Source organism: Phocaeicola sp. HCN-6420, assembly GCF_037890145.1.
Taxonomy (GTDB): domain Bacteria; phylum Bacteroidota; class Bacteroidia; order Bacteroidales; family Bacteroidaceae; genus Phocaeicola.
Genome location: NZ_JBBKBJ010000029.1, coordinates 1 through 45,413 on the forward strand (window position 1 = coordinate 1; position 45,413 = coordinate 45,413).

Genomic DNA, 45,413 nt, shown 5'->3' on the forward strand with positions numbered 1-45,413 from the left:
TTGTATGCAAATGTACTAATAAAAAGTGATAAAATGGAAATCTGTGACAAAGTTATTGGTTTTATGCAAATTTGTTGATTGGGTATTGCCGGGTGAGCCGGATGAATATGCGGGGGGATTTTATGGGCACTATATATAATCTATGCTTTTTATATGTGATATGTGATATAAAAACTTTCGAAAAGATATATTAATAATGATCATTATATGAGTTGCCGTAAAAAATGATTTGCTAATCCTATATGTGTGGTGAGTTTGTTAAATGTTTGTGAATATTAGCTAAAATGAGGGAAAAATATATCTCTTATTGTGAATATTATTCTTTTTGTATAGATATTTTTTACAAAAAATACATAAAAACAATAAATCATAAAAAAAATTATTATCTTTGTTCACTGCTAAAGTAAAAAGTATATAAAATTTGCATTATTATTAAATAATAGTATCCGATTTAGGAAATCTTTAACTTAAAATATTGGATTATGTTAAAACGAATCAAGTCAGTCAGTATGTTGTTAGCTCTGGCAGGAGTGTCTTCTACAGGAGCAGCATATGCAGTAGCTGTGCCTGAGGTTGATGCAACTCAAAGTACACAACAACAAACATCTACCTGTACGGGTATCGTAAAGGATGCAACTGGCGAAACAGTTATCGGTGCGTCAGTAATAGTAAAAGGTTCTACCAATGGTACAATCACCGGTTTGGATGGTGACTTTTCTCTATCAGGGGTAAAGGTTGGTGATATCATTCAGATTTCATTTGTGGGCTATCAGACGTTGGAAGTTCCATTCAAGGGACAGCCTATTAATGTGACATTGCAGGATGATACACAGAAGCTGGAGGAAGTTGTTGTAACTGCATTGGGTATTAAAAAGGATGCTAAAAAGTTAGGTTATGCGGTAAGTACTGTATCGTCTGAGGATTTAACCAGAACAGGTGGTACGACTTTGGCAAGTGGACTTTATGGTAAAGCTACCGGTGTACGTATTCAGTCAGCTCCAGGTGGCGGTACTTCTTCTGTTTCAATTTCTGTACGTGGTCTTTCATCTATTACAGGTAATACTCAGCCGTTGATTATTATGGATGGTGTACCTATTCATAATGGTAATGCCAATAATAGCGATTATTGGGGAAGTCAGCGTATTGAATCTAACGGTATCGTCGATATTAACCCGGAAGATATTGAGAATATTTCTATTTTGAAAGGTGCGGCCGCTTCTGCATTGTATGGCTCTGAAGCTGCCAATGGTGTTGTGATGATTACTACCAAGAAAGGGAAAAAAGGTACCGGAACTCAGGTTGATTTCAGCGCAAATGTAAGTTTTGATAAAGTGGCTTATATGCCTGAAATTCAAAAAGAATATGGCCCTGGTTATGATAACTGGGCAATCGGAAGCAACTCTGATCCGCAGGCATTGACTGGTTTCCGTACGACACGTGTTGATTGGAATGGTAACCCTATTACAACTCCGAACCGTGAATCTTATTATTCTTGGGGCGCAAAATATGACCCTAACCAGATGGTGACCTATTTTGATGGTTCACAACGGGCTTATACTCCGATTGACCATAATCAGTGGGCTGATATTTTCCGTACCGGTGTGAATCAGACATATAACCTTTCTTTGACTAATAGCTCTGAGCGTAATAATGTACGTTTCTCGTATACATTTAATAATGCTGAGGCTATGCAGTATAATTCAAATAACCACAAGCACAATTTTAACTTGAATGGTACATTTGATGTGACAAAAAACATCAAATTGAACTATACGGCTACTTATACCAATCAGTATATCAAGAACCGTGCTTACCGTATCAGCCGTTTGACAAATAACTATAGTGGTATGTTCGGTGGATTTACAGATGTTGCTTATATTCGTGATCATACAATGACAAGCTTTGGTTATCGTAATAGTATTGCTGCTATCAATGGTGGTACTGCCAATACAATGACTCCTGAAGAACAGTTCTTGTATACTCCGATGGGATCAACATCTTTGATGGAAGAATATTTCTGGAATATTTTTGGTAAAGTTCAGGAAGAAAATCATCAGCGTTTTATTGGATCTGTTAACCCGACTTGGACTATTATTCCTGGATTGACTTTGAGCGGACGTTTGGCTACCGACTTGACAATTGATAAGATTGAAAATAAGGATAGTGCAGATAATGCTCATATCTTCTCGACTAATGGTCAGTATTCAGATGCCTATAGTCTAACTAATAGTCAGTATTCAATTGTATATGGTGATATTATGTTGATGTTTGATAAGACTTTTGGTGAAAAACATAATGTAACTGCTAACTTAGGTTGGAATGCTCGTCAGGAAAGCTATTATGAATCTAAAGTTGGTACTACTTTGGGTTTGACACAGGAAAATTGGTTTGATTTGGCTGCATCTGTGGGAACTAAGAGTGCTGAGATGGATAAATCAAGCTTGCTGAAGACTGGTGCTTTCTTGACTGCTAGTTACGGCTATGATGGATGGGGGTTTGTTGAAGGTTCTATTCGTCAGGAAAAAACGTCTACTTTGAAACATGGCAATAACTCTTTCTGGTATCCGTCTGCAAGTTTGAGTGTACTTTATACGGAATTGTTGAAGGAAAAGAATCCAAGCTGGTGGAACTATGGTAAGATTCGTTTCTCTTATGGTATTGTAGGTAACGCTCCTGAAATTTATGTTGCTAATATGGCATACCAGCAAGGTTCTTTGACGAGATCTACGGTTTATACTTACAATTATGTTCCTACAGAAATTGGTAACGAAAATATCAAACCGGAAACTAAACATGAATTTGAAGTTGGTATTGAGAATAAATTCTTGAATAATCGTTTGGGTATGGAATTTAACTTCTATTACAACGATATTAAAGATCAGATCCTTTCTACTACCAGTGCTGCTTCTATGGGGGCACAAAGCATGTTGATGAATGTGGGTGAACTTTCTAATAAGGGTATTGAATTAAATGTATATGGAACTCCTATTGAAACAAAAGATTGGAGATGGGATTTACGTGGTAACATTGCATGGAATAAAAATACTGTAAAGAAACTGGCTGACGGTCTGGATGTATTGAATCATGTTACATTGGACAACGGTGCTGCAGTACTCGAATCACATGTGGGAGAGTCTATGGGTGACTGGTATGCTTATACTTGGAAAACTGATGAAAACGGTAACTATATTGTTGGTAGTAACGGACTTTATATCGCAGATAAAACAGAGCGTCATAAAGTTGGTAACGCAATGCCTAAGTTTACCGGTGGTTTTGGTACCAGTTTGAGTTATAAGAACTTCACACTTGATATGTCATTTGATTTCCGTATTGGTGGTGATGTCTTGAACTTGCCGTGGCAGTACATGATGGATGCCGGTAACATTACCGATGCTATTGGTGTACGTGATTATTCTACAGGTGGTTTATTCTATTACAGTGACACAGAGAAAGTTTCAGATAAAGCTTCTATCCATGTACTGAGTGCTGCTGAAGCTGCACAGATTGCTGCTACTTACAAACGTGGTGACATGTACAACGGTCATTATTTGTGGGATAACGGTTTGATTCTTCCGGGTGTAAAAGAAGATGGAACTCCGAATGATATCGTGGTTACTCAGTTCGAGGCTAATGATAACCTTTATGGTTGGGGTACAGGAGCAAGCCAGTCTTATGCGGATGCTATTCAGAAAAACAGTTATATAAAATGTCGTGAAATCAGTTTGGCTTATACTTTACCGGTTAGTTTAACCAAGAAGTTTGCTTGCAACAGATTGACACTTTCTGCATTTGTACGTAACCCGTTCTATATTTATCGTACATTGAAGTTGTTCGATTCAGAAACATCCGATGCTACAAACTGGATTTACCAGGCTCAGGTAGGTGGCTCTACGGCTAGTGCTCGTACATTCGGTTTTTCTCTTCGTGCTAGTTTCTAATTATATTATTGTAGTTATTTAAAAAGAAAAATTTATGAAAAAGATATTTTCATTGCTTTTGGCTGGAATGGCTTTCTTGTCAGTGACATCATGCTCTGATGCTGACTATGACGAAAAGTATGCTGATCCTTCCACAACTGCAACAGTGGGTGTGCCGCAAGTATTCACTGCTGTAATGTATAAAGGTAGCTCTTGGATGGATTTGAAGTACTATCGTTATTATACTCAGTCCACAACATCAGGTACATTCTCTGGCATTATCGGAGATAGTAATAATAGAGGACGTTTTATGGGAGCTACCGAAGGTTATTTTAATACCCGTTGGCAAAACTTCTATGATATGGTAACCCAATATCGTTTATTGGAATATACTTATAATAATCTTACAGAAGAAGAAAAACCGGCAAATTTAATATTTGTTTATCTGGCGCGTACTTTGGTTGAAGCACAGCTTCATGAAATACTTTCCTTGTTTGGAGATGTACCTTTCAATGGTGCTGGTACACTTTGGATAGATGGTCAGTATGATGCAGCTAAAGAAAAATGTGTGTACGACGATGATGTAGAACTTTACAAACAGATCTTAGCTGATTTGAAAGAAGTTGGTGACTATTTGGCAGCTGGAGTTGATGCAACAAGTCTTTCTTCTTTGGCTCGTCAGGATTATTCTGTAGCTGCAGGTGATCCGGTTAAATGGCAGAAATATGTGAACTCTCTTCGTTTGCGTATCGCTCTTCATTTGGCAACTACCGGTGATTGTACTACTGTAGCACATGATGCTATCGCTGAAATTTTGAATAACCCTGATAAATATCCTTTGATTGATAATAACTCAGAGAATATGGGGGTTACTGCTGATACACAGACTGATGACTTTAACTTTGGAAAGAGTTTATCGCAGGCACTTCATACAGGTGATTACGCTGCTGGTTCTCAGACAGTGCTGAATGTGATGAATGTTCCGGCTAATGGTATACCTGATGAAAATACAGACCCACGTCTTCAGGTAATGTATGACTGTAATCCGGATGGTGAATATATTGCTTTTGATGTGAATATGACAAATGCTGAGATTACCAATCTGAGCGATTTGAAATTACAGGAATATATTAAAAGAGGTATTTTAACAGCTAATTATTACTGTAAGATTGACTCTCAGGCTGTAGCTGGTTGGGATGAATATCAAGGCAATGAAAACATCATGAGTCTTTGGATTGGTGCCGCTGAAGTAAGTTTAAGTAAAGCTGAAGCCTATTTGATGGGGTATGGTGTTACGCAGAATGAGGCTACTGCTAAGGAAAACTTTGTGAAAGGAGTTGAGCAATCTGTTGAATATTATTGGAATTTGAAAGAAACAAGTACTCTTTATAAAGAAGGTAATGATAGTTATGCTGCTTATCGTCCACTGGTGAAACCAACAGATGCAGAGATTCAGGCGTATATTGAGAAAATTTGGCAGCCAACACAAGAAGCTATTTGCTCTCAATTGTGGTTGAACTTTAGCTTTATGAATGAATTGGAAGCGTGGAATGTGGTACGTCGTACAGGTTATCCTGTTGTATCATTTGCAACCGATGATCAGGTGTCTAACTATCCGACTCCGCCGAATCGTTTGCCTTATCCAAGTGATGAATTGAGTTATAATACGGCGAATTGCCAGGCCGCAATTTCAAAGAATTATGAAGAATCAACAGGTTATTATACAAACCTTTTCTGGGCTAAGAAAACTTATTATAAATTAATAAAATAATACTGAATTTTAATTAGTCATAGAGAATGTAAAAACGGCTCCGGTTACTTTCATTAGTAGTCGGAGTTGTTTTTTTTAGGGTTTTTACTGAAATAGTTATTTATAGCTGTATTTTTGGTCAGACTTTTAAATCTTTTTGCATAAATAGTTATATTTGTATAATGAAATTAAAAACGGGTTAGGTTATGAAAAAGTTAGAGAAGATTATTTCGCTGATGATAGGAGCGGCGGCTCTGCATCCATTTTTTTCCTCTGCCCAATCTTTGATTGAAACAGTAGAGATTCCGGCGGGTACTTTTTATATGGGTAGCATAGGGGAGGGAGAAAATTTTGATGAAGCTCCTATTCATCGGGTGACGATATCACATGCTTTTCGGATGGGAAAAACAGAAGTGACTAATGCACAATATGAATTGTTTCGTCCAGAGCATCGGGCTTTACGTGGAAAAAATGGGGTGTCTGTAGAGGATGATGAGGCCGTAGTAAATGTGACCTATCAAGATGCTGTCGATTTTTGTAAATGGTTGAGTCAGAGAGAGGGAAAGACTTATCGCTTACCTACTGAAGCTGAATGGGAATATGCGTGTAGAGCAGGTACTTATACGGAATATTATACGGGTGATTATTTGTCGGAGTCAATGTGTAGAAATCAAGTTATTGCCCGGGATTATCAGAATGTGTCTTTAAAGGTAAGGGAAACTATTCCCAATACATTTGGGCTGTATGATATGCATGGTAATGTAGAAGAATGGTGCTTAGATTGGTATGGCCCTTATAACCCTGGCAACCAGACAGATCCGACAGGACCTGAAACAGGCTATTACCGAGTAACTCGCGGAGGTAGTCATCATACACCGGTACAATATTTAAGAAGTGCAAATCGTATGGCGATGCTCCCTGAAGATTGCCATTCATTGACGGGATTCCGGGTTGTAGAGTCGGATTTTTCTTTTCCTGCAAAAGCTCGGAAAGGCTTTTTTCGGGAGCCAGTCCCTTTTGTTATCGCTCCAATAGATCCGGATGTTCCTTTTTATAGCCACAATCATCAACCCTCTATTACCTGGTGCGATAATGGCGACTTGTTAGCTGTCTGGTTTTCTGCTAATCAGGAAAATGGCAGAGGAATGGTCGTTTTACAATCTCGTTTGAAGGCGGGGGCATTAAATTGGGAACCAGCTTCATTGTTTTTTAAGATTCCGGATCGGAATATGACCGGTAGTTCTATTTTTAATGATGGGAAAGGTACCTTGTATCATTTTAATGGAGTAGAGGCTGCTGGTGATTGGCAAAATCTGATGGTTGTGATGCGCACCAGTCGGGATAATGGATATACGTGGACTGTGCCTCGGATCATTGCTCCGGAACATACCAAACGTCATCAAGTTATATCAGGAACTATTCAAACCTCAAAAGGATGGCTTGTACAAGCATGTGATGCTGGTCCGGAAGGAAATGACGGAGCAGCTGTCCTGATAAGTAAAGATTATGGAGAAACGTGGAATGATCCATGGGATGGAACGCCAAAACCGCAGTTTGCAGCAGGTACTTCGGGAAGTACTATTGCAGGTATTCATGCTGGAATTGTGGAGTTAAAGAACGGTCAGTGGATGGCTTTGGGACGTGGAAATACAATTGTATCGGAAGATGGAAGCCGACACATGCCGATGAGTATTTCTTCGGATGGAGGCAAAACCTGGACCTATTCTGCTTCACCTTTTCCTCCAATTGATGGAGGGCAACGGCTCGTTTTGATGCGTTTGAAAGAAGGCCCTATCTTGTTGGTTTCGTTTACAGATCATCCACAACGGACTCCTGCAAATGAAAGAGGAATGTTGTTTCAGCGTGCAGATGGGACTTTTTTTCGTGGATATGGCCTTTATGCAGCTGTTTCATACGATGAAGGGAAGACTTGGCCAGTTAGAAAATTGTTGACGGATGGAGAACAACGTTTCTTGAATGGTGGTGCGTGGACAGGTAATTTTGAAATGGATGCAACACACGCAGAGCCGAGGGGATATATGGCAGGTATCCAGTCGCCTGATTCTACTATACATATTATAAGCAGTCGGTTGCACTATCAGTTTGATTTGACCTGGTTGGAACAGAAACCAGAATAAGTAATACCATAAAAAACAAAATTAAAAATATGAGAAAAATTAGAGGAATTGCAGCTTGCCTGATTGGGCTGGCTCTGTCGATGGGGGCTTATGCCCAAGACGATGCGAATAGCTTCGTACATAAGCAGTCTGATGGTTATGAATGGCCAACAGACCAGGCGGTCTTGAATAAACTGGATCAATGGCAGGACTTAAAATTTGGAGTACTGTTTCACTGGGGATTATATTCTGTTCCGGGAATATGCGAATCATGGCCTTTGTGTTCAGAAGATTGGATAACCCGTCCAATGGATTCATATTATGATTATAAGCGTTGGTATTGGGGATTTAGTGAAAAATTCAATCCGACAGCTTTTAATCCAGATCAATGGGCTGATATTATGGAGGCTGCTGGTATGAAATATATGATTTTCACAACGAAGCACCACGATGGTTTTTGTATGTTTGATTCCCAGTACACAGATTTTTCGATTGCTAAGGGACCTTTTGCCAATAATCCGAAAAAAGATGTTGCCCGTTATGTATTTGATGCTTTTCGGAAAAAGAATTTCATGATCGGGTGTTATTTCTCTAAACCGGATTGGCATTGTAAATGGTTCTGGAATCCATATTACGATACTGCTAGTCGTATGCAAAACTATAAGCGTGAACGCCATCCTGACTGGTGGAAGAATTATCAGGATTTTACATACAATCAGCTAATGGAACTTACATCAAATTACGGGAAGTTTGATATCTTATGGTTAGATGGTGGATGGGTGACTGGTGACGAGGTTAGACTAGACGAGGTTTTAACACACGCACGTAGTCATGGTCATGAAGGACTGATTTCTGTCGACCGTACCATCAAAGGTAAGAATGAGAACTATCAGACTCCGGAACGTAGTATTCCTGAGAAACAGTTAAATCATCCATGGGAAAGTTGTATTACGTTATCTCACAGTTGGGGATGGGTTCCTGATGCGAAATTCAAGTCACCTAATGAGGTTGTAGGGTTGTTGGCTGAGATTACGGCGAAAGGTGGATGCTTATTGTTGGGAGTAGGGCCTACTCCGGAAGGATTGATTCAGCCAGAGGTTGAGACCTGTTTGCGTCAAGTAGGAAAATGGTTGAAAACCAATGGGCAGGCTATTTATAATACGCGTATTACTTCAGTTTATAATGATGGAAAAACATGGTTTACTGCAAATAAAGATGGTAAAACGCTGTATGCTATTTATACTTTAGCAGATAATGAAAAATTGCCTGCTACAATTGAATGGGAAGGAAATATTCCAACTGGTACGATGAAATTATTGAATAAGAATATATCTGTACATTATCAATGTGTAGGGAATAAAGTGAAGGTTACTCTTCCAAAAGGTTTGGTTCAGGAGCCGTTAGCATTTCGTTTTACAGTAAAGAAATAATTTAATAACCAACTATATTATGAAAGGTATCAAACAAGTTATTTTATCTTGTCTGTTGGGAGTAGGGATTGCGGCTCCTATACAAGCTCAACAAATACAGGGATTTGTTCATGAACAGTCGAAAGCTTCAGATTATGTATGGCCTACAGATCCGCAGGTCTTAAATAAATTGGATAAGTGGCAAGATCAAAAGTTTGGTGTATTGTTTCACTGGGGACTTTATTCTGTTCCGGGGATTGTGGAATCTTGGTCTATTTGTTCGGAAGATGAAGATTGGATTCCAAGAGATACAACTATGTCATACGAAGAGTATAAAAAATGGTATTTCGGATTGATTGATAAGTTTAATCCTGTAAACTTCAATCCAGAACAATGGGCCGATGTTATGCAGGATGCCGGTATGAAATATATGGTATTTACGACAAAGCATCATGATGGTTTTTGTATGTTTGATTCTAAATATACCGATTTTTCTATTGCTCATGGAGCATTCAAGAATAATCCGAAGAGAAACATCGCATATTATGTCTTTGATGCTTTTCGCAAGAAAGGTTTTATGATGGGATGCTATTTCTCGAAACCAGATTGGCATTGTGAGTGGTTCTGGAACCCTTATTATGCAACTCCAAATCGTCGACAAAACTATAAGATCGATCAACATCCTGACTGGTGGAAAAACTATCAGCAGTTTACCGAGAATCAGTTAAATGAACTGATGGCTGATTATGGTAGTTTTGATATTTTGTGGTTAGATGGTGGATGGGTAACTGGTGATGACATCAATTTGGATCGTGTGCTGGAGAAAGCTCGTCAGAAACATCCTGGTTTAATAGCTGTAGACCGTAGTATTCGTGGAAAAAATGAAAATTATCAAACTCCGGAACGTGGTATCCCCGAAACTCAGTTGAATTATCCATGGGAAAGTTGTATTACGTTAAGCAACGATTGGGGATGGGTACCCAATGCCCCGTATAAATCTCCTGAAAAAGTCATTGCCATGTTGGCTGAAATCGTAGCAAAGGGAGGGTGTTTTCTCTTAGGTGTAGGTCCGACTCCTGATGGTATTATCGAGCAACCTGTGGTAGACCGTTTGCATAAAGTAGGCGAATGGTTGAGAAAGAATGGCGAAGCTATTTATAATACTCGTATCACTCCGAACTATAACGATGGAAAAACCTGGTTTACCGCAAATAAGGACGGAAAAACATTGTATGCTATTTATACTCCTTCCGATGGCGAAACATTGCCGGAAACAATTACTTGGAAGGGTAATTTGCCGAAAGGTAAAATCGTACTGTTGTGTAATGGTAAAAAAGTAAAATATCATACAGAAGGCGAACAAGTTACCATTACGCTTCCGAAAGGTTTGGCTGATGGACCATTGGCATTCCGTTTTGAATTGAAGAAATAACACTTATTCTGTAATTTATGAAAAAACATGTTATATGGATGGTATCTGCTTGCTGGATGTTAGGATTACTTTCAGTTCAAGCACAAAAACCTTTGTATAAACAGGCAAACGTCCCGGTAGAAGAACGCGTAAAAGACTTGCTTGGGCGAATGACTTTGGAAGAAAAAGTGGGGCAGATCTGTTGTCCGCTGGGATGGGAGATGTATACAAAGACTGGAAAAAACAGTGTGACAATCTCTGAGCTTTACAAGAAACAAATGGATAAGGTACCTATTGGTTCTTATTGGGCTGTATTACGCGCTGATCCGTGGACTCAAAAAACGTTGGAAACCGGATTGAATCCGGAACTGGCAGCGAAAGCTTTGAATGCATTGCAAAAATATGCGGTAGAGAGTACTCGTTTAGGTATTCCTGTGCTTTTTGCAGAGGAATGTCCGCATGGTCATATGGCAATCGGCGCTACTACATTCCCTACTTCTATCGGTCAGGCTTCTACTTGGAACGAGGCCTTAATTCGTCGGATGGGGGAAGTTATTGGATTGGAAGCTCGCCTGCAAGGGGCTAATGTAGGATATGGTCCTGTATTGGATATTGCCCGTGAGCCAAGATGGTCGCGTGTGGAGGAAACATTCGGAGAAGATCCTTACCTGACAGGAATTTTGGGTACTGCTTTTGTGCAAGGCATGCAAGGTACAGATATAAAGGATGGACGTCATGTTTATTCTACCTTAAAGCATATGGCTGCTTATGGTGTTCCAAGAGGGGGGCATAATGGAAATCCTGCTGACATTAGCATGCGTGCATTGCTGGATGAATATTTGCCGGGATTTCAACGTGCTGTTGAGGTTGGGAAAGCCGCTACTGTGATGACTTCATATAATTCGATTGACGGTGTTCCTTGTACAGGAAATCCTTATTTGTTGGATACAATTTTGCGTCAACGTTGGGGATTCGATGGCTCTGTTTATTCCGATTTGGTTAGTATTGATGGTATAGCTGGTACACATCACGTTGCAGCTACTGTGGAAGAAGCTGCTATACAAGCTATAAAAGCTGGTACTGACATGGATTTGGGAGCGAATGCTTACAGTAAATTAGTTGAAGCCGTTAAAAACGGTAAAGTGGATGAATCATATATCGACCGTGCTGTTTCGAATGTATTGCGTCTGAAATTCAAAATGGGATTGTTCGAGAATCCGTATGTATCTCCAGAACAAGCAAAAAAGATGGTGAACTCAGACGAACACAAACAAGTAGCCCGCGAGGTAGCTCGTGAAGGTACCATCTTATTAAAGAATACAGGGGTTCTGCCATTGAGTAAAGAATTAAAGAGTGTAGCTATTATTGGACCGAATGCTGATGTTATATATAATTATTTAGGTGATTATACAGCTCCACAGGAACGTTCAAAGGTGGTTACTTTACTTGATGCCATGCGTAACCGCTTGCCTAAAAGTAAGGTTTATTATGAGAAAGGTTGTGCTATTCGTGATACTACCAAGAGTGATATTTCGGCAGCGGTAGAAGCTGCCAATAAAGCAGATGTAGTAATTGTAGCGGTGGGAGGATCTAGTGCACGGGATTTTAAAACCAAGTATATTGAAACTGGAGCAGCTACAGTATCTTCTGAAGGAAACGAAGGTATTTCGGATATGGAATGTGGAGAAGGTTTCGACCGTTCTACCTTAGACCTATTAGGTGACCAGGAGAAATTAATTAAGGCTTTGGCTGAAACAGGAAAGCCGTTGGTGATTGTTTATATTGCTGGACGACCATTGAATATGAATCTGGCTTCAGAAGTCGGAGATGCGTTATTGATGGCTTGGTATCCAGGCGAACAGGGGGGGAATGGTATTGCCGATGTCCTGTTTGGTGATTATAATCCAAGTGGACGCTTGCCAATGTCTGTCCCTCGAAGTGTGGGGCAGCTTCCGGTACATTATTCGCAAGGTGTACAGCGTGATTATATGGATGGAGCAGGTACGCCATTGTATGCTTTTGGCTATGGATTAAGTTATACGACATTCGCCTATAGCAATTTGAAATTATTACCAGGAAACGGTAAGGATGTATTGCAGAAGGTTTCTTGCACGGTTACAAATACTGGTAATTGTGATGGCGTAGAAATAGCTCAGTTATATATTAATGATGAGGTTAGCTCTGTTGTTACTCCTCCAATTCGTTTGAAGGGTTTTCAAAGAATAGAATTGAAAAAAGGTGAAAGCCGTGAAGTTACGTTTGAATTAACGATAAAAGACTTATCGATTTATGATCGTAATATGAATTTTGTGGTAGAGCCAGGAATTTTTAATGTTATGATTGGATCTGCTTCTAATAATATACTATTGAAGGGAGCTTTTGAAGTTAAATAAGTTCAAGGCTTGTAGCCATAGATAAATTTTTATATTCAAAAATATTATAAGATAAATCCTAAAAGTTAGACAAAAACTTTTAGGATTTGTTTTTTCATATTTCAAAAAATGGCAAGCCCTAACTTCTATCAGCCAAGACTTGCCCCTTTCCCTAATTTTATTTAGGGAATCAAGTTATCCATTCCAAAGATAATATTAAAAAATTATACCTCCAATAGTAATCCTTTTTTGTTGATATATTTAAGCTATATTATTGGAACTGCATTGACAATGTGGAGGGATTACGGAATAACTCTTAGTGAGAAAATAATTCCGCTCCTTCATACTTGTAGGTATAAAGAAGCGGAAAAAGTGTGCATGTTTAAAACCTAATGCAGCTATTTTATGAGAAATGTGATTTCTTTATTAATAAAGAAATATTTGTTCCTTAGATCAATTCGTCCGATGTGTATCCTTTAGGTAAAGGACGGCAATTATAACCTGAAGCCATAATTTCGCCGTATGCTCCGGCAGAACGCAACGCTATAATATCACCACGCTTTACGCGGTTTAAGTCGATAGCTTTTCCAAATACATCCGAAGATTCACAAATAGGTCCTACTACATCATATGTTTCTGGCGTTTCGTCAGACGTGATATTTTCAATTTTATGGTATGCCTGATAAAGAGCCGGGCGAATCAAGTCGGTCATGCCTGCATCAACAATGGCAAACTGTTTATTGGTGCCTTGTTTTACATAAATTACTTTCGTGATGAGGCTTCCGCATTGTCCTACTACAGCTCGTCCCAGTTCAAAGTGTAATGTCTGTTGAGGACGCAATTTCAGATGTTTGTGATATGTAGCGAAGTAATCTGCAAAATCAGGGATAGGTTTACGGTTAGGGTGCGCATAATCGATTCCCAATCCACCGCCTACGTTTATATGCTCAACAATAATCTGACGGGCATAAAGTTTTTCTTGCAGCTCATTGACGCGGTTGCATAAAGCAACGAAGTCGCCCATATCCAAAATTTGGGAACCAATATGAAAATGCAGGCCGACAAATTTCACATTATTCATTTCGAGCGCACGGTCAATAACTTTATCCATGTCCTGCATGCTGATACCAAATTTATTTTCGGCCAATCCTGTAGTTATATTTGCATGTGTATGTGCGCCTACATCGGGATTGATACGGAAAGCTACACGTGCGATTTTTCCTTTTGCAGCTGCCAGTTCATTAATTACTTCCAATTCAGGGACAGATTCGACATTAAAACAGAAAATATCATAATCTAATCCTAAATTGATTTCACGATCGGTTTTTCCGACTCCAGCATATACTATTTTACTTGCAGGAAATCCAGCTTTGATAGCAGCAGAGATTTCACCTCCACTTACGCAGTCAGCTCCCAAGCCATGTTCGCGAATAATGCTTAGTACTTTGGGGTTTGCATTGGCTTTTATTGCATAGTGTACGCAAAATTTATTATACTTAGCAGCTTCTGTGCGTATAACATTCAGCGTATCTCGCAGTAAGTTTGCATCATAGTAGTAAAATGGAGTTTCTAGTTCACGGAATTTATTAATTGGAAATGTTCCTTTCATATATATAAAGTTAAAAAAACGGGCGACATAATTTAAAGGTAAATTGTATCGTCCGTTTCTCTTATGAGGATTTATTTATTGTTGTTGAATAATACGTCGCTTAAAGCTTGTAAGGCTCTCTTCTTGTCAGACTCTCTGATCAGGAAAGAGATGTTGTAATTACTTCCACCGTACGAAATCATACGTACAGGTATATCTTTCATTGCCTGAATGGCTCTTGCCTCGAAGCCGATGTTTTCCCATTCTAAATCGCCCACTACACAAACGATACACATGTCATGGTCTACAGTAACTGTACCGTATTTTTTCAGATCGTTTACGATTTCGTTCAGGTGCTTAGTATTGTCGATGGACATGGAAACACCTACTTCCGAAGTACAGACCATATCGATAGGAGTCTGGTAGCTTTCGAATATTTCGAATACTTTGCGCAAGAAACCGTGTGCCAGCAGCATGCGGCTCGATTTAATTTTAATAGCAGTAATATTATCTTTGGCTGCAACTGCTTTTATCTTACCCTTTTCTGTCTCATTGGAAATGAGTGTACCTGGAGCGCTGGGTTCCATGGTGTTGAGCAGACGTACAGGAATATTGGCATATTTAGCTGGTTGTACACATGTAGGGTGCAGAATCTTTGCACCGAAATATGCTAATTCAGCTGCTTCTTCGAAATGCAGTTGACGAACAGGAGAAGTTTTGTCTACTACACGCGGGTCATTGTCATGCATACCGTCAATGTCAGTCCAGATCTGAATTTCAGAAGCATTGATGGCGGCACCGATCAAAGAAGCAGTATAATCGCTTCCACCTCGCTGTAAATTGTCTATTTCTCCGTAAGCGTTACGGCAAATAAAACCTTGTGTAATATATATTTCCTGTCCTGGATGTGCTTCGAGCTGTGCTGACAGCTTTTCGCGGATATAGTTCAAATCGGGTTCACTATTTTTGTCTGTGCGCATAAATTCCAAAGCTGGAATCAGAACAGCCTTTACACCTTGTTCGCAAAGGTAATTTGTCACCATATTAGTCGAAATAATTTCACCCTGAGCTAAAATTACTTTTTCTTCGAACAGTGTAAATATATCCTTTGTGAAAGATCGGATATAGTCGAATACCGATTTTACGAACTCCAGAGTCTTTTGTTTGTACTCTTCAGTAGAGAAAAGCTCATCAATATGCTGTTTATACTTAGCTTCCAGCTTATTGATAACTTCGTTTGCTCCTTCGGGATTTTTCTTGTATAGATAATCCGAAATTTCAACCAGTGTGTTGGTTGTACCCGACATTGCAGACAATACTACTATTTTCTGCTCGCCATCAGTAATTAATTTGGCAACATCTTTCATTCTCTGTGCAGAGCCTACTGATGTTCCTCCAAACTTTAAGACTTTCATTTTCTAGTTTCGAATTTTAATTGTTCTATAAAATACTCTTTCTTTTGTGCGCAAATATACGAATATTTTATAGTTATTTTCAAGTAATGTTGATAAAATGTGTAACAATTTGTCTTTTTTAGTACTCATTTGCTTCATGCAGATGGTGTTGTTCGCAGCGATACACTTTGCCTGGAAACTCTGTAAGAAGGTTCAGGTTGTGGGTCGTCATAATGATGGCCGAACCCTGCGAGCAGATTTCTTGAAGCAGACTGACAATATTCCGTCCCGTTTCTACGTCAAGATTTCCAGTCGGCTCATCGGCAAGGATGATTTCCGGCTTGTTTAGGATGGCACGTGCGATGACAATACGTTGTTGTTCTCCGCCTGAAAGTTCGTTGGGCATTTTGTATCCTTTGTTTTCCATACCTACCAGGCGCAATACTTCGTCGATACGGTTTTCTCTTTCCTGTCTTTGTTTCCAGCCGGTTGCCCTCAGTACAAAATCAAGGTTGTCGTGTACGGTACGGTCGGTCAGGAGCTGGAAATCCTGAAAGACAATGCCTAATTTCCTTCGTAATCCGGCAACATCCTTTTGTTTGATGGTACGCATGTCGTATCCTAAGACGTAAGCTTCTCCTCCGCATATCTCAAGTTCGCCATAGATGGTTTTCAGAAAGGTTGATTTTCCACTTCCTACTTTACCTATCAAGTAGACGAACTCTCCCTTTTTCAGCTCGAAATTTACATCGTTCAGGACACCCAATTCTTGCTGATTGATATCTACTCCTTTATAAAGGATAAGTGGTTGTTCTTCCATATAGATTAATGCTTCTTCCAGTTTTCGCTATGACGCTCTTTTAATTCACGTGCCAGATCTTCAATGCGATAGCCTTTTGATGTAAGTAGCACGATAAGGTGATACAGTAAATCTGCTCCTTCATAAATCAAGCGTTCATCGGTACCGTTACATGCTTCTATTACAGTTTCTACAGCTTCTTCACCTACTTTCTGTGCCATTTTATTGACGCCGGATTTGAACAAGCTGGTAGTGTATGATTTTTCTGGCATCTCTTCATGACGTTTGTCGATGAAATCTTGTAATTCTTTCAGGAACATGATATCTTGTTCGTTCTTTTCTCCCCAACAGGTATCAGCTCCGGTGTGACATACCGGACCAGCTGGATTAGCCTTTATCAGTAACGTGTCGTTGTCACAGTCGGAGGCAATGGAAACGACATACAAGAAGTTACCGCTTTCTTCTCCCTTAGTCCACAGACGATTTTTGGTACGGCTGAAGAAAGTTACTTTACCTGTTTCTACTGTTTTGTTGTAAGCTTCTTCGTTCATGAAGCCCAGCATCAATACTTTTTGAGTGTAGTTATCTTGAATGATGGCGGGGATAAGTCCGTTCATTTTACCAAAATCTAATTCCATATTATATTATTTAATTTGTTGTTTTAAAGTCTGACATTAATTCCTTCTTTGCAAAGGTATGATTTTAATTCGGGAATGGAAATTTCTCCAAAGTGAAAAACACTGGCTGCCAGTGCTGCATCGGCTTTCCCTTTTATGAAAGCATCTTTAAAATGCTCCTTACATCCTGCACCTCCCGAGGCGATGACGGGAATTGTCAGCATATCACTGAGCCGTGACAAAGCTTCATTGGCATAGCCGTTTTTCACGCCATCGTGATCCATGCTTGTAAACAATATCTCACCGGCTCCGCGTTCATTTGCTTCGTGCGCCCAGTCAAAGAGATCTTTGTCGGTTTCTTTTCTGCCACCATTCAGATAGCATTTCCATCCGTTTGCAGTCTGTCGGGCATCAATGGCGACGACACATACTTGCGAACCGAAGTGAGCCGCAATATCGTCTATCAGTTGTGGGTTGCGGATGGCCGAAGAGTTAATGGAAACCTTGTCAGCTCCGGCATTGAGCAGGCGGTCTACATCATTCAGTTCATGGATACCTCCTCCTACGGTGAAAGGAATGTTTATATGAGCAGCGATGCGTTTCACCAATTCCGTAAACGTTTTACGGCCTTCGTAGCTGGCGGTTATATCCAGATATACCAGTTCGTCTGCGCCTTGCTCACTGTATGCTTTGCCTAATTCCACCGGATCGCCCGCTTGGCGGAGGTTGACAAAGTTCGTTCCTTTTACAGTCTGTCCGTCTTTAATGTCCAGGCATGGAATGATACGTTTTGCTAACATGATATTATTGTCTTTTATTTAAATATAACGGCTTAGTTCTCTGAGTGATATTTTACCTTCGTACAAAGCTTTTCCCACGACGACAGCAGGAATGCCCGCTTCGTGAAGCTTCAAAATATCATCAAGACTGCTTACGCCTCCACTTGCTATCAGGTGCAACTCAGGATAGGTTGCCATAATGTCTTTATAGAGTGGGGTGGAAGGCCCTTCCAGCATTCCGTCCCGACTGATATCGGTACAGAGAACTTTAGTTATTCCTCTCTTAATATAGTAGTCCAAAAATGGCATTAACTCTTGCGAGCTTTCTTCTTTCCATCCGCTGATTGCTATTTTTTTGTCTTTTACATCGGCTCCGAGAATGATTTTTTCATTACCGTATTTGTCCAGCCATTGGCAGAGTGTTTCCGGCTGTTTTACGGCAATGCTTCCCAATGTGACCATTTGGGCTCCGTTTTCGAAAGCAATCGCTAAATCTTCATCACTTTTTACGCCTCCCCCAAAGTCGATTATCAATGAGGTCTGACTGGCTATTCTATCGAGTACACGATAATTTACAACATGATGTGAAGCTGCTCCATCCAAATCGACTACATGCAAACGGCTGATTCCGTATGCTTCAAATTCCTTGGCAACTTCTACAGGGTTCTCATTATATATCTTTTGGGAATCGTATTTACCTTGTGAAAGGCGTACGCATTTTCCATCTATAATATCAATGGCTGGAATGAATTCTATCATAATATGCTAAATATCGGTTGAGGTATGTTTATAAATCGAGAAAATTAGAAAGGATTTTTTCTCCGTTTTTCCCGCTTTTTTCTGGATGAAATTGTGTGGCATAAAAATTATCTTTGTGCAATGCCGAACTGTAAGGCAGAATATAGTCGGTCTGGGCTGCGGTACATTCGTTTAAAGGAACGTAATAACTATGCACAAAGTAGACAAATTCCTCATTGTCTAAGCCTTCGAATAATTTACTCTGAAGGTGAGTAATGGTATTCCATCCCATGTGAGGAACCTTGTCTTCATGTTGCAAAGAATGGAAGCGTTTTACTTCTGCGTCGAATATGCCCAAACAGTCTACATCTCCCTCTTCAGAGTGGCTACACATAAGCTGCATGCCCAGGCAAATACCTAATACGGGTTGCTTCAAGTCTTTAATGAGAATATCGAGTTGGTTCTCCTTTAGATAATGCATAGTGTTTCGGGCTTCTCCTACGCCTGGGAAGATTATCTTATCTGCTTTTTGTAGAATTTCTTTATCTGCAGTAATAATGGGCTCTATCCCCAAGCGACGCAATGCATAGTCGACAGAGAAGATATTGCCGGCATTGTATTTTATAATAGCTACATTCATCCTTTTTTGTTTAATTTGTAGTTTTTGCAAAAGTAACGAATTATTGTGAACTTCCTATTATTTATAACAGAAAGTTCGTTAATAAGCTTTGTGCGTAACAAGTCTTTCTAAAAAGGTGTGTGATATTTAACCTTTATGTAGAAAATATAATAATGGAAAATGAAGAATTTGAATGCGGGCTATTGCAAGTTAAGAAAAAAGTTGTACCTTTGCATCCGCAATCGAGAGAGAAAGCAATAAAAACAAAAAATTAATGGTGCGTTAGTTCAGTTGGTTAGAATACATGCCTGTCACGCATGGGGTCACGGGTTCGAGTCCCGTACGCACCGCCAGCTTACAAAGCAAAATTAGGAAAAGCTCTGATTCACAACAGAATCAGGGCTTTTTTCGTTTCCGGGCGGAAGCAGAATAGAACCTCAGGAAGTTGTTGTAGGCTACCCCGTTTTGCTCTTCAAAAACATCCTACGGCTTTTCCTGGTAGTACATGAAGATCGGTCATTGAATCCATCTGTCTGTTCGGACATACGGTTGTTATTCTCGTCTAGCGTATGTAACTCTTCATTTCGTATAGTCGCATAGATATACTGATAGAGCTTGTTTACAATGCTTTTTATACTCCTCCCCCCCCCCTTATCACGTGGCTTCCGTATACGACAGGCTTTTAGGAAAGTTTCGTAATAACTGGACCATTGGCTGGTTCGTAGCGGTCCGACTTTTTCACTTACTAGACCATATTGTCACTTTTGCAGACTTCCAGACTCCCTCTATATAGGTGACGGAATTCGACAGACTGTTGAAGAAGAATTCTATGCCATGCATGATACATGGCCTTGGCATCAGCCAGTCTGCTAAAGGAAAGGATGTAGCACAAAACCATAATGGAAGCATGTATATGCGTCTTACGGTCGGTGGCATAAAGCTTGTCACTGGCAAGATTAATCTGCATTTCTCCTCCAGGGATATGGGTATTGTGATAAGAAAGTTTTAGTAATCACGGATGTATTTCTTGAATTGTGTATACCGATAGACGTTGGGCGGTGTCTTGAGGTATTCCTCATGTAATAGCTGGATAGTCAGATAACGATGTCTGGTGAGATCCTCAACATAATCCGGTAATAATTCGTCTAGTTCAGTTTTCTGACCCAACGGTTGGGGGACTGGAGGGGATTGTAGTAGGCTGCGGATCTGCTCCTTGCTCATTCTGTCTACTGTATTGTAATTGATTTTGGCTTCATCGGCTAATTTCTTGTAGTGGTTCAGTACTCCCTGGCCTATGTATAGTTGTGCGCATAGACTAGGGAGTGGAAACCGATAGTATTTGAAATACTCTCTTTAATTTCACATATTCAATGTTCTGTTTGCCATATCTTGAGGAAGTTGGATTACTCATACCTCTAAGATATGAAGTTTTATGCTTTCTACTTTTGTATTTGAATATTCATCAGAAACTCTTTTATCTATTAGATAAAATCCCTATTTCTATATTTCTTTCCTTTGCATTCGAGGTGATTGAATTATCCAATGCTCCTTCAGAAAGAATATTAAATATTGTTTTTTATAATATTGATGATTATTTTTTATACAGATACTATTTTTTACGGATTTTATTCCTCCTTTACGTTGGCTCATTTTTTATTTAGATAATTGTATTTCTGAATTAAATTGTTTTTGTTTTTGTATTATTAAATAAGGTTAATTTATTTATGTATTGGTTTGATATGTTTTTTTGTATATTATATATTTGTTTCGTGATGTTTCTTTTTCTTTCGTTCGCTGGACGATATGTGAAATGCCAATATTTGAATTAACCTTTGTATATGATCTTATTTTGATATGTTAATATAAAATTTTTAACTATGAAATTTTACAATTATTTATTTTTGTCTTTTGTGCTTTTAGGCGGTCTTTCGTCTTGTGTAGACGAAGATACCTCAGATGGTTCAAATGACTATATCAAGTCGTTTGCAGCTGTACCTTGGGCATATACCTCTTCTCGTATGAATGATGTTACTAATGAATGGGGTGAAGGAGATAAAGTCGGTATGTTTAAATTTGCAAAAAATGATGTGTCTGCTCCTGCCGAGTTATCTTGTAATATTCCGTTTACTACTTCTTCAAATGGAACCAATGTGGAGTTTGTTTCTGAAATAGGAGTGCCAACTTCTCAACTTGCTGCAGATTTTGTTGCATATTATCCATTTAGTAATGATGCTTCAGGCATGTTGGTTTCACATGATTTGTCTGATCAGTCCTCAGGGTATGCTGTATATGACCTGATGTGGGCTCAAAATAAAAATATAGTGAAAAAAAGTCAGCAGGATATGACTTTTACCTTTCAACATCAATTTGCAAAACTTGTATTTAAACCTTTGATACGTGAAGGACAAAATGTTAATAATGTTGTTTTGAAAGGTAGTGCTAATCAATCTGAATTTAATTTAGCTACGGGAGTAATGACAATAGTCGGTTATGGTGATATTAAGTTGTATAAAGATGATAAAAATGGTGAATTTATATGTTTGTTGCCCCCTGCTTCTTCGACATCTGGATTGCAGTTGGAGATTACTACGTCTGGAGTGATTGGTGATGAGGTTTACGAATATAGAATTTTAGATAGTGGTCAGACCTCTATTTCAGCAGGGAAAATATATAACTTGAATGTCGAGTTGGGAGATTATATTTATGGGGTTATAGAAGAAGTTGATGGGACGACTTCACCTTATGAAGATATGGAAGACGTTGATGATTTTATAGGAATAAAACCTGTTGAGTTCGCGGCTTTCCCGGGTGCATTGGGTGCTGGTAAGAATACAAGAGGCGGACGTGGTGGAAAGGTTTTACATGTAACTAATCTTGATGATGATGCTAATAATCCACCTTTAGGCTCGTTTCGTTGGGCATGTAATCAGAGTGGAGCACGTACTATTGTTTTCGATATTGCAGGGACAATTCATTTAAAGGCTGATTTGGCATTGCGTAATGATTATGTTACAATTGCTGGTCAAACCTCTCCGGGTGGAATTTGTATAGCAGATTATGGCTTTACGATCAAGGCTAATGAAGTTATCATACGTTATATGCGTTTCCGTCCTGGTGACGTGAGTGGAGGCGAACCTGATGGAATTGGTGGAATGGATAGAAAAAATGTTATAGTTGATCATTGTTCTGCTAGTTGGAGTGTTGACGAATGTCTTGCAGTATATGGAATGGAAAATTCTACGGTTCAATGGTGTATGGGATATCAGGCACTACGAGTTTCAACTCATGGTAAAGGAACCCATGGATTTGGCGCTATGTGGGGTGGAAATAAAGCTTCATATCATCATAATCTTTTGGCTCATTGTGAAAGTCGTATGCCACGTCTTGGTCCACGTAATTCTACTCAATTAAATGAACATGTTGATATACGTAATAATGTATATTATAATTGGGATGGACAAGGCTGTTATGGAGGAGAAAACCAAACTGTTAATATTGTTAATAATTATTATAAACCAGGTCCAGCTACTACCGAGCCAGAAGCATATCGTGTTGCAAAATTATGTGTTCAAACAAATACGGATCCAGAAAATGATTTCTTACCATCTTTGTATAAATGGGGTGATTTCTATATTACAGGAAATGTGGTTGAAGGTTACGATGATGTAACAGCTGATAATTGGACTAGAGGAGTTTATGAACAGCAAAGTAATGATGAAGAGACCAATTTTTCATGGAATGATGAAACTAAAGATTCCATTCGTTTTGATTTCCCTGTGTTTATTCCTGAAGGTGGTTTGTTTGAACGTTCTGCGAAAAGTTCCTATGCTGCAGTTCTGAAATATGTTGGTGCCTCAAACTATAGAGATGTATTGGATGAATTAATTATTTCAGATGTAATAAACGGTACAGCCTCTTGCACTGCAATTGGAAATAAAGACGGTTTTATTAATACTCCTTCCGAGGTGCTTCAAGCACTTCCTGAATTAGGTAATAATCCATACCCTGAATTGAAAACGGATACATCGGTAGATGTTACGGATACGGATAATGACGGCATGCCAGACAAGTTTGAATTGAGTTATGGCCTTGATCCAAATAATTCGTCAGATGGTAATGCTAAGACTCTTGACCCTGATGGTAATTATACCAATTTAGAAATATACCTCCATCTTTTAGTGGAAAAGATAACTGAGTCTCAATATCTTGATTGAGATAAGATTGTTAATTCGTAAAAATGTTGTTAAATAAAAATTCTACTGATTATGAAAACAAATTGTATACTGGGCGTTGTTTTATTGGTTGCTGTATTTGCTTGTACGGACAAGCTTGAAACTCCGGTAGCATTAAATCCAGAAGGAGCCATTAAATATATTAATTCAAGTGCCATGGATTATCTGTCAGATTCTGAAAGTCGTTTGAATGATGTGGCAAATACATGGGAAGCAGGTGATAAGATAGGTTTATTTATGTTTGCTTCTGGTAGCAATATGGTGTTGAATGATGCTTCAAATATAGGATTTTCAACGACAAGTTCGGGGACGACTGTTTCATTCTCTACAGATGTTCCTATTACTATTTCCCCTGATAATGCTGATTACTATGCTTATTATCCTTATAGTTCTACTGCTGTAACTGATATAAATGGAATTCCAACATATTCGATTGATTTGTCTGATTTAAGTTCTGGCTATAAAGCTTATGATTTAATGTGGGCAAAACTTCAGGATGTACCATACGAGGAAGCGCGACATCTTTCTTTTCAGTTTTTGCATCAATTGTGTAAATTGACTATTAGACCACAGGTAGAAGATGGTGATATACTTAACAATGTTGTTTTAAAAAATGTACCATCTAAGGCTTCTTTTAATCTTATGAATGGTAGCATTTCCTCTGTAGAAAATTCAAATATTACTCCTTATCATAATGAGGCAGATAGTACTTATACAGTTTTATTGTTGCCTACTTCTACTGTTTCGGATATAGTAATATCTTTTGATATAATGAGTGGTGGTGTGGCTAAGGAATATACATATACAGTAAATCCAGAAAAAATAACTTCTTTTGAAGCAGGGAAAAGTTATACAATTAATCTTGATATACAGTCAATAGAAATACCTGATACTAGTGGAGAAGGGGAAGATTATGATAAAATTATTGATGTGACATCTTCTACGGATTTGGCTGCTGAACTGTCTGGTGTTACTGGCTCATGTGCAATAAGATTCTCTTCTTCAGATGCTGTTACATTAAATAATACTCTTGAGATACCTAGTGGCATAACAGAGTTGTATTTAATATCTGCGGATGAAACGCAAGCGCCTGTGGCAATGAAGGATATACGGCTTGTATCAACTTTACAGAAATTGGTGTTTAATAATCTTGATATTACTGGGCAAGATGGTGTTAGTTTAATAACTGGAGATAGTTATATGGCTCATGCTGGTAGTATAGAGATTAAGAACTGTGAGATGAGTGGTATGGAATATATTTATTATATCGAAGGGTATGATAAGGCAAATCTTCAACCATATCAGGAGTCGTTTATTGAAAACTTTACTGTAGATAATAGTATAATTCACGATATTACTTCAGTCGTTTGGATACGTACTGTTGCCAATGTTTCCTTTAAAAACTCGACAATATATAATGTTGGTGATGAGATCTATATGCATAATACAAATCTTTCTCCATTAGGGCAAAATATGACTTTAACATTGGAAGATTGTACAATTGTTGGGCATAGTAGTAGTAATGCATTCTCTGGGGATGGTAAAAATATTACAGCTTATCTTTATAGAAATATAATATTGGCAGCATCTAATAAAAACGTGGTATATCGTGTAAATGTAATTTCAGTAGATCCAGCCGCTTCAACTGCTACGTTGTCTGCAGGAACTTATGAGCAAAATTTTGTGCCTGAAGGTTATAGTAATAGAATGCATAATCAATATATGCTTGAAGACGTTATTAAAGTAGTTACTCCAGCTACTGATTTACTACCTAATTATAATTTTGATAGTCCTACTAATGATTTTAGTACTTATTATGATGCTGGAGATCCTCGTTGGAGAATAGCTAAATAATAAATTCAATCATAGCGAGGGTGCATTATTTATTGCATCCTCGTTTTTTATTAATAATTATTTTTTGTCTTGTATGGTGGCTCGTAATATATCGGAATTTATTTTTGGTCTGTTATTTTTATTTTCTTGTTCTACAAATGATGATGTTTCTTCAGATATGTTTAAGGGTAAGGTCAGTTTTTGTGCAAAAATTTCATCATATGAATCTAGGTTAAGTTCTGATGGAATCTCATGGACTGTTGGGGATAGAATAGGGGCATTTATGTATAATACTGTAGGTGAATGTCTATCGGATAATGTTATGTATTCATGTGGTTATAGTGAAATAACAGCTAAGTTTACTTCTGAGTCTCCTTTCTTTCTGACTGATAAAATGGGGGAAGTGTTTTTTTGGGCATACTATCCTTACAATCGATCTTTGAGCGATATGCAATATATATTAAATTTGAAAGATCAATCTGCTGGTACTTCTGCGTTCGATTTGATGATGTCTGAAGAGGTCTTTGAAAATTATTCATATAATGACTTGAAATCTGTTCCCCTTGTTTTTAAGCATTGTTTATCTAAAGTTGTCTTAAAATTTGTAGATTCTTCAGGTAATAAGGTATCTGTTGAGAAAGTGGCTTTTCATGGATTTAATATACAAGGAATATATAATTTTAGGACACGTGAACTTCTTCAAAATAGTCAGAGTGAAACCTCTATATTACCTTATGTGTCTTCAGATAAATCCATGAGTGAGGTAATTCTGATGCCCTCTTCTTTTACGCAGTTACATTATGTTTCTTATGAATATAAAGGAAAACCTTATTTGTGGAAATTCCAAAACAATAAGGAATTGCTACGAAATATAGATAAGGGCTTTGTTTATGAATTTGTCATAGAAGCAGGCTCTTCGGCACCAGCCGATGTTGAGCAGGGAGGAAATACTACAACGCCTTGGGAGGATGGAGGTGAATATAATGATAAAGTTGGTTATTTTAATTATGAGCTTTATCCTTATAATATTGAAGATGCATATGTTGATACAGAGCTTATCTTGACATTTAATGGGCAGTCACCTACGCTTGGAAAGGATGGATATATAAGGATATATAGACTTTATGATAATATGTTGGTTGATGAAATAAATCTTTCAGAATGTCCTACTCCAATACCTGCAACAGGAACCGTAAAGTTCAATACTTGGATGGATATAATAGGAGCAGGTGATCGACGTCTTATTGTAAATTATCATCCTATTAAAGTTACGGATAATTCTGTTATTATAAAACCACACTCTCATGTTTTGGATTATAATACTACTTATTACGTTACTATTGATAGTAATGTTATACATCATCCTCAATTTTCTGGGATTTCTAAGTTATCGTGGTTCTTTAAAACGCGTGAAAGTCCGAGCGTTCTGTCTGATTTGCGTGTTAGTCATTCTGATTCTACTGCTCATTTTTATACATTACAAGGGGCTATTGATTATTTTACAAATGCCTATATGTTAAATCAGAAAAAGATAATTTGTATTGACTCAGGCGTGTATGAAGAAATTGTAAATATTAGAGGATTAAGTAATTTGACTATCAAGGGAAATGGTGTAGGGAATACTATACTACAGTACGATAATAATAACGGCATGAATTTGGAACTTAAGTCTGGATGTGAAATGCAGTATCTGAGAGATCTTAAATATGGTGATGATATTCCTGTGGGTACTGATGGAAATTGTTTAGGAGGAGGATGTTCTAATTTAATTATTTCAGGTAATGCAGACAAGGTTCGTTTTGAAGATATTTCTTTTAAAAATACCTATCCAGAAAAAGATCAATGTGAGGTTATATGCTTGCGTAATAACTCTGATAATGCTGTGGCTTTTATACATTGTAATTTTTATAGTAACCAAAATGCTCTGTCGCCAGGAGGTGGTTTTAATTGGTTTTACCAATGTTATATAGAAGGTGATTCCGATTTGGTATGGGGCGGAAATTCTGCATGTCTTTTTGAGGAATGTGAACTGAAAATGATAAAAAGTAGAGGTCGGGGCTTTAATATTAGGACTGATCTAAATAATCTTGGTTATGTATGTTATAAATGTAAACTTACAGTTGCGAATGGGGTTGATAATTGTCATCTAATGGAAGGGTCTGGTATTATTGGTTATGACAATATAAGCTATGTACACACTATAATAGATAAGAGGTTTTTTAATGGGGGAATATGTAATTTAGTAAAGGGTTTAAATCCTATACCCGATAATAAAGTTGATGGTGATACAGGTTTGCAAGATGGATGTAAAGTTTATGACTGTACATGTATTGAATCTGGTGTCAATATAGGGACTATATTAAATAGTGGTGTATATGGTTTGGATTATATTTTCGAATTATCGGAAAATGATTATGAGCTTTATATGAAAGATCGAAAAACTATTTTAAGTGGATATTCTGATGTAATCTGGTTTAATTTATAATAGTTAATATACGTTAATATTGTTTCGTTTCGTTTTGAATTTTGCTTTTATTTTCTTTTCTTTGTCTTGTTAATTTTTCCTATATACTATGTGGATATTATTTTATTTATTAACCAATTAATTCTAATATGAAACGTAAGAAAAGTAAAAAAATGAGCTTTCTGTTTCTGTTGTTGGTTATGGTATTTTTCATACCACTTCAGATATTTGCTCAAAACATTACAGTCAAAGGTAGGGTATTGGATTCTAATGGAGAATCGATTATTGGTGCTACCATTGTTGAAAAAGGTAATTCGTCTAATGGTACAACATCAGATTTTGATGGTAATTTTCAGTTAAAAGTTCGTAATGGTAGAGTTTTGGTAATATCTTATATTGGTATGCAAACTCAAGAAGTTAAGGCTGTAGCTGGAAAAGTTTTGAAAGTTGTATTAGAAGATGATTCTCAATCTTTGGATGAAGTGGTTGTCATTGGATATGGTAGTACAGTACGTAAGGATTTGACTGGTTCGGTGGGTTCAGTTTCAGGAAAGGCCCTTGCAGCTATTCCAGTTACTTCTGCAGCTGTTGCATTGCAGGGTAAAGTAGCTGGTGTGCAAGTAACTACAGTCGATGGTGCTCCAGGTGCAGATATTAATATTCGTGTACGTGGAGGTACGTCAGTAACTCAAAGTAATGATCCGCTTTATATTGTAGATGGTTTTCAAACAGATAATATAAATGATATTCCTCCAACAGATATTGCTTCTATTGATGTATTGAAAGATGCATCTTTAACTGCTATTTATGGTGCCAAAGGTGGTAATGGAGTCGTTATCGTAACAACTAAATCTGCAAAACAGGGAAAAATACAGGTTGGAATCAATACATATCTTTCTGTAAGTAAGCTTGCTCGTAAGCTGGATCTTATGAATGCTTATGATTATGTGCGTTATCAATATGATTGGGCTGCTTGTAATGGTAATAGAAGTTCTAATGCTAAATATTTCCGTGCGAATTTCGGTAATCCTCAAGATATGGATTTGTATCATAAGGCTACAAACTATGATTGGCAGGATGAAGTTATGGGGGAAACTCCCTTAAATTATTCTACTAATGTTACTATAGGTGGCGGTTCTGAAAAAGTCCGTTTTAATCTGTCTATTACTCAATCTGATGATAGAGGTATTATTATGGGTTCTGGTGTACGCCGTACGAATATTAATACAAAACTCAATATTCAGTTAGCAAAAAATTTAACATTTACGTATAATCCTAAATTCTCATATCGTCGTGATACAGGTGCTGGGGGTGATAATATTGGTAGTGGAGGTATTATTGATGTATTACGTTATCGACCTACTAATGGTTTACGTGAATTTGCTTTTTGGGATCCAGCGACAGTCGATCCGGAAGATGAGGCTATATTTGAATATACAAATCCTAAAAATGATATTAAAGAAAATACTCAGTTGAAGCATTCTTATTCTTATACAAATCAATTTAGTTTGCAGTGGCAGCCAATAAAAGGTCTGACGTTAAAAACAGAAGGGGTTCATTATATTCAATATAAAGATCAGAACCGTTTTTATGGTGCAATGACTGATACTGGGCAAGATAACAATTCTATGCCTGTAGCTCAGATTACAAATAGTCAAAGTTCAAGATATTCATGGACAAATACGATTAATTACGGATTTGATATAAAGGGTGTTCATAATATTAATTTGCTGTTGGGGCAGGAACTTCAAAGTTCATCATCTCAACAAGTATATGTAATGAATAGATATTTTCCTGTTGGAATTTCAGATAGAGATGCTTGGAATAATATGGGACATGGTACACCATATCAGACTACTTCCTATGAGTCGACGCCCGATCGTACTTCATCTTTTTTTGGACAAGTGAACTATAACTATGATCGTAAATATTATTTATCTGCTACAATGCGTGCTGATGGGTCTACAAAGTTTGCACCAGGTAACCAGTGGGGATATTTCCCTTCAATATCAGGAGCTTGGGTGATTTCAAATGAAAGTTTCTTGGAATATAATCCAGTTATTAGTAATTTGAAGTTACGTGCGGCTGTGGGATTGGCTGGTAATAATAGAATAGATGATGACCAATGGAGGTATATTTATGAGATTTCGGCAAATGGTGGACCTGGATTTGGTGAATCTACTCAGTACGGTGAAAAATGGTATCAGATAGATGGTTCCATGCCTAACCCTGATATAAAATGGGAAACGACTTTGACACGTAATGTAGCTTTGGATTTGAGTTTATTTGATGGACGTTTGAATATTACTCCTGAATTCTATTGGAATACAACGAGGGATCTTCTTTATACTTCCGATATACCTTCAACAACAGGATTTACACAACAGATTCAGAACATAGGACAGGTTACAAACAAAGGTTTTGAATTTACAGTCAACGGTGATATCCTTCGTGGAAAAGATTATGTGTTAAGTGCTAATTTTACTTTGGGATTTAATAAAATGGTCGTTGACAAACTGAACAATACAGATGATGTTCTTTGGCTACAGAATGATAGATGGAAATCAAGCTATAATGACTATTGTTTGAAAGTCGGTGATGAAGTTGGGCTGATTTATGGTTTTGTATATGATGGACTTTATAGTTTTGATGAATTTACATTTGATCCTACTCAAGGAAATATTGCTGTACCGAAAGAAAATACTGTTATAAATGAGGTTTTTGAGAGTAGTAATTCTGGAGAAGCTACATTACCTGGTAAAATCAAGTTTAAGGATTTAGATGGTGATGGAAAAATTACAGAAGACGACCGTACTGTTATAGGTAATACTACACCAGATTTTCAGGGAGGTTTCGGATTAAATGGGCAATGGAAAGGATTCGATTTTACAGCCAACTTTAATTTTATGGTAGGTTTTGACATTAATAACGCTACGGCTTATCAATTGTCTTCGGCAGAAGATAATAGCGATAATTTCTATAATGTTTTGTCCAAGTTTAATGATCGTTGGATTTATACCTTAGAAAACGGACAGTCTCTTTATTTGTCATCACAAGTACCAAATTCTTTGGAAGTTTATCAGCAAATGAATGAAGGTAAAACTTTATGGAATCCTGCAGATATAGAAAATAAAGTAACTCATTCTTATTTTATAGAGGATGGTTCATTCTTACGTTTGCAAGATATTACGATAGGTTATTCATTGCCTAATAAGATTATTTCAAAACTTAAAATGTCAAGATTACGTTTCTATGTCAGTGCAACGAACCTATTTCTTATAACTGGGTATTCTGGTTATGACCCAGAAGTAGATATACAGACTGGTTTGACCTGCGGTATGGACTATAATCGTTATCCGCGTAGCCGTAGCTTTGTGTTCGGTGCAAATATTACATTCTAATATATAAATTATACTGTATATGAAATTCAAAAATATTTTTATAATGGGATTATCAGTTTTGGGATTCACATCTTGTACTGATTTTTTGGATGTAGAAGCGCCTTCCAAATTTGATAATGATTATATTTTCAGCAGCAAAGAAGAAATGAATGTCCTGTTGAATAGTATTTATACACAATTACTTGATGGAAGTACTTATGGTGGTGATTATTATATAGCTAGATTTTGTTTAAACAGCGATGTCGACATGTCTACATCTACTTCTGACATGGCAACAGATAATAGCTATCGTCGTTTTGATTGTACGAGTAATGGCAGTGAGATAGAAAAGCTATGGAATGCTTCATATGAAGGTATTGAATATTGTAACAATTTTATTTATAATGCGGAGAATTCAGAGTTTGCCAATGATTCTGAAGTTTTGCAGATGATTGGTGAGGCAAAGGTCATTAGAGCTATGTTTTATCATGATATGGTGGTGCTTTTCGGTGATATTCCATTTTCTTTTACTCCATCTATTCAAGTAGAGAATCAGGTAATGCCTGTTATGGCCCGAGAGGAAATATATAATCATCTTATTGAAGATCTTGAACAGGCTGCTCCTAATATGATGTTTGCCAATCAGTTAAGTGAAGGTGTAGAGAGAGTGTCTAAAGAGTTTTGTTGGTCTATGATTGCTCGTATCGCATTATCATGTGGTGGCTATTCATTACACCCTGATGAATTAAATCCTGCAAGTTATGGAGTAATGAAACGCCCTGATAATTATAAGGACTATTATGATATTTGCCGTATTTATTGTGATTCTGTTATTTCTTCAAATACACATGATTTGCAAAAGGAGTTTTATCAGGTGTTCTATGATGAGTGCAATTATAAGGTTACTAATAATGATGATCCTATTTTTGAAATACCTTTTGCACAGAATCAGAGTGGAGGTATTGGATATTATCATGGACCTAAGGGAAATATGTGGAATAGTGCAACTACTGGAAATAATGTCTGGGGGGGAAGCAGTGGTAATGCACGTGTAAGCGCCTTCTATCGTTACATGTTTCATGAAAAAGATAAACGTCGTGATTATCTTAATGGAATGTGGTATTATGAGTACGATGGAACTCCGTTGATTAATTCTGATTATACTGTTTTTAACAATAAATGGTCAAAGTTTTGGACAGAGTCTCCTTTAGGTAATATGACAGAAGGTAATACTGGCATCAATTTCCCTTATATGCGATATACAGATGTGTTGCTTATGTATGCAGAAGCTGTTAATGAAGTAGAAGACGGTGTGAGTGGTCCTAACGGAGCAAAGGCTATTGAACAACTTAGAAAAGTACGTTCACGCGCGTTTGATGATCAAACTTTGGTGGATTCTTATATTAAAACGGTTGCAGCATCGAAGGAAACGTTTCTAAAAGCAGTATTGGATGAACGTAAATTTGAGTTTGCGGGAGAAAATATGCGTTGGAAAGATTTGGTAAGAAATAATCTGTATAACGAGGTGGTTTATTATTCTTTTTATCGTTATTTCTCTGTTGCAGAGAATGCTAGTGGTTCTCCTCAGTTCTTGGAACAAGTTTCAGAATACGATGGTATTGATTATGAAAAACTTCCTACGATGATGTATTGGAAAGAAGTTGAGAATAGTAATGATATAACCAAATATCCGAATAAAGTTCTTAATGTTCTTGACATATATAATCCTTATGAAAGGGTTAACAACCCGCCTTCAGATGATTATGAAGGTGAAGAGTTCTATCAATGGTGGGACGATTTTACTCCAAAAGCTCAATGTATGTATTCTTTCTATGGCTATATTCGTTGTGATTTAAATGGAAATATTTGGTTAGTAAATTCTGATGGGTCTTTATTGCCAGATGGTGGCCCTGTGTCTGGAGGTATGAATACTTTGCCGGTTATACGATACATATTGCCTTACCCTCAGAGCGCTATACAACGCAGTGCCGGTGAATATAAGAACTATTATGGATATAAAAACTAAATCTAATAGCTAATATGAAAAACAAATTTTGTTATTTAATAACATTCTTAATGTTGGTTATCCTTTCTTCTTGTAAGGATGACGTTATAACGATGTCTGAATACGGAAGTTTAGACCGTGAGTTTATGACGATGTTTCGTAAAGATGATAACACAGGGAAAGGTGATAATGATCCTTACAAATGTCAGGTCGTGAATTCCAATGATGTACATTTATATTGGTATGGAGTTAAAGGTTGCGCTGGTTATGAACTGAAATGGGCTTTGCTGCCTGCTGTGTCATCCGGCTTGGCTTCCGATTGGGAAAATCCTGCCAATATTATAGGTGATACAATTGTTGGTCCTGATTGTTTGGATATTATAATTAAGGATTTACAATACAGTACTGATTATAGATTCGCAATTCGTACTCTTTCTGCCAAAGGAGAAGAATATAACTCAAATTGGTATGGTTATGGTAGTACTAATGAATGGGCTGATTATATGCAGTTAACAACAGATATACGATATAATGTTCCTGAAGTTATAACGGTAGAAGATATAACGAAAACTACATTCCGCGTAAAAATAGATCGTGCATTGGCTAATGCGGGAGGTGATGAGTCTTTTCTTAAAAATTTTGAGATAGATGCCAATGGTAATTTTGTAATGCAAAAATTAAAAGTACAAGCTTCACCTACGAATCCATCTGCTGCTCTTCCTGATAAGTGGAAAGACTATACCATAACCGATACTGATTTTACAAATGGCTATATTGACGTTGATGGTTTGACTCAAAACAGTGTATATGTAGTAGATGTGGAGAACGAGAATATTCCTGTACATTGGGATGCTATATATAATACATGTGTTATACGTACAGATGGAGATCCGGGTGAACCTATTCTTATACAGCATTATTGTGATCCTAATGATACGATACCAGGAGCCACCGCTCTTAATGCATGTAGAATAGATACAATATTAAATAATTTTGTAGCAGATGATGGTTTATCAGAAGGAACTATATACGAACTTGAAGGTGGAAAAACATATTATTTAGCAAGTTCTGTAAATCTTTGTAAGGGATTGACTCTTAAAACAAGAGATGAAGATCTTGCTATGGGTAAGAGGGCAAAAGTATTACTGAATGGTATGTCTCAGGTGGATGGCTCTCCTCAAACAGCACATTTTTATTTGGGAAGACATCCTTTGTCTGGTGAACTTGGAGGTATTAATATTAAGGACCTTATTTTTGAAGGGATTGATTTTGACTGTCCTGGTGCTTTTAATTACGGAGTGTCGACCTCTGCTACAGGTAACTATTTTATGAATATGTATTCTGATGGAATGGCTATAACAGTTTCTTCTATACAGTTGAAGAATTGTACATTCCAGCGAATGATTCGTGGATTTGTCCGTGTGCAAGGTGCTAATCGAAAAGTTTTTGAAGAATTCTTAGTTGAAGATTGTTTATTCTATAACTGCGGCTATTATAATACTAAAGGTCAGGGATATGGATGGATTGATGGAGATGGTAAGCATGCCAAATCAAATATATATAAGAATATGATATTCAGAAGAAATACATTTTATGATTCACCTCGTGAACAGTTGTTTACTGATAGTGGGGCTGATTTGAATTGGGGTAGTGATATTCAATACAACATAACGTTTGAGAATAATACTGTTGTAAATTTTAGCACGAGAACAAGTGGATATGAAATGTTTGATTTGAAGTATATGCCAGGTGGTAGTAAGATTACTATTAAAAATAATTTGTTCGTTTTAGCTAAACAAGAAGATGATAGCAGAACTATGTATTTTGCAGGTATGTATATTAATACAATTAAAGGATCTGGTATAATGACATTTGATATAGAAAATAATTATTCTACTATTGGAAATTATACAGGAACGGAAATATTCAATACTGGTGCATTCTCATCAACGAGTAACAGTGCTGGACGTTGGCCTGATTATTGTATTAATGGAACGGAACAATTGGTTGTGAAAACTGGTACAGTAGGGATATCTGCTGTAGAGTTGATGGAAAATCCAAATCCTCCGTATAAAAATGGAGACCCGTTGATGCATAATGTTGATAACTTGTTTGGTAATTCTCCATCACAAGGAAGTGAATATTCTGGAATTGGTAGTATATTCCCATACGGAAACGCAAAGAGTGTAAATCTGTATTTCCAGAATACAGAGCGTGTAAAGAATCACGAGATATATAAAAATAATATCGGTGATCCTAGATGGAGAGCTAAAGTCTATTAAGTGGTTGGTAGAAAAAATGGTATTGTAAGATATCTTGTGTAAACAAAAATACGGAATTCATAATTGGGTTCCGTATTTTTTTTATCTTATATATCTTGTATATTCTCTTCGGACAAAGTTCCGTTACTAAATCGTTACAGAAAAATCAACGTCTGATTATTGTAACGGTATGTAGTGAAAAATGTAGAAATGATTTTAAGTAGAAGTAGGTTTTGTTTTTAGCTTGACACGTTCGTGATGAGATATTGACACCTTCGTGCTTTGGTATCGTCACGTTTGTGATGAGGCCGTATCACGTCCGTGTCAAGATATATTCGATAGCTTTTATTCTCATTTTTAAGGTGATGCTGCATTACTGCATATGAACAATCTAATGTTTGTGCGGTGTGAGATTTTAACGTCTCTTTGTTCGTAAAAATATGTTAGCTTGTTTTTGGTTTATTCGAAAAAGTCCTAATTTTGCACTGCCTTTTGAATAGCAAAGCAAATATGGAAAATTATATGGTAAAAGCGGCCGACGCTTTTTTGACGGGACGTCCTTACGGTATACGTCTGGACTTCAAGCGAAGAGGTTTTGTCCTTTTCAATCATAACATGAATTTGCTGGGTAATGACATACCCTGCCGGGTAGATATGCTCCCTTTGGAAAACTTTGATGTAGAGGATATACCTCAGTTGGGCGACCGTATTGTTCGGAATGGAGATGTGACCGACATCTTTTTTTATAATGAGGCTAATAATCCTTATGCTGGCAATAGGGTAGATTTGGAAAAACTAAAGATTTATAATAAGTATATTTATCCGCTGGCTCTTTTGCTTGATCGTAATTTATAAAGTATGAACTTCATCGATGAAGTTCTATATAAAAACAGTATCCGCCATTGAGGTCAATAGAAACCATCAATGGCGGATATGTTGTTATAGCGGTCAATTCTCCTCTATTTTACGTCAGGGAAGGCTGCCTTCCAGATATCGAGTCGTAAATCGACGAGGGTAAGCGACCCAATCACGGCTTGTGCCTTGGGTTGAGTACCGTCATTATAATCCAGCGGAGTAAGATACGTTCCCTGAGTTGTATTTTCTTTGTATTTTACCTTAAATCTTCTCATGGAAGCATGATTAGGTTCTTCTTCTCCATAGTTATTGTCACAGAAATATAAAAATGCTACGTTGCCTTCAGCATCGAATTCGGCTCCCCAGATAGTCATTGAATGTCGGCTGCCATTAGGACCGACAAAACCGTTAGCCGAGAATCCAATAGCCTTGTTGGTACGAAAAGCATTTTTCATCCATAAATTAAAATTTTCCTTCGATAAGTTACGGGTTTCGGTTGCAACTGCATCATTTTTGGAAAATACTTTAGAGAAGAATCCTTCAAAATTTTCATTGTAGCAATATGTCAGGTTCTGCTTGTTTCCGTTGATAAACCAGTTTACGCCTCCTGTATCCCAGCTTCCTTGATTAGGAAAAGAAGCTTTGAAAAAATTAAAGACTTCGCTATGATTCTGGTCTTTTTCTGTCATTTTACGATATCCCATAGGGCAAGGATCCCCTCCATATTTAGCTTCGTATGCTTCGATGTATTTTCGGTTGTGCTCCAGCCACCAGTGAATAAGGTTGGAAGCAGTTGCAGCCCAGCACATATTTCTGTCGCCGATATACTGGAATGTCTTGTTACAATCGTACCATCCACAGCCCTCCTTCCAGGTCAGGTAGTTTTCTTCATTTGGAAGTCCCAGCTTTTCGTAAGCGTAGCGCATCCATTCTCCTTCAGGGAAAGAGCTTACGTCTACGGTATACGATTGAATATTTTCCTTGCCGGGGAAGTCTGGGGATGTAATTCCGTATACCCAATAAGTTTGGTTGCAGAAATCCATGTCGGCACTTCCTCCTGTTTCATCAGACTTTAGTGTCAGGTTGAAAGTTGTCTGCATGCCGGGAGAGAAACTTTCGATATCAGAATTGAGTGGATATGTTACACTTTTCCCCTCACTTGTCAGGCGGATAAGTCCGTCGCCGTTACGATATGCCTCTGCTTCTTGAGGAAGAATAATTGCTGTGTAGATATTCGACGTTTCTTGTTGAGGAGTGATCCATGTATAAGTCGGTTCTGCCTCTTCTGTTAAAGTTACATTTCCGCTTGCGATAGAAATTTTTCCTTCAGTACGACTTCGTATTTCTATTTTCAGATCATCAGGTACAGACCCTTTCAAGTTTATAAAAATCCGGTGCAGTGCATGGCGAAACTGCATGACGGCAGAAGTGCTGCTGGCATCGACGGTGGTGCTTCCGAATAAAATATCTGCTGCCGCATAATTCTGTTTATCATGCTGTTGGACAGGCAAGCTGATTTTTCTTACTGATGCATCGCCTTCATACTGTGGAAGTATGGGGAAAATGCCCGTAAGGTAAAGTTCTCCTTGTCCATAGTCACTGCGTTGCAGATTGGGAGTCCATTGTCCGCCAGCATAAGTTAGCTGAGTTGTGGTGGTTTTTGCTTCAGACTTGATTTGAATTTCAATGCAGTCATTTTCTACAAAGGAACCTTTTCCTTCACTGTCTGTCACGACACGTGTTTGTTCTCTGGAGCTATCTTCTGTCCATCCCGTCTGAAAACAGGTTAATGAAAAACAGTTGTCTTGACTGATTAAAACATCCTCTGTCTGGTTACACGAGTTCAGGAAGAACAGAGAACTGAAAAGTATGATAGCAGTTGCGTTGAATTTTTTCATAACTATAAAATGTTTTTCTTTTGGTCCTTATTTATATATACGCAAGATAGCATTAATTGTTCATTTAAAACATTGAAAAATAGTATTATTGTTTGAGCGGTGATTGTTTTTGTTCTAATTTTTTCCTCCACCACAAGAGATATCCTAAACATATCAGTAACGATACCGTTGTGGAGAGTGGCGGGGCATATCCCATCCAGAAAAGGCTTGTCGGATCGATATGACTGAAGGCCCACGATAGAGGTATACGGAAGAGAAATGTAGCTATAAGACTGTGAATCATCGGGAACCATGAGTTGCCTTGTCCGCTGAAATAAGAATTTATGCAAAACACGAAACTGACGATGATACAGTCGATGCTGTATCCCCGCAAATAGGTTGCTCCCATGGCGACTACGGATTCATCGTCTGTAAAGATTCTTACAAGAGTTTCCGGCAGAAATTGTGAGTAGGCACATACTGAAATACCGAAGACTAATGCCATTGCGATACCTGAACGCAGGCATTGGTTCATACGATGGATAAGGCCGGCACCATAATTTTGTGCAGTCATGGCGGCAACGGCTGATGAAATGGCTACGGGAGGCAGCATGGCAAACACGATGATTTTTTCGACTACCCCTAATGCTGCCGATGCGATGACACCCATTTGATTGACGATGACTGTAATAATCAGGAAGGAAATGTTGATTAGTGCATCTTGCAGGGCGATGGGAGCTCCCAGCAATACGACTCGTTGTGACAGATTTCCGTTCAGGCGGATGTCACGTCGGGTAAATGGAAAGCTGAAACCTCGGCGATGCAGGAACCATAGGGCAGTCAGGAAACTGATTCCTTGCGAGGAGATGGTGGCAATTGCCGCTCCTGCTGCACGCATGTGCAGACCTCCTACCAGAGCAAAGTCGAGTATAACATTGACCATACAGGCCAATGCTACGAAATAAAGTGGTGTGCGAGAATCGCCGAGTCCGCGTAGAATTCCGCAGACAACGTTATAACCTATAATAAAAGGGATGCCCAACGAGCAGATCAGTAGATACATTTCTGTATCGTGCATGGCTTCGGCCGGGGTATGCATGATGCGGGCTATGGGATTATGCAGGATAGTCATCAATAGTGTGAGCAGGATTCCTGTGATGGCAAACAGCCATACCGACGAACCTATAATGGAAGCTGATTCTTTGTAATTGCGTGCTCCGGTAGCTATGCCGATGAGAACAGTCACTCCGGTAGTCAGTCCGAGGATGATACCTGTAATGGTTTGCATCACTTGGCTGCCTATTGCTACTCCGGCTACGCTTGCCGCGTCGTCAAATTGTCCTACGACAAATAAATCGGCACCACCGTATAAGGCTTGCAATACATTGGCCAATAGATAAGGTATGGCAAACTGGAACAGTACTTTTGAAACATTTCCTTGTGTCAGATCAAGCTCTTTCATATTTTTCTGATAAACACTCTGATTTGATAAATTAAAAAAGCCGGATAAGTTGATTGGTTTTACCCAGTCATCTTATCCGGCTTTTTCTTGCCCTCCGATGAGGATTACAAAACGCTTTTTCGTTATGTGCGTGCAAAGGTAGGATTAATCATTGGCGTAATCAAATATTTTGGAAGATTTCTTGCGAACGAATTGTGTGGATTTGGGGGCTATCTACATGATTTGTTAAAGTAAAGAAAACCTTTTTTGGAAAAAACTTATGTAAAAACACTGATTTTTGATAAAAAAGTATCAACCCTTCTTCGTGTAGATATACTATATTTGCAAAAAATACTATGATATATGAAAAATAAGAACTGTCTGTCCGGTTTATTTGTATTTGGTATAATAGCCGGATTATCTTTTCCTGTTTCTGCAGAAACTCGTCAGGGAGATAAAGAATTTATTTCTTCCGATGATTCACATATTGTTTATATGGGGAGAATCAGTAAAACCATTCCTCATACAGTCCGTTTTACTTATCCGGGAGTCAGCATTTTTGCCAATTTTGAAGGGACTTCCCTGCAGATGAAAGCTAAGCCCGGAAGCGGAGCCTTCATGGTGGAGATTGATGATAATTTGCCGTACCGAATCAATTTTTCAGAGAACGATTCGATACAGACCTTGGCAGAAGGACTTCCCGAAGGGCTTCATAGCGTACGGATTATGTATGCTATAGAGGGATATGAATTGAAACCTGCATTTAAAGGTTTTTATCTGGACAACGGATGTCAGCTTGGAGAGGCTCCGGTGTTGCCTGAACGTCGGATTGAATTTATCGGAAACTCCATCACTTGCGGGTATGGAGTAGAATCGGAGAACCCGAAGGATCCGTTTACTTATGACACCGAAAATCATTTTTATACCTATGCGGCTCGTACAGCACGGGCACTGAAAGCACAACATCTTGTAGTGGCTCGTTCAGGAATAGGGATATATCGTAATTATGCCGGACCTCGTTCGGGTAGCAAAGACTGTATGCCTGCCATGTACGAACAGGTACTTTTTACAGATTCTACCGAACTGTGGAACCATGCTCTGTATACTCCCGATGTAGTGTGCATCAACTTGGGTACAAACGATATCAGTTTGAATGATTATGACATGGATTTGCTGACCGATGGGTATCGTCGTTTTATGAAAAAACTCCGTTCTATTTATCCAAAAGCCAAGTTGGTTTTGTTGAGCGGGTCTATGACGGACAGTCAGGCACTGAGTGATATAAAGAAAGCAATGGATACGGTTGTCGGCGAAATGAACAAAGACGGAGATAAAGAAGTATATCGTTTCGATATGTCACCGCAAACAGGTTCATTGGGAATGGGGGCCAGTTATCATCCGTCTATGCGACAGCAGCAGAAGATGGCATCCGAGCTGACTGCTTATCTTAAGAAACTCATGAAGTGGTAATGAATAGTGGACTTTAAAATATTATGAAAATGAAGAAATGGATTGTAAGTGCTTGCTTGTTGATGATGCAGGCCGGTGCGTGGGCAAAGGTCAGTTTACCCGATATTATGAGTGACAATATGGTATTGCAGCAGCAGACGGAAGCTTGTCTGTGGGGAAAAGCTGATGCAAATGCCGAAGTAACTATCCGTCCGTCGTGGAATAATGAAGCCTATAAGGTGAAAGCTGGGGCCGATGGCAAGTGGATAGCTAAGATTCAGACACCTACTGCAAGCTATCAGACCTATACGATTTCTATCTCCGATGGGGAGGAAGTGAAACTGAACAACGTGCTGGTAGGGGAGGTTTGGTTCTGTTCCGGACAATCGAATATGGAAATGCCTCTACGTGGTTTCTGGAATTGTCCGATAGCCGGAGCCAATGAAACGATAGCTACAGCATCGAAGTGGAAAGGAATCCGTGTGGCTACAGTCGAAAAGAACGGACAGTTGCAGCCTGTCGACGAATGTAAGGGAAGCTGGAAGGTGAGCAATCCGGAAAATGCTCCTGCCTTTAGTGCGACAGCCTTCAATTTTGCCATGATGATGAATCAGGTACTGGATATTCCAATCGGTATCATCAATTGTAGCTGGGGTGGTTCGATGGTAGAAGGATGGTTGCCCCGTGAGATTGTTTCGCAGTATCCCGATATCGACTTGAAGCGTGATATCCGTAAGGAAGACGGACACGACTGGTGGCATTACCTGAGCCCGACACTGATGTACAACGGCATGCTGAAGCCTTTGCAGAATTATACCATTAAAGGGTTCTTGTGGTATCAGGGAGAATCGAACGTGGGCAAGCACAAGACGTATGCCGAACGCTTGAAGACCATGGTGGAACTTTGGCGTAAAGAATGGGGACTGGGTGAACTTCCGTTCTATTATGTAGAGATTGCTCCTTTCAACTCTACGGAAACAACTGCAAGCGCATACCTGCGTGAAGCACAGTTCAAGGCACAGTCCATCATCCCGAATAGTGGAATGATTTCGACAAACGATCTGGTACAGCCTTATGAAATAAAGAATGTTCATCCCAAGAACAAGTCAGATGTAGGAAAACGTCTGGCTTATATGGCGTTGAGCAAGACGTATCATGTGCCGGGCATAGAAGCTTACGGCCCGGTTTATAAGTTGATGGAAGTAAAAGACGGTGCCGTTATCTTGTCGTTCGACCATGCAGAAGAAGGCTTTAACCGCTTGTCGGGCATGGAAGGTTTCGAAGTTGCCGGAAGTGATAAGGTCTTTTATCCTGCAAAAGCAGAAGTCTTCAATAACTTGCAGATTAAAGTTACCTGTGATAAGGTAGCACGGCCGGTTGCCGTACGCTATTGTTTCCGCGACTTCCAGCCGGGAAATGTAGCCAATCTGCGTGAATTGCCTTTGTATCCGTTCCGTACAGACGACTGGGAATAAATTTACATCTTTTCAGTACAATTATGAAGGCTGCTTAAGATTGAATATATTTTTTCTATTTAAATAGACATCCCCTTATTGATACTTATTCTTTTTGAAATAAGAATGTGTATTGATAAGGGGATTTTTATGCAGTTTATCTTCGAATATATTTTTGAATGCAGATAATTATTATTGATGACAGAAGCTTGCTTCAGATAGTTCTGGGTTACCGGTATAAAGAACGATGAGAGGAAGCATATAGTTATAAAATTTTTCAGACGGAAAGTTTAATGAAAGGCCTTTCTAAAAATGCTCTTTCTGAACTTTTTTATAAAAAAAGCTGTTTCAGTTTGGTAGTCGCTGAAACAGCTTTTAAAGCATTTAATTTTTGTTTTTAGTCGATTTCCTCCAGATATAATACGCGGCTGGAGTAATCGTTCTGTTTGTGATAGTCTACAATATGGTTATAAGGTATTTCCAGACCGTTTTTCATCAGGTAAGCACCACTATATGTCTTCCCTTCGAATGCAAGTGGTTGGTTGTCTATCCGGTTCAATTCCGTAATGCGGTAGGTCTTTTCAGGGTCGAGTCCCGCCATTGTAACACGAGGCAAGTGCTGGTTGACGAAATGTTCGGTCTTCCACCAGTAGAACACTGCCTTGTCCTTTTCAGGACTGGTGTACATCAATGAAGCTACTCCTTGATGGTCGTAAGGAGAAACCAGGCGATAGATATCTCCCAGTTGTACGATAGGACGAATCTTTTTGTAGTCGGCGATAGCCTTGCGGCACAAATCCTTTTCCTCGTCGGTCATGTTTTTAGGCTGGATTTCCATGCCCAGTCGTCCGCTCATCGCCACATCGATGCGGTACTTCAGTGGAATGGTACGGAAAGTCTGGTGATTGGGTGCCGCACTGATGTGCGAAGCCATGGCGATAGCAGGGAAGAAATAAGAGGTTCCCCACTGCATGTATACACGTTGCAGGGCATCTGTATTGTCGCTTACCCAGAATTCATCGAAGTAAGGCAGGTAGCCGTAGTTGGCGCGACCGCCGCCACTGGCACAAGCCTGAATGATTAAGTCCGGATATTTGGCGCGGATACGCTGGCACACTTTCTCGAATCCCCGGTGATATTCAATATACATGTGACTCTGATTATCGGCTGTCAGATAGTTGGAGCCGTGATTCATGATAGGCATATTGGCATCCCACTTAATATAAGCGAGGTCGGGATGCTGTGTCATCAGGTCGTCTACTACCTTGAATACGAAATCCTGTACCTCCGGATTGGCAAGATCGAGTACCACCTGCGTGCCTCCACGTCCCAGAACTGGATCACGCTGCGGAGCTTTCAGTATCCATTCCGGATGCTTTTCATACAGTTCGCTGGTAGTGTTCGCCATTTCCGGTTCAATCCAGATACCGAATTTGATGCCGTGCTTCTTGGCATCTCTTATCAACCCCTCGATACCTTCGGGAAGTTTGTTCTTGTCTACCACCCAGTCGCCCAGTGAAGAACTGTCGTTCTTGCGCGGATATTTGTCGCCAAACCAGCCGTCGTCCATCACAAAAAGTTCACCACCCATCGAAGCAATGTCGCCCATCATCTGGTCCATGCCCTGCTGGTTGATGTCGAAATATACTCCTTCCCAGCTATTCAGCAGAATATCGCGTACCTTGTTCCCATGAGCCAGTTTGTACATTCTTCCCCATTTATGGAAATTGCGGCTCGCTCCGCTCAGACCTTCGTCGGTGTAGGTTAAGGCAACGGCAGGTGTACGGAATATTTCTTTCTTAGAAAGTGTGTACGACGAGTTCTCTTCGTTGATGCCCGCATAGAACTGATGATAGTCGCTGTCGTCGGTATCGATTCTCAATTTATAATTGCCTGTGTAGCAAAGTGCTGCTCCGATAACCCTACCTCTATTTTCCTGTGGCGTTCCATCGAGTGAGAACATGACTTCGGCATGTGAGGTATGCGAGTTACGCGCTCCATCTTTGTTCTTGATGATTGTCATGCCCGGTTGAAGAGGTTCTTGTGTAAGTTGTCCTTCGTTGGCCCATGATCCGGAAAGGTGCGAAAGCCATACGTTTCCTCGGCGGATAGGCAGGTAGGCCGATGCAAACTGAGTCAGGCAAACCGGCTTTTTTTCGGAGTGGCTTATTTCCGTCCACGTTTCTATCATGTCGACATTTGTGTAAGCTTTGTAGCATACATTTATATAAAAAGGATAGACTTTGTCTTTCAGGCGGACAGTGGTGAGGGTACTCTGAGCATCTTTATCCGTATCGACACCGACAATTTCCATTTGGGTTGACATGTTTCCGTCTGCATGCCTGACGGACAATGCTGTTTCACTTGGGCAGTTCATTCCATATACCGGATAAGCTGTATGATCGCAATTCTTTGCTTCGTTGATGTTTTGCAAATCTGTTTCGCTCAGTTTGCTTCCATAGTAAAGATATTTCAGTTCCCCGCCGGTCGGTGCGTTCAGCACGAGTGATGTTTGGGGAGTAGAAATGCAGATGTTCTGTGCCCACATGTTTCCGGCAAGTAAAGTACAACTTGCCAGCAGGTAAATTTTGTTTTTTACTTTCATGCTTTTCATTTTTTGATAATAGATTTATACATTCGTTCATTTTATAT

General features: G+C 38.7%; 26 protein-coding genes and 1 tRNA gene. 16 read left to right on the plus strand and 11 right to left on the minus strand.

What is annotated here, in order from left to right; genetic code table 11:
• Positions 1–482 precede the first annotated feature (482 nt).
• The 6 genes from WKT12_RS13510 (at position 483) to WKT12_RS13535 (ending at position 12,997) form a co-directional block, all read left to right on the plus strand.
• Positions 483–3,938: a SusC/RagA family TonB-linked outer membrane protein gene (locus WKT12_RS13510; protein WP_340320003.1), complete on the plus strand. Its 3,456-nt coding sequence runs from the start codon at positions 483–485 to the stop codon at positions 3,936–3,938.
• A gap of 34 nt (positions 3,939–3,972) precedes the next feature.
• Positions 3,973–5,688 (plus strand): SusD/RagB family nutrient-binding outer membrane lipoprotein, encoded by a 1,716-nt coding sequence (locus tag WKT12_RS13515; RefSeq protein WP_340320004.1) that lies wholly within the window; start codon positions 3,973–3,975, stop codon positions 5,686–5,688.
• A gap of 215 nt (positions 5,689–5,903) precedes the next feature.
• A complete protein-coding gene (locus WKT12_RS13520) occupies positions 5,904–7,805 on the plus strand; it encodes an SUMF1/EgtB/PvdO family nonheme iron enzyme (RefSeq protein WP_340320022.1) in 1,902 nt (633 codons plus the stop codon).
• A 29-nt stretch (positions 7,806–7,834) separates the two neighbouring features.
• Positions 7,835–9,214, plus strand: a complete 1,380-nt coding sequence (locus WKT12_RS13525) for an alpha-L-fucosidase (RefSeq protein ID WP_340320005.1) — start codon at positions 7,835–7,837, stop codon at positions 9,212–9,214.
• A gap of 19 nt (positions 9,215–9,233) precedes the next feature.
• The gene (locus WKT12_RS13530; protein WP_340320006.1) at positions 9,234–10,625 is read left to right on the plus strand and encodes an alpha-L-fucosidase; all 1,392 of its coding nucleotides are present in this window, start codon (positions 9,234–9,236) and stop codon (positions 10,623–10,625) included.
• Between the two features lie 17 nt (positions 10,626–10,642).
• On the plus strand, positions 10,643–12,997 hold the full coding sequence (locus tag WKT12_RS13535; RefSeq protein ID WP_340320007.1) for a glycoside hydrolase family 3 N-terminal domain-containing protein: 2,355 nt from the start codon (positions 10,643–10,645) through the stop codon (positions 12,995–12,997).
• A gap of 427 nt (positions 12,998–13,424) precedes the next feature.
• Here the strand turns inward: WKT12_RS13535 and lysA are convergent, their stop codons facing one another.
• The 7 genes from lysA to hisH form a co-directional block, all read right to left on the minus strand.
• Entirely contained in the window at positions 13,425–14,585 is a 1,161-nt protein-coding gene (gene lysA, locus WKT12_RS13540) for a diaminopimelate decarboxylase (protein ID WP_021971992.1), read from the minus strand.
• A 71-nt stretch (positions 14,586–14,656) separates the two neighbouring features.
• Positions 14,657–15,979 carry an aspartate kinase gene (locus WKT12_RS13545; RefSeq protein WP_021971993.1) on the minus strand — a complete coding sequence of 441 codons (1,323 nt, stop codon included), beginning with the start codon at positions 15,977–15,979 and terminating at the stop codon, positions 14,657–14,659.
• A gap of 118 nt (positions 15,980–16,097) precedes the next feature.
• Positions 16,098–16,778, minus strand: a complete 681-nt coding sequence (locus WKT12_RS13550) for a cell division ATP-binding protein FtsE (RefSeq protein ID WP_021971994.1) — start codon at positions 16,776–16,778, stop codon at positions 16,098–16,100.
• 5 nt (positions 16,779–16,783) lie between these two features.
• The gene (hisIE, locus tag WKT12_RS13555; RefSeq protein WP_021971995.1) at positions 16,784–17,395 is read right to left on the minus strand and encodes a bifunctional phosphoribosyl-AMP cyclohydrolase/phosphoribosyl-ATP diphosphatase HisIE; all 612 of its coding nucleotides are present in this window, start codon (positions 17,393–17,395) and stop codon (positions 16,784–16,786) included.
• A gap of 23 nt (positions 17,396–17,418) precedes the next feature.
• Positions 17,419–18,174 (minus strand): imidazole glycerol phosphate synthase subunit HisF, encoded by a 756-nt coding sequence (hisF, locus tag WKT12_RS13560; RefSeq protein ID WP_021971996.1) that lies wholly within the window; start codon positions 18,172–18,174, stop codon positions 17,419–17,421.
• An 18-nt stretch (positions 18,175–18,192) separates the two neighbouring features.
• Positions 18,193–18,912, minus strand: coding sequence for a 1-(5-phosphoribosyl)-5-[(5-phosphoribosylamino)methylideneamino]imidazole-4-carboxamide isomerase (gene hisA / locus WKT12_RS13565; protein ID WP_340320008.1), 720 nt, complete (start codon positions 18,910–18,912; stop codon positions 18,193–18,195).
• Between the two features lie 28 nt (positions 18,913–18,940).
• Complete coding sequence (gene hisH / locus WKT12_RS13570) at positions 18,941–19,531, minus strand: imidazole glycerol phosphate synthase subunit HisH (RefSeq protein ID WP_340320009.1); 591 nt, start codon at positions 19,529–19,531, stop codon at positions 18,941–18,943.
• A gap of 255 nt (positions 19,532–19,786) precedes the next feature.
• On the opposite strand from hisH, the gene WKT12_RS13575 reads away from it, so the two are divergent.
• Positions 19,787–19,863 (plus strand) — tRNA-Asp (locus tag WKT12_RS13575).
• Positions 19,864–20,255: 392 nt separating this feature from the next.
• Here the strand turns inward: WKT12_RS13575 and WKT12_RS13580 are convergent.
• Complete coding sequence (locus WKT12_RS13580; RefSeq protein WP_340320010.1) at positions 20,256–20,477, minus strand: hypothetical protein; 222 nt, start codon at positions 20,475–20,477, stop codon at positions 20,256–20,258.
• A 910-nt stretch (positions 20,478–21,387) separates the two neighbouring features.
• Here WKT12_RS13580 and WKT12_RS13585 point away from each other — a divergent pair.
• The 7 genes from WKT12_RS13585 (at position 21,388) to WKT12_RS13615 (ending at position 36,540) form a co-directional block, all read left to right on the plus strand.
• Positions 21,388–23,724: a fimbrillin family protein gene (locus WKT12_RS13585; RefSeq protein WP_340320011.1), complete on the plus strand. Its 2,337-nt coding sequence runs from the start codon at positions 21,388–21,390 to the stop codon at positions 23,722–23,724.
• Positions 23,725–23,775: 51 nt separating this feature from the next.
• Positions 23,776–25,596 (plus strand): fimbrillin family protein, encoded by a 1,821-nt coding sequence (locus tag WKT12_RS13590; protein WP_340320012.1) that lies wholly within the window; start codon positions 23,776–23,778, stop codon positions 25,594–25,596.
• 73 nt (positions 25,597–25,669) lie between these two features.
• A complete protein-coding gene (locus WKT12_RS13595) occupies positions 25,670–28,060 on the plus strand; it encodes a pectinesterase family protein (protein ID WP_340320013.1) in 2,391 nt (796 codons plus the stop codon).
• Positions 28,061–28,188: 128 nt separating this feature from the next.
• On the plus strand, positions 28,189–31,440 hold the full coding sequence (locus WKT12_RS13600; RefSeq protein ID WP_445323147.1) for a SusC/RagA family TonB-linked outer membrane protein: 3,252 nt from the start codon (positions 28,189–28,191) through the stop codon (positions 31,438–31,440).
• Positions 31,441–31,459: 19 nt separating this feature from the next.
• Positions 31,460–33,445 carry a RagB/SusD family nutrient uptake outer membrane protein gene (locus WKT12_RS13605; protein WP_340320014.1) on the plus strand — a complete coding sequence of 662 codons (1,986 nt, stop codon included), beginning with the start codon at positions 31,460–31,462 and terminating at the stop codon, positions 33,443–33,445.
• A 14-nt stretch (positions 33,446–33,459) separates the two neighbouring features.
• A complete protein-coding gene (locus WKT12_RS13610; protein ID WP_340320015.1) occupies positions 33,460–35,706 on the plus strand; it encodes a hypothetical protein in 2,247 nt (748 codons plus the stop codon).
• A gap of 489 nt (positions 35,707–36,195) precedes the next feature.
• Positions 36,196–36,540 carry a hypothetical protein gene (locus tag WKT12_RS13615; RefSeq protein WP_340320016.1) on the plus strand — a complete coding sequence of 115 codons (345 nt, stop codon included), beginning with the start codon at positions 36,196–36,198 and terminating at the stop codon, positions 36,538–36,540.
• 104 nt (positions 36,541–36,644) lie between these two features.
• Here the strand turns inward: WKT12_RS13615 and WKT12_RS13620 are convergent, their stop codons facing one another.
• Together WKT12_RS13620 and WKT12_RS13625 are read right to left on the minus strand one after the other, a co-directional pair.
• Entirely contained in the window at positions 36,645–38,438 is a 1,794-nt protein-coding gene (locus WKT12_RS13620; RefSeq protein ID WP_340320017.1) for a fimbrillin family protein, read from the minus strand.
• A gap of 85 nt (positions 38,439–38,523) precedes the next feature.
• Positions 38,524–39,879 carry an MATE family efflux transporter gene (locus WKT12_RS13625; RefSeq protein WP_340320018.1) on the minus strand — a complete coding sequence of 452 codons (1,356 nt, stop codon included), beginning with the start codon at positions 39,877–39,879 and terminating at the stop codon, positions 38,524–38,526.
• Between the two features lie 342 nt (positions 39,880–40,221).
• Here WKT12_RS13625 and WKT12_RS13630 point away from each other — a divergent pair, with 342 nt between their 5' ends.
• Positions 40,222–41,328, plus strand: a complete 1,107-nt coding sequence (locus WKT12_RS13630; RefSeq protein ID WP_340320019.1) for an SGNH/GDSL hydrolase family protein — start codon at positions 40,222–40,224, stop codon at positions 41,326–41,328.
• A gap of 29 nt (positions 41,329–41,357) precedes the next feature.
• Positions 41,358–42,782, plus strand: coding sequence for a sialate O-acetylesterase (locus WKT12_RS13635; protein WP_340320020.1), 1,425 nt, complete (start codon positions 41,358–41,360; stop codon positions 42,780–42,782).
• A gap of 376 nt (positions 42,783–43,158) precedes the next feature.
• Here the strand turns inward: WKT12_RS13635 and WKT12_RS13640 are convergent, their stop codons facing one another.
• Positions 43,159–45,366 carry an alpha-galactosidase gene (locus WKT12_RS13640; protein WP_340320021.1) on the minus strand — a complete coding sequence of 736 codons (2,208 nt, stop codon included), beginning with the start codon at positions 45,364–45,366 and terminating at the stop codon, positions 43,159–43,161.
• Between the last annotated feature and the right edge of the window lie 47 nt (positions 45,367–45,413).

Excerpts from the sequence above, each read along its gene's own strand:
- WKT12_RS13510 (WP_340320003.1), top strand. The coding sequence starts at position 483 with ATGTTAAAACGAATCAAGTCAGTCAGTATGTTGTTAGCTCTGGCAGGA.
- WKT12_RS13515 (WP_340320004.1), top strand. The coding sequence starts at position 3,973 with ATGAAAAAGATATTTTCATTGCTTTTGGCTGGAATGGCTTTCTTGTCA.
- WKT12_RS13520 (WP_340320022.1), top strand. The coding sequence starts at position 5,904 with ATGATAGGAGCGGCGGCTCTGCATCCATTTTTTTCCTCTGCCCAATCT.
- WKT12_RS13525 (WP_340320005.1), top strand. The coding sequence starts at position 7,835 with ATGAGAAAAATTAGAGGAATTGCAGCTTGCCTGATTGGGCTGGCTCTG.
- WKT12_RS13530 (WP_340320006.1), top strand. The coding sequence starts at position 9,234 with ATGAAAGGTATCAAACAAGTTATTTTATCTTGTCTGTTGGGAGTAGGG.
- WKT12_RS13535 (WP_340320007.1), top strand. The coding sequence starts at position 10,643 with ATGAAAAAACATGTTATATGGATGGTATCTGCTTGCTGGATGTTAGGA.
- lysA (WP_021971992.1), bottom strand. The coding sequence starts at position 14,585 with ATGAAAGGAACATTTCCAATTAATAAATTCCGTGAACTAGAAACTCCA.
- WKT12_RS13545 (WP_021971993.1), bottom strand. The coding sequence starts at position 15,979 with ATGAAAGTCTTAAAGTTTGGAGGAACATCAGTAGGCTCTGCACAGAGA.
- WKT12_RS13550 (WP_021971994.1), bottom strand. The coding sequence starts at position 16,778 with ATGGAAGAACAACCACTTATCCTTTATAAAGGAGTAGATATCAATCAG.
- hisIE (WP_021971995.1), bottom strand. The coding sequence starts at position 17,395 with ATGGAATTAGATTTTGGTAAAATGAACGGACTTATCCCCGCCATCATT.
- hisF (WP_021971996.1), bottom strand. The coding sequence starts at position 18,174 with ATGTTAGCAAAACGTATCATTCCATGCCTGGACATTAAAGACGGACAG.
- hisA (WP_340320008.1), bottom strand. The coding sequence starts at position 18,912 with ATGATAGAATTCATTCCAGCCATTGATATTATAGATGGAAAATGCGTA.
- hisH (WP_340320009.1), bottom strand. The coding sequence starts at position 19,531 with ATGAATGTAGCTATTATAAAATACAATGCCGGCAATATCTTCTCTGTC.
- WKT12_RS13580 (WP_340320010.1), bottom strand. The coding sequence starts at position 20,477 with ATGCAGATTAATCTTGCCAGTGACAAGCTTTATGCCACCGACCGTAAG.
- WKT12_RS13585 (WP_340320011.1), top strand. The coding sequence starts at position 21,388 with ATGAAATTTTACAATTATTTATTTTTGTCTTTTGTGCTTTTAGGCGGT.
- WKT12_RS13590 (WP_340320012.1), top strand. The coding sequence starts at position 23,776 with ATGAAAACAAATTGTATACTGGGCGTTGTTTTATTGGTTGCTGTATTT.
- WKT12_RS13595 (WP_340320013.1), top strand. The coding sequence starts at position 25,670 with ATGGTGGCTCGTAATATATCGGAATTTATTTTTGGTCTGTTATTTTTA.
- WKT12_RS13600 (WP_445323147.1), top strand. The coding sequence starts at position 28,189 with ATGAAACGTAAGAAAAGTAAAAAAATGAGCTTTCTGTTTCTGTTGTTG.
- WKT12_RS13605 (WP_340320014.1), top strand. The coding sequence starts at position 31,460 with ATGAAATTCAAAAATATTTTTATAATGGGATTATCAGTTTTGGGATTC.
- WKT12_RS13610 (WP_340320015.1), top strand. The coding sequence starts at position 33,460 with ATGAAAAACAAATTTTGTTATTTAATAACATTCTTAATGTTGGTTATC.
- WKT12_RS13615 (WP_340320016.1), top strand. The coding sequence starts at position 36,196 with ATGGAAAATTATATGGTAAAAGCGGCCGACGCTTTTTTGACGGGACGT.
- WKT12_RS13620 (WP_340320017.1), bottom strand. The coding sequence starts at position 38,438 with ATGAAAAAATTCAACGCAACTGCTATCATACTTTTCAGTTCTCTGTTC.
- WKT12_RS13625 (WP_340320018.1), bottom strand. The coding sequence starts at position 39,879 with ATGAAAGAGCTTGATCTGACACAAGGAAATGTTTCAAAAGTACTGTTC.
- WKT12_RS13630 (WP_340320019.1), top strand. The coding sequence starts at position 40,222 with ATGAAAAATAAGAACTGTCTGTCCGGTTTATTTGTATTTGGTATAATA.
- WKT12_RS13635 (WP_340320020.1), top strand. The coding sequence starts at position 41,358 with ATGAAGAAATGGATTGTAAGTGCTTGCTTGTTGATGATGCAGGCCGGT.
- WKT12_RS13640 (WP_340320021.1), bottom strand. The coding sequence starts at position 45,366 with ATGAAAGTAAAAAACAAAATTTACCTGCTGGCAAGTTGTACTTTACTT.